Source organism: Desulfoluna sp. (assembly GCF_030145185.1).
Classification (GTDB): domain Bacteria; phylum Desulfobacterota; class Desulfobacteria; order Desulfobacterales; family Desulfolunaceae; genus Desulfoluna.
In genome coordinates, this window is the sequence record NZ_JAQYWB010000050.1 from 1 (window position 1) to 41,521 (window position 41,521).

General features: G+C 56.5%; 32 protein-coding genes. 24 read left to right on the forward strand and 8 right to left on the reverse strand.

Going from position 1 to position 41,521, the window contains the following annotated elements:
* Positions 1-256 precede the first annotated feature (256 nt).
* The gene (locus Q1Q75_RS15765; protein ID WP_300672566.1) at positions 257-1,345 is read left to right on the forward strand and encodes a PDDEXK nuclease domain-containing protein; all 1,089 of its coding nucleotides are present in this window, start codon (positions 257-259) and stop codon (positions 1,343-1,345) included.
* A 1,039-nt stretch (positions 1,346-2,384) separates the two neighbouring features.
* Positions 2,385-2,981: a hypothetical protein gene (locus Q1Q75_RS15770; protein WP_300672568.1), complete on the forward strand. Its 597-nt coding sequence runs from the start codon at positions 2,385-2,387 to the stop codon at positions 2,979-2,981.
* Positions 2,982-3,538: 557 nt separating this feature from the next.
* On the opposite strand, the gene Q1Q75_RS15775 is transcribed toward Q1Q75_RS15770, so the two are convergent.
* On the reverse strand, positions 3,539-7,750 hold the full coding sequence (locus Q1Q75_RS15775) for a DEAD/DEAH box helicase (RefSeq protein WP_300672570.1): 4,212 nt from the start codon (positions 7,748-7,750) through the stop codon (positions 3,539-3,541).
* A gap of 405 nt (positions 7,751-8,155) precedes the next feature.
* Positions 8,156-8,986 carry an HAD family hydrolase gene (locus Q1Q75_RS15780; RefSeq protein WP_300672572.1) on the reverse strand — a complete coding sequence of 277 codons (831 nt, stop codon included), beginning with the start codon at positions 8,984-8,986 and terminating at the stop codon, positions 8,156-8,158.
* Between the two features lie 391 nt (positions 8,987-9,377).
* Between Q1Q75_RS15780 and Q1Q75_RS15785 the strand changes: the two genes are divergently transcribed.
* From Q1Q75_RS15785 to Q1Q75_RS15800, 4 genes are all read left to right on the forward strand, one after another.
* Positions 9,378-10,292 (forward strand): MoxR family ATPase, encoded by a 915-nt coding sequence (locus Q1Q75_RS15785; protein ID WP_300672574.1) that lies wholly within the window; start codon positions 9,378-9,380, stop codon positions 10,290-10,292.
* A complete protein-coding gene (locus tag Q1Q75_RS15790; protein WP_300672576.1) occupies positions 10,289-11,239 on the forward strand; it encodes a DUF58 domain-containing protein in 951 nt (316 codons plus the stop codon). Before Q1Q75_RS15785 ends, Q1Q75_RS15790 begins: the two co-directional genes overlap by 4 nt.
* A 421-nt stretch (positions 11,240-11,660) precedes the next feature.
* Complete coding sequence (locus tag Q1Q75_RS15795; RefSeq protein ID WP_300672578.1) at positions 11,661-13,697, forward strand: DUF3488 and transglutaminase-like domain-containing protein; 2,037 nt, start codon at positions 11,661-11,663, stop codon at positions 13,695-13,697.
* A 73-nt stretch (positions 13,698-13,770) separates the two neighbouring features.
* Positions 13,771-14,091 (forward strand): YggL family protein, encoded by a 321-nt coding sequence (locus Q1Q75_RS15800; protein WP_300672580.1) that lies wholly within the window; start codon positions 13,771-13,773, stop codon positions 14,089-14,091.
* A gap of 88 nt (positions 14,092-14,179) precedes the next feature.
* On the opposite strand, the gene Q1Q75_RS15805 is transcribed toward Q1Q75_RS15800, so the two are convergent.
* A complete protein-coding gene (locus Q1Q75_RS15805) occupies positions 14,180-14,572 on the reverse strand; it encodes a hypothetical protein (RefSeq protein WP_300672582.1) in 393 nt (130 codons plus the stop codon).
* Positions 14,573-14,664: 92 nt separating this feature from the next.
* Positions 14,665-15,441 carry a DUF4198 domain-containing protein gene (locus Q1Q75_RS15810; protein ID WP_300672584.1) on the reverse strand — a complete coding sequence of 259 codons (777 nt, stop codon included), beginning with the start codon at positions 15,439-15,441 and terminating at the stop codon, positions 14,665-14,667.
* Between the two features lie 423 nt (positions 15,442-15,864).
* Between Q1Q75_RS15810 and Q1Q75_RS15815 the strand changes: the two genes are divergently transcribed.
* The 5 genes from Q1Q75_RS15815 to Q1Q75_RS15835 all read left to right on the forward strand — a co-directional run bounded on the left by Q1Q75_RS15815 (position 15,865) and on the right by Q1Q75_RS15835 (position 22,090).
* Positions 15,865-16,830 (forward strand): ABC transporter substrate-binding protein, encoded by a 966-nt coding sequence (locus Q1Q75_RS15815; RefSeq protein WP_300672586.1) that lies wholly within the window; start codon positions 15,865-15,867, stop codon positions 16,828-16,830.
* Between the two features lie 8 nt (positions 16,831-16,838).
* Positions 16,839-17,645, forward strand: coding sequence for an ATP-binding cassette domain-containing protein (locus Q1Q75_RS15820; protein ID WP_300672588.1), 807 nt, complete (start codon positions 16,839-16,841; stop codon positions 17,643-17,645).
* Positions 17,642-18,391: an ABC transporter permease gene (locus Q1Q75_RS15825; RefSeq protein WP_300672590.1), complete on the forward strand. Its 750-nt coding sequence runs from the start codon at positions 17,642-17,644 to the stop codon at positions 18,389-18,391. Before Q1Q75_RS15820 ends, Q1Q75_RS15825 begins: the two co-directional genes overlap by 4 nt.
* A 269-nt stretch (positions 18,392-18,660) precedes the next feature.
* A complete protein-coding gene (locus Q1Q75_RS15830) occupies positions 18,661-19,560 on the forward strand; it encodes a 1,4-dihydroxy-2-naphthoate polyprenyltransferase (protein WP_300672592.1) in 900 nt (299 codons plus the stop codon).
* Positions 19,561-20,452: 892 nt separating this feature from the next.
* Complete coding sequence (locus Q1Q75_RS15835; protein ID WP_300672594.1) at positions 20,453-22,090, forward strand: glutamate synthase-related protein; 1,638 nt, start codon at positions 20,453-20,455, stop codon at positions 22,088-22,090.
* A gap of 70 nt (positions 22,091-22,160) precedes the next feature.
* On the opposite strand, the gene Q1Q75_RS15840 is transcribed toward Q1Q75_RS15835, so the two are convergent.
* Complete coding sequence (locus Q1Q75_RS15840) at positions 22,161-22,796, reverse strand: hypothetical protein (protein ID WP_300672595.1); 636 nt, start codon at positions 22,794-22,796, stop codon at positions 22,161-22,163.
* A gap of 232 nt (positions 22,797-23,028) precedes the next feature.
* Here Q1Q75_RS15840 and cysC point away from each other — a divergent pair, with 232 nt between their 5' ends.
* The 4 genes from cysC (at position 23,029) to Q1Q75_RS15860 (ending at position 26,059) form a co-directional block, all read left to right on the forward strand.
* Complete coding sequence (cysC, locus tag Q1Q75_RS15845; protein ID WP_300672596.1) at positions 23,029-23,625, forward strand: adenylyl-sulfate kinase; 597 nt, start codon at positions 23,029-23,031, stop codon at positions 23,623-23,625.
* A gap of 1 nt (position 23,626) precedes the next feature.
* The gene (locus Q1Q75_RS15850) at positions 23,627-24,535 is read left to right on the forward strand and encodes an EamA family transporter (RefSeq protein ID WP_300672597.1); all 909 of its coding nucleotides are present in this window, start codon (positions 23,627-23,629) and stop codon (positions 24,533-24,535) included.
* Between the two features lie 388 nt (positions 24,536-24,923).
* Positions 24,924-25,139 carry a DUF1016 N-terminal domain-containing protein gene (locus Q1Q75_RS15855; protein WP_300672619.1) on the forward strand — a complete coding sequence of 72 codons (216 nt, stop codon included), beginning with the start codon at positions 24,924-24,926 and terminating at the stop codon, positions 25,137-25,139.
* A 356-nt stretch (positions 25,140-25,495) separates the two neighbouring features.
* Positions 25,496-26,059, forward strand: coding sequence for a phosphoribosyltransferase (locus Q1Q75_RS15860; RefSeq protein ID WP_300672598.1), 564 nt, complete (start codon positions 25,496-25,498; stop codon positions 26,057-26,059).
* 310 nt (positions 26,060-26,369) lie between these two features.
* On the opposite strand, the gene Q1Q75_RS15865 is transcribed toward Q1Q75_RS15860, so the two are convergent.
* Positions 26,370-27,599, reverse strand: coding sequence for a hypothetical protein (locus Q1Q75_RS15865; protein ID WP_300672600.1), 1,230 nt, complete (start codon positions 27,597-27,599; stop codon positions 26,370-26,372).
* A 394-nt stretch (positions 27,600-27,993) separates the two neighbouring features.
* Here Q1Q75_RS15865 and map point away from each other — a divergent pair, with 394 nt between their 5' ends.
* Positions 27,994-28,908: a type I methionyl aminopeptidase gene (gene map / locus Q1Q75_RS15870; protein WP_300672601.1), complete on the forward strand. Its 915-nt coding sequence runs from the start codon at positions 27,994-27,996 to the stop codon at positions 28,906-28,908.
* A 66-nt stretch (positions 28,909-28,974) separates the two neighbouring features.
* On the opposite strand, the gene Q1Q75_RS15875 is transcribed toward map, so the two are convergent.
* Positions 28,975-29,703: a MerR family transcriptional regulator gene (locus tag Q1Q75_RS15875; protein WP_300672602.1), complete on the reverse strand. Its 729-nt coding sequence runs from the start codon at positions 29,701-29,703 to the stop codon at positions 28,975-28,977.
* A gap of 566 nt (positions 29,704-30,269) precedes the next feature.
* Between Q1Q75_RS15875 and Q1Q75_RS15880 the strand changes: the two genes are divergently transcribed.
* From Q1Q75_RS15880 to Q1Q75_RS15900, 5 genes are all read left to right on the forward strand, one after another.
* Positions 30,270-31,664, forward strand: a complete 1,395-nt coding sequence (locus tag Q1Q75_RS15880) for an NAD(P)H-dependent oxidoreductase (RefSeq protein WP_300672603.1) — start codon at positions 30,270-30,272, stop codon at positions 31,662-31,664.
* 487 nt (positions 31,665-32,151) lie between these two features.
* On the forward strand, positions 32,152-33,186 hold the full coding sequence (locus Q1Q75_RS15885) for a TRAP transporter substrate-binding protein (protein WP_300672605.1): 1,035 nt from the start codon (positions 32,152-32,154) through the stop codon (positions 33,184-33,186).
* On the forward strand, positions 33,183-33,650 hold the full coding sequence (locus Q1Q75_RS15890) for a TRAP transporter small permease (protein ID WP_300672607.1): 468 nt from the start codon (positions 33,183-33,185) through the stop codon (positions 33,648-33,650). The genes Q1Q75_RS15885 and Q1Q75_RS15890 overlap by 4 nt, the downstream gene beginning before the upstream one ends.
* Positions 33,651-34,174: 524 nt before the next feature.
* Entirely contained in the window at positions 34,175-35,476 is a 1,302-nt protein-coding gene (locus tag Q1Q75_RS15895) for a TRAP transporter large permease (RefSeq protein ID WP_300672621.1), read from the forward strand.
* A 70-nt stretch (positions 35,477-35,546) separates the two neighbouring features.
* The gene (locus Q1Q75_RS15900; RefSeq protein ID WP_300672609.1) at positions 35,547-36,209 is read left to right on the forward strand and encodes a retropepsin-like aspartic protease; all 663 of its coding nucleotides are present in this window, start codon (positions 35,547-35,549) and stop codon (positions 36,207-36,209) included.
* 54 nt (positions 36,210-36,263) lie between these two features.
* On the opposite strand, the gene Q1Q75_RS15905 is transcribed toward Q1Q75_RS15900, so the two are convergent.
* Entirely contained in the window at positions 36,264-36,464 is a 201-nt protein-coding gene (locus Q1Q75_RS15905; protein ID WP_300672611.1) for a hypothetical protein, read from the reverse strand.
* Positions 36,465-37,126: 662 nt separating this feature from the next.
* Here Q1Q75_RS15905 and Q1Q75_RS15910 point away from each other — a divergent pair.
* From Q1Q75_RS15910 to Q1Q75_RS15920, 3 genes are all read left to right on the forward strand, one after another.
* Positions 37,127-37,699: a cupin domain-containing protein gene (locus Q1Q75_RS15910; RefSeq protein WP_300672613.1), complete on the forward strand. Its 573-nt coding sequence runs from the start codon at positions 37,127-37,129 to the stop codon at positions 37,697-37,699.
* Between the two features lie 117 nt (positions 37,700-37,816).
* The gene (locus Q1Q75_RS15915) at positions 37,817-39,466 is read left to right on the forward strand and encodes an AMP-binding protein (RefSeq protein ID WP_300672615.1); all 1,650 of its coding nucleotides are present in this window, start codon (positions 37,817-37,819) and stop codon (positions 39,464-39,466) included.
* A 318-nt stretch (positions 39,467-39,784) separates the two neighbouring features.
* Positions 39,785-41,371, forward strand: a complete 1,587-nt coding sequence (locus Q1Q75_RS15920) for a CocE/NonD family hydrolase (protein ID WP_300672617.1) — start codon at positions 39,785-39,787, stop codon at positions 41,369-41,371.
* Positions 41,372-41,521 lie beyond the last annotated feature (150 nt).

Consider the following 41,521-nt stretch of genomic DNA (forward strand, 5'->3'; position numbering starts at 1 on the left):
CGGTATTCTGTCTGATTTTCTCACCCTTCGGGCGAGCCGGGTGCACTCATCTGCCGCGTTATCAGAGCTTTGAGGTAAACCACTACATCTTCAGCTCTGATGCCTTGCATATGAACGCACCCAACTCGTGAAATATCCGGGTTAGGTTGAATTGTCGGGTGCGTTGCCGTATGGCTAATAATAAGTCTGCCGCCACAAGAAGGGCTCACGGCCAATATCCTGAGCCTGAATACCAAAAGACTCCCGGAGGCCGAAAATGGATGATTCCAAACCGTTGAATGCTGTAGGTGCTCACCCTGCGCCCTCCCCTGAACTGACATCCCTGCTCCACGAAATCGCAACCGTCATCCGCACCGCCCGTACAAAGGTCCAACGCGCCGTCAATGACGCCATGGTTCAGAGCTACTGGCAGATCGGGCGCCTCATTATTGAACATGAGCAGCAGGGCAACACCCGAGCCGCCTATGGAAAAAAACAGCTTCAATCCCTTTCGGAGAGATTGACCCAGGAGTTCGGCAAAGGCTTTGATGTAAGCAACCTGCGAAACATGCGGCGCTTTTACCAGGCCTTCCCAATTCAAGAGACAGTGTCTCTCGAATTGAGCTGGTCCCACTACAATACCCTGAGTCGCCTGGAAAACCCCGATGCCAGATCGTGGTACCAGCAGGAAGCCATAAACCAGCACTGGAGCGTCCGCGCCCTGGATCGCCAGATCGAAAAACTTTATTACGAGCGGCTACTCTCCAGCCAGGAGAAGAGCCCTGTAAGGAAAGAGGCCGAAACCAAAACGGATGAGCTTGTCGACCCCCCGTGCAAGCATTATCTCAGGGACCCTTACGTCCTCGATTTTCTAAACCTGCCGAACCAGCACCTGCTGGAGGCCGACCTGGAACAGGGCCTTCTGGACAACCTCCAGGCCTTTCTGCTGGAACTGGGCAAGGGGTTTGCGTTTGTGGCCCGCCAACAGCGCCTCCGCACCGAAGACCAGGACTTTTACATCGACCTCGTCTTCTACAATTTTAAGCTGAAATGTTTTCTCTTGATTGACCTAAAACTGGGCAAGCTCACCCACCAGGACGTCGGTCAGATGGACAGCTACGTCCGCATCTATGATCACCACCACCGGGACTTAGCCGATAACCCCACCATCGGCCTGATCCTCTGCAGCCAAAAAAGCGAGGCCGTTGTTAAATATTCGGTACTCACAGATAACGCGCAACTCTTTGCCGCCAAGTACCTTCCGTATTTGCCCACCGAAGCGGAGCTGAAGCGCGAGCTGGAGAGGGAGCGGGAAAAAGTCCAGGCGCAGTTGGAACACGACCGGGAAGAAGGGGATCATGGGTAAGGGGGAGTGGTTGGTGGACGAATATCACTCTTTCGTTGCGTCTTTCCCGCGAAGGCGGGAATCCATGTCCTCTATGCGATGCAGCCAAATTTTATAACTCAGGTGATCAGGTCAACACAAAGAGGGCCAAAATGATGATCAAGGCCTATGCCACCCTATCGTCCCGATGCTCTCACCGCTCCCACCCTTAAGCCGGGCAGTGGTCATCAATCTGCCACCTTATGCTTTCCGACATGGATCAACATGGCGGAAGGCCGAGACGTCTTTAGGCTGGTTGTGGAGTCTGCACCTGCAACAAATCAGTTTGTGGAGCCCAATAGCCATAATAGACTCCAATAAAATTATTGTAGCGTCTGTACCCGTCACAACAAATCGGCTGTTCGAGGGGGAGAGGCGTTGTCCTATAATAAAACAACGCAGAGGTCTCCACCATTGACAGCCAAGCAGTTTCCCGATGCGCTTTGCCCCCACGCAGCAAGCGAAGACGGATCGCTCCTAACCCGGATATTTCACTATTCGAGTGCACCCATATTCAAGGCATCAGAGCTGTCACTGTGGGGGATGCCCCCGACAAAAAAGCCGCGACGGAGCACGGCGCGCCCAGGAGGGTGTCGTGCTTCCGACCGTAGTCAAACCCCTTGCGGTGTGGGCTTTCGGTGAGTCGTACTCTCTTTAAAGCCTCAAAGGCATGGATTTTCGGGCGCGCCGTGCTCCGCCGCGGCATAAACGTAATACCGATGGAAAGGAGTCGTTTGTTGAGATGTGATAACGGGTGTATGGAAAGTTTTTGAGGTCAAGGAACGCATGCAAAAGATACAGGCTACATCGAGTGATAGAGTCTCGATATATTTTCAAAACCTGTTTATCTAACTTTCTTGTCGCGCCGTAGCCCTTGGGCGAAGGCGAATCAAAAATCTGGCCCCCGGCAGAGCCGCCGGAGGCAATTTTAGCCGTTTTATTTAATCTTCATTCTTAACCCAACTTTGACTATAAAAAAGCATCGTTTTTTACACCCCACTTACCTGCGAGGAGCCCTTCCATGCCCAATCCCCCCCAAGGAACCCAATGCACAGACTGCGGAGCCGTCGTCTCATCAACCAACGGGGTTTTTCTTACCCATGACAATAAGCAGCGTTTTATCTGCTCTGCGTGCTTTAACGCCATGATAGCAAAGGGCCTTGATATTCCCTTTGAACACCTGGACTTCCACCCCGTCACCCTGGCCGATGTCGAAAAAAACGAGCACACCTTTCGGTTTTTTACCCGTCTTTTTGGGGACAAGGTCTCCATCACGGCCATTGAGGTACGAGAGGAAGAGGCCGAGGGGTATGAGTTTGAAATTATCGATATGGCGGTCTGCGACCTTTTTTCGCTCTTTGGACAGTTGATAGAGAAGATAAAACGGGGACTCGCCAAAAGGCATCTAAAGCCAGGGGGAGAAGACGCCCCGTACGATCTTACAGACGAGGCTGTGATCCGGGGACGAATAACTTGGGACGAGAAGACTGACGGGGAGAGTCCTGCTCTCATCATCGACGGCAAGAAGATGAGTTGGTACGAACTCGGGCAAATTCTGGCCAGCCACGAGGGGGCTCAGTTCAAAATGGAGATTTTTGATATGAGTGATGAAAAATGAACAACGCGCCATTTAAAATTGGGCCTTAATCATCGTTTCGGCCATCCGCCTTTTCACCCCCTGAACACTCGTCTTCCCTGGAGCGCCGCACTCCGGTGCGGCATGGACGAGGAGGAAGGAAACCATATCAAGGGTCTGTCTTTTGGTAACCGTGTCGATGTGAAAGGTAGGGTGCGCCGTGCGCACCGCTTAACGTCCGATAAGCCTGTAACGCCGCATTTTGTGATACGTGTTGAGACGGGGCAGGCCGTTTGCGTGACGTTGAACGGTGCGGGAGCCGCACCCTACGGGCTGAAACGTTTTTGCGAAACTTTTTGCAGAAAGAGGCCATGAGCCAGGCCACCGAATAACCATTCAAGGGCAACCGCAACCCGGCTTTTAAGGTATTTTTCGGTACAATGACATCGTCATCTCCTGCAACGACGGGTGCCGGGCTTCACCCTCCACGCGAATGCGGACGCATTTCAACCCGGAATACCGACAACCGTGGCGCATTCGCAAACCCGCTTTCGAGGTGGCACACCTCGCCGCCGGAGGCACTCTTCCCCCCCCCTATTTTACTCCCGAATCAGCTCCAACAGCTCTCCGGTAGACATCTTACCGCTGACGTCACTGCCTGTCAGCAGACTGTCGGCAAGGTCTCGTTTTCGGTTGTGCATCCCCACGATCTTCTCCTCCACCGTGCCCCGGGCGACCAGGCGATAGATGGTAACAGGGCGGGTCTGACCGATGCGATGGGCGCGGTCTGATGCCTGGTCCTCCACGGCGGGGTTCCACCAGGGGTCCATGTGGATCACATAGTCTGCGGCGGTGAGGTTGAGACCCACGCCGCCTGCTTTCAGGCTGATGAGAAAGACATCGCCTTCCCCTGCCTGAAAGGCGTCGATGGCTGTTTTGCGCTGGGCGGTCGGGGTGCTGCCGTCGAGGTACTGGTAGGCGACCCCGGCCTCATCCAGGGCCTTTCGAATCAGAGAGAGATGGCCGACAAACTGGCTGAAGACCAGGGCCTTGTGCCGGTTTTGCAGAAGCTCTTCGAGGATTTCGGAGAACACGCTCAGCTTGCTGCTGGGAAGCGAGACCTCTTTGTTGACCAGCTCGCTGTGGCAACAAGCCTGCCGCAATTTGGTAATCTCCGCCAGGATCTTCAGGTGTTTTTTGCCCGCATGGGTCTCGTCATCGTCTGAGATCCGTTCCAGGGCCTGCCGGCGCAGGGCCTCGTAAAAGGCCATCTCCTCTTTGCTTAAGTCAACATCGAGCCGGATCTCGGTGCGGGCGGGCAGTTCCTCCATCACCTGGCTTTTGAGACGGCGCAGCATAAAGGGCTGAATCAACCGTTTCAGGTCCTTTCTCGCCTGGTTTTCTCCATGTTTTTCGATGGGGATCGCAAACTTTTTATTGAACCGCTCAAGGGACCCTAAAAGACCGGGGTTGATAAACTGAAAGAGGTTCCACAGCTCGCCCAGGTGATTCTCGATGGGCGTGCCGGTGAGGATCAGCTTAAAGGCCGCGTGAAGCTGCATGGCCGCACGGGATCGCTGGGTGGCGTTATTTTTAATGGCCTGGGCTTCATCCAGGACGGCCATCTGCCAGGAGACGGCCGATAGCAAGGCGGCCACGGTCTTCTGCTGCATCAGGCCGTAGCTGCAGACCACCACATCAAAGGGTCCGGCCGCGTCCAGAATTTTTTTCCGGTTGTATCCGGCCAGGGAGATAAAATGTAAGGTCGGCGCAAACCGCTGGGCTTCTGCCATCCAGTTCATGCACACCGAGGTGGGGGCGATGACCAGGGAGGGTCCCTGCGGGGCATGGGTCACAAGCATCGCCAGGGTTTGGAGGGTTTTTCCCAGCCCCATGTCGTCGGCCAGGCAGGCCCCGACCCCCCAGGCTGAAAGGCGACCCATCCAGTGATAGCCCTCCTCTTGATACTCACGCAGCTCCGCATCCAGCGTGGAAGGCACCGGCGGAAGCGCCTCCGTACCCTGTTGGAACTTGGCGATATGGGCTTTCCACGCCTTATCGGTTCGCACCTTGTGTGCGTCCTCAACCACGCCCTCAAGGGCAAAGGCCGCCAGGGGATGAAACCGGACGCCCTTGCCATGGGGCTCCGAATACCGTCCCAGCTCTCCCAGCCGTTTTTGAAACGCCTTGGTCAATTGCACGAACCGGCCTTTTCCGATCTCGACAAACCGGCCTGGACTTTTTTCAAACAGGGTGAGAAGGGCCTTCATGTCCAGGGTGAGCTGTTCATCCACCTCCACACTGCCGGTCATGGCAAACCAGTCGTCCTCTTTTTTGATGTTCAACCGGCACTGATGAAGCGAAGCCGTCCCTTCCAGGGTAAAGGGCTTGCCTTCGGGCCAGGAAAGGATGATACGCTCCCCTTGCGCATCCATCTCCTGGATCAGCTCCAGGGCCTCCTCCACCTCGGGGAAGCACCACTCACCCAGCTCCGCTTCCGCTCGTTGCAGCGAGGGACAGGCATCGACAAGGGCCTCCACCTCCGCGCCCTCCTGCAAAAGGTCCCGCGTGGTCGCCACCTGACGCCCCTTAACCTGGGCGATCACGTTTTTTCCCCCACGGCCCGGTGCATAGGAGGGGCCGCCATCGCCAAAGGGCCGAACCACCAGGGAAGCCTTCAGGCCCTGCCCCAACGGCGAGAGATGCACATGAATATGTGCATCCGCCTCGGTCTCGGCGATCTGGCCGTTGCTGCCTTCGATGTCTGAAACAATGGTGATGTCACCGGCCAGGGAGCTGATCACCTCCCGAAGGGTGGCCTCCCCCGAAGCCGGCACCATGAGCCCATGGCCCAGAACCTCGGCGATCTTGCGATAGTTCGTATCTAAAGTGATCAGCTTAAACCGGGTCGGCGTCTCTTCAACCACCTGATGGCTGTCCGTCTCGACCCTGTAAAGATCCGGCTCCGGAAACAAGGTTACCTCCAGCCCCTGGGCGCCCTGGTTTTCGATAATCAACTCGGGCTTGCCTTCAATCAGCTCCACCCGGGTGATGCCGTCATCTAAAAAAAGAAGCGGGTGTCCCACGGCATCGGGCAGAGGACTGCCATTAAAGACATACTCCACATTGGTGTACCAACCATCCTTATAGTGATGGGCGTAGATATGGCTGCAGATTTTCTTATCCTGATCGGTCAGGTAGGGGAATTGGTGAAGCTCTTCACACAGACGTTTCAAGGCAACGGCCCGGCCCTTGGTCCAATGCCCTTTGGCGTTGATCTTCTGCTCCCGGGGGCTCAGGCATGTGACTTCGTCATAATCCGGGTCAAAAAACCAGACCATACGCCGGTCATACTCCGGGACCTCGGATACCGTCCTTGCCGGTGCATGGTCATGAATCTGGAGCAAGGCCTTCAGGGTATGCTCCCAAACCTTGACCCCTTGCGTCAGTTCGGTCAGGCCAGTGGCCTTACTGCTCTCATTTTGTTCTTCCTTTGTGCCGGAGAGGCACTGGACCAAGCCTTCCAGCTCCCGGGTAAACCAGGAATACGGCCTCTTCGAGGCAGACTCATGCAACCTCTGAATCTTTTTCAGCTCACCTTTCGCCACCTGTTGATCCATCCAATAGCACGCAAAAAAGGTAAAAAATGGAAGGAGGTGATCCGCCGAAAATCCCCACCGATACTCCCAAGTAATCGTCTGAGTGATCGTGTCGACCCCCCTGGCCCGACCGGTCAGGCAATCCAGAACCATCTCCAGAAGGCTATAAACCCCCCAAAACCTCTCCACCGAACGCGTTCCAATGGCGAGATATCCCTTCGCCTGGTCCAGGCTCTCGCTGCTGCCCTCCCTGATCAGGGCCAGGAGAAAGATAATGCCCGTAAAATGGGGAAAAAAGATCTTCTTGCGGGAGCGTGAGCCTTTGTTCAAGAGCACCAGCGCCGCTTCATAGCAGGCGATCGCCTCAGCATCCCGGCCGTCTTCAAAAGCGAGCCATCCCTTCAGGCACAGGCTGTTTTCTGGATTCGCCTCCCCTTGAGTCTCCAGCCAGGCATCCAGACGCTCGCGCTGGCCGGTCAGCATCCATTTTTCAAGGACCACGCCCTGCAACACAGCCTCACACCGATCTGAGCCCTCGTCCACCAGCTGCTCCGCATAGCCGGCGTGGGGGGCACTGTTATCCCAGGACATCTCATCCGCGACCAAAGGCTCCATCAGGTATAAGGTATGGATCTCCGGTGACAGCAACCTGAACCAGTCCGGGTCAAAGGGGCGGCAGCAGATCTCTTTCCAAACCGAAAGCTGTGTCATGCCCTGGCTGATCCGCTTTATGTGGTCGTGATACAGTTCGGTGGCCTGCGTCACCTTCTTCTGATAAAAAAGGAGCCGCATGACGGCGACCAACCGACCTATCTCCAGATTCTGAGAAGAACAAAGCCCCTCATCCGTCAGCGCCAGGACCTCTTGAATGGTTTCAGCCATGGCCAGAAATCCCGTGTCGCCCGCCAGCCGCCGGGTGATGGGCTCAACCACGCGGCGGTCAACCACAAGCAGGCTGCGGCTTTTCCCCTCCAGGATCCCCAGGCTCAACAGGGAATCGAGCTGCGGCCGAAACATTTTGAGCATGGCGTTTTTTTTCCCTGAATCGAAAGCCTTGCCGTTATCCGTTCTCACCTGCAAGGCCACCAGGCAGGCCAAAAGCTGGGTCTGGTTCAACCGCTGGTACGCCATCGATAAAACCTCAACGATCTTTTTCTCTAAAGGAGGCAGCCGGTCATATGCCGACATCAGGTCCGGGGGTGCTGGCAACATCAAAAGGTCTCCTGTACGTCATCGGTTAAGGCGATTGCGCGGTAAAAAAGCAGCCTCCGGCGGCAAGGTGTGCCACCTTGAAAGCAGGTTGCGAATGCGTTTTGCCCCTATGTCACGGCGTAGCCGCAGGCGAAGACGGATCGCTTGTCGCGCCGTAGCCCATTAACGTTCGTCGCGTGGTAACGCATAGACATGGGCGTAGGCGGACTTGTCACGCCGGAGGCTTTTGCGTAGGCGGATTCCTCGGGTCAAATCACATCCGCTTTTAAAATGAAATCTAATCGTGAATAATTTTTATAACCTGTTTGTTAAACTTTTCAAAAGTTTAGCCCCCGTCAGGGCCGCCGGAGGCACAAGCTGAATAGTTACAATGTGCGTTCATCTACGATGTAAAGAGTTAAAGAATCAAAAAAAAGGAGGCGTCCAACGCTCAATGGCTTCCGAGACCCCGCAGGTGTCGTTGTCCGAAACGGTGGCAAAGGCCGACTTCAAATCGGTGGGCGCGTTGCCCACCACAAAGCCCTGACCGGACCAGTGGAGCAGATCTTCGTCATTGTAGTCGTTGCCCACGGCCATGGTGTGGGAGACCGGGATACCGCACAAACCGGCAAGGTAGGAGACGGCTTCACTTTTGCAGATCCCTTTGGGGAAGACCTCCAGCCAGGTGCTGGTGCCATTAAAAGGCGAGGTGGTTCGGATCACGGTAAAATCGGCCAGGGCCTCTGAGACCGAGGCAAAAAGGTCACTGACGCGTGTCTCAGGCGTGATGGCGAGAAACTGCGACGCCGGACCGGAGAATCGGCCGCCGATGGGCTCTGAGAGTCCCTCGTAAAACGAGAGCCGGGTATCAAAATCGGAATTTTCAGGGGTGTTGCGATGGTAGACAAACCGGTGGCCGTGGGGCATGGCCCCATGGACCATGTAGTCGAAGCCGAAGGAATCAAAGACGTCCTTAATATAGAGGCAGGCTTCATGGGAAAGGCTCGCCTCTCGGATCATGTTCTCCATCGGGTTGGGATACCGGGCGATGCCCACGCCCGTGGAAAAAACAAGGTAATCCACCGGCAGATCTGCCGGAGCCGCCTTCATAAAGGAATAGAGATTGCGCCCGGTGGCGATGACGCGGATCACCCCGGCCTCTCCCAGCCTGCGGAGGCTCTCCATATCTTTTTCCGCCACCGTGCGGTCGCTGCGGAACAGGGTGCCGTCAAAATCGGTAATCATCATACGCTGCATGGGTCGTCTGCCCTCGGGTTATAACTGAACATCACATAAGCTGAATCGTTACGGTAAAAATGCATCCTACCATGATTCCCATGTCGGCTCAATTTGGAACACCAAAGGCTGGAGGCCGACTGCCCGCGGCTCAGGGTCTACCCCCAAAGTCTGAGCGCCCCTTCCGGGGTGAACCTCCTGTCAGGTCGGAAACATTTGACTTGAGTGACCCCAACCACGTATTATTCATAGATTAACACGCCACTGGAAAGAGCAACCCTCCGAGCCCCAAGCCATTCACCGGCAAACGGCCACGTCGTGCCGTGCATCTTCCCCACCCTCAGGTCGACGGGTGTCACCCGGAGGCCGTTTATCGACGGCGGGGTGCGTCTGACTTTTTTGCGAGGCCATCATGAAAAAAGCGTTTGATGATATTATTAACACCATCAGCGAGGTGGTGTTCGGCAAAACCCACGAGGTCAAGCTGGCCATTACCTGCCTGTTTGCCGGGGGACACCTGCTCATCGAAGACCGGCCAGGCATCGGCAAGACCACCCTGGCCAAGGTCCTCTCGCGCTCCCTGGGGTTAGACTTTACCCGCATGCAGTACACCAGCGACATGCTCCCCGGGGATCTTCTGGGCGTCTCCATTTTTGACCAGAAGAGCGGCAGCTTTGTCTTTCACAAAGGCCCGATCTTTACCCAGGTGCTCCTGGCCGATGAGATCAACCGGGCCACCCCCAAAAGCCAGAGCGCCCTGTTAGAGGCCATGGAAGAGTGGCAGGTGACTGTGGAGGGGAAAAGCTATCCCCTGGCGAAACCTTTTTTCGTCATCGCCACCCAGAACCCCCTGGAGCAGTCCGGCACCTATCCGCTGCCAGAATCCCAGCTCGACCGTTTTCTCATGCGGATCAGCGTTGGCTACCCGGACCGGAAAGCCGAACGGGAGCTCCTCGAAAAAGGGAATCGCAAACACGTCATTGAAAAAATCCAACCGGTGCTGGACACCGAGCAGGTCATGGCCATTCGGGCCGAAATTGCCAAGATACATGTCTCCGGCTCCTTTTTAGACTATGTGCAGGATGTCCTCGATTTTACCCGCAACACCCCCCACTTCACCCAGGGGCTCTCCCCGAGGGCCGGACTCGCGATTCTACACACCACCCGCTCCTGGGCCTGTCTCCAGGGACGGGATCACGTCATCCCCGAGGACCTCCAGGCCGTCTTCCCCTATATCGCCGGCCACCGTCTTCTGTCCCGGGACACCCGGGCCGAATACACCTTCCAGCAACTTCAGAACCTCCTTAGGGAGGTACCGATACCGTGAGCGGAGTCCTTCGACATGCCGCCCTAAAATTCTGGGCACGGGGGCCACGCCGTGGCGTTCCTATCCCCCTTCGCAGCGTCCGCATCTACATCCTGCCCACCCATCAGGGCGCCCTCTTCGCCGGGGTGGTACTGGCCATGGTCGCCGGATCCATGAATTACAACGACAACGCCGGATTTCTCTTTGCCTTTCTCCTGGCAGCCATGGCCTTGATGTCGACCCTCTACACCCAGAAAAACCTGAAAGAGCTCACCCTGGTCTCGGAAAAGCACGACCTCGCCTTTGCCGGGGATCGCCTCTGGTTTGACCTGGCCCTCAAGGCCAACACCGCCTCCCGCTACAAAATTTCAGTGGGTTTTCAAGACGAAGAACGCATCACCCGGGATGTGCCCTCAGGAGAAACCGTGACCTTTCGCGTCCCCCATGCCACAGAAAAACGGGGGCTCTTTCACCCCGAGGGCCTGATCCTGAGTTCCACTTACCCCTTCGGGCTGTTTCGCACCTGGGTGGTGATCCGCATCAACACCGACTGCCTGGTCTTTCCAAAGCCCTTGACCCATCCCTTTGTGGTCGCCCAGGATCCCAGCACCGGTGACGGCACCGGAGAGTTAAAGCGCCCGGGGACCGATGATTTTAAAGAGCTTCGGCCTTACCAACCCGGAGACCCGACCCATCGCATCGCCTGGAAAACCCTGGCCCGCGGGCAAGGCGTCTGGACAAAAACCTTTGAGGCGGACCATGGCAGCGCGGTCTTTATCTCCTGGGGCCACATCCACACCCCCTCCCGAGAGACAAAAATCCGCCACCTCTGCCACCTGATCCTGGAAGCCCACCAACAAGGGCTCCCCTATGGGCTCATGGTGCCCGGCATCACCATCAAACCGGCCGAGCCCCGCAACATCGCCCACCGGGACCGATGCCTCACCTCGCTGGCCATGATGGCATAGCTCGCGAATGCGGACGCATTGCAGCCCGGAATGACCGGTGACGAAACCCGATGCGCATTCGCAAACCCGCTTTCAAGGTGGCGCCACCTTGCCGCCGGAGGCAGCCAGGTTAAAGATGCCTCCGGCGGCCCTGCCGGGGGCCCACCTTTTGAAAAGGTTGCCAAACAGGCCTCTAAAAAAACTTGGGTCAATCTAAAACCTAAGGCAAATGTGATTTGACCTGAGGAATCCGCCTACGACCATGTCAATGCGTCACCATTCGAACAACGCCAATGGGCTACGGCGCGACAAGCGAAGGGCAAAGCGCATTTGCAACCTGCTTTCAAGGTGGCACACCTTGCCGCCGGAGGCATTTTTTTGGGCCACTTTAACCATAGAAGGCACGCTTTTGCCCCATACTTTAACCAGAGAAGGCAGTCTTTTGAATACAGAGTTCACCCATTCAACGAAGAAGGGCCGACATCCCCGGGAGGAGTCGGTTACAGGGTCTCTGCCCTCCCTTGTGGCGGCGCTGGGGGCGGGGCTGCTGCCCCACATCCCCCACCTCAACCCCTGGATTCCGATGTGGTGTATCGGGTTCTGGGGGTACGCGGCCCTGTCTGAGACCCGACGCTGGCCCCTTCCCCGGATGGTCTTCCGCACCGGCCTGACCCTCCTGGGGTTTGCAGGGGTCTTTCTCTCCACCGGGGGGATCATAGACAACACCTTCGGAGCGAGCCTCCTGTGCGTCATGGCCGGATTGAAGACCTTGGAGATAAGGCGGGAGCGGGACCTGTTCATTACCATTTTTATCGCCTACTTCATGGTGCTCTCCAGCCTCTTCTTTTCCGCGTCCCTGCCCATGACCCTTTACATGGTAGGGGCCATGATTCACATCACCGCCATTTTGCTCCGCCTCCACTGCCCTGGGGTGCCACTTAAAGACGCGTTCAAAGTGTCCGGGGCCATCACCGGCACGGCCATTCCCCTGACCCTGGTGCTCTTCTTCTTTTTCCCTCGGATCCAGGGCAACCTCTTTGGCATCACCCCCCGCCCGACGGCCACCTCTGGTTTTTCGGATACCCTCTCCCCTGGCAGTGTCTCCCGGCTTGCCCGAAGCGATGCCCCTGTCTTTCGCGTCACCTTTGACGGCCCCATCCCGCCCGCCGATGAACGCTACTTCCGCGGCATCGTCTTCCAGACCTTTAACGGCAAGACCTGGCGCTCTGCGTCCCAGCCCCCAGCCGGTGCCTTCATCGAGGCTACGGCCAGCCCCGTCTCCTATGAGATGATTTTTGAAACAAAAAATACAGATCGTTTTTTCCCCCTGGACCTGCCCCTGGCGATCCCGAAAGTCACGGGCATCCGCGCCGACTACACCCTTAAAAAACCCACCGGTGGACTTAAGGGAACGGCCTACCGATTTCAATCCGCCACCGCCTACCACACCGGCCCGTGGACTCCCTGGGAGGCCCTGTTCACCCTCACGCCGAAGGGAACCAACCCCCGAAGCCGTGCCCTGGCCCGCCAGTGGAGAGCAGAGGCCACAGGGCCGGAGGAGATCGTGGAAAAAGCGCTTCGCTATCTCGAGACCCATGACTTTCTCTACACCCTGACGCCCCCGACCTTAAGCGGCCAGAGGGTGGACCAGTTCCTCTTTGACACCCGAAGAGGGTATTGCGAACACTACGCATCCGCCTTTACCTTCCTCATGCGGGCGGCCGGCATCCCCGCAAGGATTGTGGGAGGATACCTCGGCGGCACCATCAACCCCTTCGGAGACTACCTCATCGTCCGCCAGGCCGATGCCCACGCATGGACCGAAGTCTGGCTCGACGGCAAGGGCTGGGTGCGGGTAGACCCCACCTCGGTGGTGGCACCGGATCGGGTCTCCCGGGGCGCGGGCTTCGGGCTCCCTGAGATCGATCGGCCCTCCTTCTTTCTTGGGGACAGGGCCTCTTTCCTTGCCCGGGGAATCGATCGGCTGCGCCTGGGATGGGACGCCATCAACTATCAATGGGACTCCCAGGTCATCGGCTATTCCGACACCCTCCAGGACGACTTCTTAAAAAAACTGGGGATCTCCTCCCGACACTGGACCGGATGGCTCAAAGCCACCCTCTGGGGCCTGGCCTTCTGCGCCCTCATCGTGTCCCTGGCCTGGCTGGCCGTAGAGTGGCGGGGAAGAAAACGAAAACCACGCGTCCAGGCCAGCTGGCGTCTCTTTCAACGAAAGCTTGAGAAACAGGGGCTCACACGCCATGCCGCCACCGGCCCTCATGATTTTCTGGAGCGCATCAAAAAAGAACAGCCCCACCTCTACCCGGAGGCACGGACCATTACCCGACTTTATGTGGCAATCACTTACGGAAGGGAGGGAGCAACCCATGAAAAACAAGGTGAATTGAAACGGGCGGTTGCACGTTTCAACCCGAAGAAACTCCATCCTCGGAAACAGGGATGGAAGGCAGGGGTTTGACAGGATATTTTTTTCGTGTAAACTCAGGGGTCAATTCAATCAGGACAACACAAAAAACAGGATGTGGATAACCATGAAAAAACGACTGAGAAAAAAACTGCACCTGGGTGAATTCCAGGAGCTTGGCTTTACCCTCAATATCAAATTCAATGCCGAAAATACCAACGAAGCCCTCGATGCCTTTGTGGATAACCTCCTTGACGAAGTGATCGATCCCGCAGCCCTCGATTTCGGCGGCGGCGGTGACCGCTTCGACTTTGCCGGGTTCGTGGTTCTCGCCGCTCGTGGCAGCGTCACTGAAGAGCACCGCGCGATCACCACCGCCTGGCTCGAAAAGCGTGAGGATGTCACCTCCTTTGAAGTCGGCGAACTCGTTGACGCCTGGCACCCATAGCCCGGGTAATTTTTTGAGCAAAGGCGCGGCCTTGGACACCTCCGTCCGTCCTGACCTGTTCAGGAACCGCGCCTTTGCCCGGGGCGCGTCAGGGTCCCTGACGCGCCCCTCTTTTTTGTCGATGAACCAGAAAAACATTCCCCAGCAGACTGAAACCAAAAAGAGCCCCCATCAACGGGGGAATCCGATGGGTCCCTTCCAGTACCGCCGTTTCCTGCAACGCCGTCTCTACCGCCACCTCGGCCCGGACCGCATGCCCTCTGCCATCGGTGACGAACACCCGCCACGTGCCCGTGTGATTCGGGATAAACGCAAACCCACCCCGCTGGTCTGTCCGCCCATTCTGAAATTCCAGCTCGGCGTTTTCCGGAGAGAACACCGCCACAGAGCAATACGCCAACGGATCGCCGGTGGCATAATAAAACGAAAGAGACACGGCATCGGAGACCTCATGCCGGGTAAACCCGGTTCCATGCGCCAAGGCGTCACCACCCCCCCAGAGAAAAACCAGGCAAATCAGCCACACCATGCGTCGTAAGGCAAAGCGCTTCCGCATAAAAGCCGGCCCTGTCATCATCCCACCCCAAACACGAGAACGGCACGAATGACATGTTTGTCATATTCTGACGTGGGGACCTCTTCCTTCTTCTCCACCCGAATCATCCAGGTCCCGTCATGGGTGACCTTTATCCTCGCGAGCCCGTCTGCCCCGGTTGTGCTGTAATATGCGTAGGTATTGGGATCCCCGGAAAATCCGTCATACGTGGCCAGGATTTCGGTGGCCAGAGGCTTGCCCTTGTAAAGCACCTTCACGATCAGCTCCTCACCGGGGGCCACCGACGCAGGGTCTGTGACAGGGATAATTTCAAGGGCCTGTCCAAGCACCTTGGCGTAGCCCTTGTCAGGATGCCCGGAGGTCACCAGGGTCTTGCAGAATTTTTCGTACTTGCCGCTTTCGATCACCCCTTTGCACGCGCTCTTGGGGGCCTGCTTCCACCCGGAGGTGGTCTGGGTCCAGATCACCCCTTTTCGATGGCCACTGAGGATCGCGGTCCCTTCACCCGCCAGGGAGACAGCCCCGTCAAGTGTCATCAGAGTCGCGTTTTCCGTCAGGGAGACCGGCGTCTCTCTGTCGTTGGAAACCAGCCCCACCGACACGCTGGCCAGGGGTTCCACCTCTTCACTCACCATAAACACATGGGCGGAAAGGACACTGAAGGGGAGCGTCTCACCCATAGCAGCCGTGTTTTTTACCGGCTTGATAATGAATTCGTGGGCGCTGAGGCTCGCAGCAAAGACAAAACAGCCCATAAAAACAGCCAAAAAAACAAGTCGATTGCACCGTTTCATACCATCCTCCAAAAAAGAAATTGGGTTTATAAAAAACAAAAAAGGCCACGACGGGATGACAGACCGCTTGTTGCGGTGCATCAGCCTTCGTGGCCAGACGTTTTTCCTTTTCAGCCCCTCTCCAAACCCAAGGGACGATCCTGCATGCCGAACTTTTTCTTTTTGAAACCTGCGGGTTCCGATTACTTAATTTACTCTCACAACAGCATTAGCCTGTCAACTGTTTTCATACACAAACAATAAAGTTACGGCCGCTAATACCTCGTCTGATCTCTCAAATTTTCATCCACACAACTCAGTTCCTCATCACATCCGGGTACATTTTTCTTCAAAAATCCTGTATAGAGCGGTAGGTTCCAATTACTGCGGTGAGACCTTGCGCTGCGCAAACCGTCTTCCAACTCCATGCCATAGAGGTCGAAAATGAAAAAGAGTCTCCCTGGGGTCACGCCCCGCATCTGCGCGCTCCTGATTTTACTCCTGCTCGGAATAACAGGCCACGCAGCCCATGCCGCCCCCCCCACCCTTCGGATCGCCCTGCTGCCCATCCCCGATGTCCTGCCCGTCTTTGTCGCCCAGGAAAAGGGCTACTTCGCCGACGCCGGCATTCGGGTGGAGACCCTCTCCGTGGGCAGCGCCCTGGAACGGGATCAGCTCATGCAGGCAGGCCGCATTGACGCCATGGTTAACGAAATGGCCGGAACGGCAAGCTTCAACAGGAACACGGTCCGCATGAAGATCGTGGCCGTGGCCCGGGCACCGAAAGGGGCCTCCCCCCTCTTCCGCATTCTTTCGAGCCCCACCTCAGGGATCACCACCCCGGACCAGCTTAAAGGGGTGCCCATCGCCGTCTCCAAAAACACCGTCATTGAGTACCTCACCGACCGGCTTCTTCAGGAAAAAGGATTCTCCAAGCGCGAGATCGTAAAAAAATCGGTCCCGGTGCTGCCCGAGCGGATGCAGCTCCTCCTCTCAGGCCAGATCAAAGCGGCCACCCTGCCCGACCCTCTGGCCTTTGCGGCCATGAAAGCCGGAGCCCATGTGGTTCTGGATGACACCCACGCCCCCTTTTACAGCGCCAGCGTCCTCTCGTTCAGTGCCGAAACCCTGGCGGCAAACGAACCTGCGGTAAAGGCCTTTATCAGCGCCTGGATGAAAGCGGCGGCGGACCTCAATGCCGATCCGGAGAGCTTCCGGCCCCTGATGCTGAAAAAAATCCGTGTGCCCAAAAACGTCCATCAGAGCTTTTCCATCCCCCCCTTCCCCATCGACACCGTGCCCACCCGGGCCCAGTGGGAAGACACCATGGCATGGATGGTGGATAAAGGCCTGCTCAAAGCGCCCCTTTCCTATGAACCCTCTGTTGTCCCCTCCGGGACCCGGGAGTAATCGCCACCGTGAACGCCCCCATGATCGATATCGACGGACTTCGCTTCCACTACCGGGATCGAGGCCTTCTCTTTGACGCCTTCTCCCTGGCCATTGCCAAAGGAGAGGCGTGGAGCATTATCGGGCCTTCCGGCTGCGGGAAAACCACCCTGCTTTACTTAATGGCCGCCTTGAATCGACCGGACGCAGGCGTTATCCGTGTGGGCGGAGTCCCCCTGGAGCGCCCCCGCCCCCGCACCGGCCTCGTCCTTCAGGATCACGGCCTCCTGCCCTGGGCCACGGTGGAGGCGAACACAAAGCTGGGATTTAAAATCCGAGGATTCTACGGCCCCGACGGCAGGCACAGCCCCAAAGATACGGTGAGAGATCGGACAACCGAAGACGCCCTCACCGACCACTGGCTCTCCTGGCTCGGCATCGATCATTTAAGGGAAAAATACCCCGCCGACCTCTCCCGCGGGCAACGTCAGCGCGCCGCCATCGCCCGCACCCTGGTCCTCCAGCCCGACCTCCTGCTCATGGACGAGCCCTTCTCCGCCCTGGATGCGCCCATTCGAGAAGAGCTGCAGCGGGTGATGAACCGCTTTCACCGAGAGACAAAACTCACCAGCCTCACCGTCACCCATGACATCGAAGAGGCGGTGGTCTTAGGAGAAAAAATTCTGATCCTCTCCGATACCCTGAACCAGGTCCCCACGGTCATTGAAAACCCCCACGCAGGAGACCCTGACCTGCGAAAAAGTGCCCAGTTTCTGGACCAATGCGATCGACTGAGACGGCTTCTGGAGCCTCGGAACCGAAAGGGGGAGGCATGAGCGAATCCCGGCAACGCACCACCCCCATGGGGACTCTCCTGGGCAGCCTGACCCTGCTTCTTCTCTGGCAGGGAGCGTCCATGCTCCTCGCGCGCCCCATCCTGCCGCCCCCCACCGTCGTCGTGCCCCTGTTCCTCGCCGCCCTCCCCGGAGACCTGGGCCTTCACCTTTTGGCCAGCACCGCCCGAGTCCTGGCGGCTGTCTTCCTTGCCGTGATCACCGCAGCCCCCTTGGGCCTGGCCCTGGGCCAGTTACCGAAACTCGATCGCATCATGGGACCGCTCATCGCCATCATCTACCCCATCCCCAAGATCATCTTCCTTCCCGTGATCTATGTGCTGCTGGGCATCACCGATTTTTCTAAGATCATCCTCATCGCCATCATCATCTTCTTCCAGATCCTGGTGGTGGTCAGAGACGAGGCGGCAGGACTCCGCCGTGAACTCATCGTCTCGGTCCAATCCCTGGGAGCCGGCAGACGCGCCCTGTTCCGTTATGTCTATCTCCCGGCCTCCATCCCGGCTGTCTTAACGGCCCTGAGGGTCTCCGTGGGCACCGCCGTGGCGGTCCTCTTCATCGCCGAACAGTCCTTAACCAGTTGGGGCTTGGGCTATTACATCGTGGTGGAGACCTATCAGGTGCTCATGTACCCGGAAATGTACACCGGCATCATGGCCATGGGGCTCCTGGGAGCCTCTCTTTATGGACTGATCCACGCCATTGAAACGCGCTATTCAAAGGGATAAATATGCGCACATAAAATGACCCCTATCGCCTATTGCCTTTAGCCCTTAGCCTATCGCCTATTGCCCTTAGCCTTTAGCCTATTGCCCTTAGCCTTTAGCCTATTGCCCTTAGCCTTTAGCCTATTGCCCTTAGCCTTTAGCCTATTGCCCTTAGCCCTTAGCCTATCGCCTATCGCCCTTAGCCTTTAGCCTATTGCCCTTAGCCTTTAGCCTATCGCCCTTAGCCCTTAGCCTATCGCCCATCGCCCTTCCCTCTTCCGGAGTCTCCTATGATTTCTACAACAAAAACAATCCAAACCATCACGGCATCGCCCTGGTTCCTTGCCATCCGCCCCAAGACCCTGCCCGCCTCTGCCGCCCCGGTGATCGTGGGCACCGCCTGTGCCGCAGGCGACGGGGGATTCGCCTTGCTGCCAGCCCTGGCGGCCCTGTTGGGCGCCCTGCTCCTGCAGGTGGCCGTCAACCTGGCCAACGACTACTTTGATGACAAAAACGGCATCGATTCAGAAGAACGGGTCGGCCCCATACGCGTCACCCAGAGCGGCCTGATTCCTGCCCGGGCTGTCTTCACCGCCATGGGGGTCTGCCTTGTGCTGGCCTCGGCGGTCGGTGTCTACCTCATGATGAAGGGCGGCCTCCCCATTCTTCTCATCGGCCTCGCCTGCATCCTCTCAACCCTTGCGTACAGCGGCGGCCCCTACCCCATCGCCTCCAACGGCCTGGGTGAAATATTTGCCTTTTTCTTCTTCGGGCCCGTGGCTGTCTGCGGCGCCTACTACGTGCAGACCCTCCAGATGGGCCTGCGCCCCTTCATCGCCTCCATCCCGACAGGACTGCTGGTGGCAGCCATCATGAACGTCAACAACTTAAGAGACATCCACACGGACACCGCCGCCGGCAAGCGAACCTTGGCCGTTCGACTGGGTCGAGGGAAAAGCTCGGTGATCTGTGGGCTTCTGATCCTGATTCCCTTTCTCATGCTCCCCCTGCTCCACCTTTTCGGCGTGATCAGCGGCTTCGGCTACCTGGCTCTGGGGTCTGCCCCCCTCACCCTGCCCCTGCTGCACGCCCTGTTTTACGTGGAAGGCACCCCGTTAAACCAGACGCTGGCCAAAACCGCCCAACTTTCGGTCCTCTTCAGCCTCCTGCTTGCCATCGGGCTCCTCTAAGAAAAGACAGGTCATGGCCGCTCCTGCCATGGCCTGTCCCCGAACAATCCTCGGTCGGCCTTCGCAATAAAACAGAACGCTCATGATATCCGCCCATTGGCGAAATCAGGCGAACGTCCCATCAACATCGTTTCGCACATATGTGATATATCAGATATCAAACAATTTCACGCGATTCCCCTCATTTTAAAGGGTACCAACCCCTCGCCTGCGACCACATTTAACGTTAACGTAAGCTCTTGCCGCGAAAAAAATAACGTTACCTCTCCTTGCATTATTCGGCCTATCGGCATAAAGCCCGAATAAAATTCGGATCGGTCACCCCCCTTTTTGTAAGTCATTCTAAAACTTATCCCGATAAAACCGTCCAAACCCATATTTTTCCATTGATTCGTGCCTCTCCGAATCAAGTCGACACCACGATATCTCACTCAATTTTTTCTTGAACTGTCATATAAACTGTGTTTTGGTTCGGCCTTAACGGTCTAACTAATGATTTAAAGCGCTGCACTCATGTTGCGTACCTTTGTTGAGTTCTCCTGAATGATAGAGAGAAGTCCCCAGGTTAAATTTGCTCATCCTTTATAATATGAGCCCGCGATACCATACGTGGTGATTGCAAACCTCTCTTCATCATGGATACGTCTGTCTGAGCAGAAGAACACGATCCGTACGACCTGACCGCCTATATTATTGCATGACTCACGACGTGTATAAAATCGCTGAGATCCGGCGACAGATCGGTGAAATCAACCAGCCTCACCACGCCGCCAACAAAAGACGTTCATGCCTTTCAGGAGACAGGAATCAGCAGCGCTATAACCACCGCCATCCGCATCACGATAATTTTGATTTAAAATATATTTAAGATCACTTGAGAAGGAGAATTGTCATGCGTTTTGCCAAGAACAACGATGTACTCGGAACCGTAAACCGTGGAAACCCCGCTGAATCAGGTCTTTGCACCCTTTGCCGCGCCGATTGTCAGGGCAAATGCGAAACCTGGCTTTCCAGTATGGTTGGCCGTAAACTTCTCTATCCCCGTGATTTCGGAGTCGTCACCGCCGGCGCCAACAACACCACACACCTAGGTGTTTCCTATAACTCCCTGCGAATTCAGGGTTATGCCTACGGCGCACTGGGCTTACAAGACCACCTCACAAGCGACCCGGACGACTGCATCTTCCCCAACGTGGATTTGACCACCGAATTCGGCAATGAGATCAAGACCAAATGCCGTATGCCCCTGATGACCGGCGCCCTGGGTTCCACCTTCATCGCCGCCAAATACTGGGATTCCTTCGCCATTGGTTGTGCCTTAACCGGCATTCCCATCGTCATCGGTGAAAACGTCGTGGGCGTGGACCAGAAGTCCATCATCGAAAACGGCCAGGTGAAGAACTCTCCCGAGCTCGACCGCCGCATCGACACCTACCTGCGCTACTATGACGGCTACGGCGCCATCATCGTTCAGCTTAACGTGGAAGACACCCGAAACGGCGTGGCCGAATACGTGGCTGGAAAATACGGCGACAAGTGCATCATCGAGCTGAAATGGGGCCAGGGCGCCAAGGACATCGGCGGGGAGATTCAGGTCTCCAGCCTCGATTACGCCATCTTCCTTAAAGAGCGCGGCTACGTGGTCGACCCCAACCCTCTGCTCCCTGAAGTTCAGGAAGCATTCAAGAGTGGGTCCATCAAGACCTTCGCACGACACAGCCGCCTGGGCGGAACCAACCTCTCCAGCGTGGAGCTCGTTCGCGAAGACTTCATGAAGAGCGTGGACTACCTCCGCAGCCTGGGATTTGCACGCATTTCCCTTAAAACCGGGTCCTACGGTATGGAAGAGCTGGCCATGGCCATCAAGTTCGCCTCCGAAGCCAAACTGGACCTTCTGACCATTGACGGCGCCGGCGGCGGCACTGGCATGAGCCCCTGGAACATGATGCAGAGCTGGGGCGTCCCTTCCATCAACCTCCACTCCAAAGCGTACGAATACGCAGCGGCCCTTGCGGCCAGTGGACAGGACGTTGTGGATATCTCCTTTGCCGGCGGCTTTGCCCTGGAAGACAGCATCTACAAAGGCCTCGCCCTGGGCGCCCCCTTCACCAAGATGATCTGCATGGGCCGCGCGCTCATGATCCCGGGCTTCCTGGGAGCCAACATCGAAGGTGCCATCAACCACGAGCGCAAAGAGAAGATCAACGGCAACTGGGATGCCCTTCCCAAGACCGTTACCCAGTTCGGAACCACCCCCCAGGAGATCTTCTCCTGCTACTACGACGTAGAGAAGAAGGTGGGTAAAGAGGAGATGGCCAACATTCCTTATGGCGCCCTGGGCATCTGGACCCTCACCGACAAACTCGGCTGCGGCATCCAGCAGCTCATGGCCGGAGCCCGTCGTTTCTCCATGAAAACCCTGAGCCGAAACGACATCTTCGCAGCCAACCGCGAGACCGCCGAAGAGACAGGTATCCTGCACATTTCAGACAGCAATGACCAGTCCGCTCGAAAGATCCTCCTGGGTTAATCCCCTTGAGGAGACCGCGTCGTTGGTCACAGTATGAATAAAAAAAGCCCCCGGATTTCGGGGGCTTTTTTTATGAAGAGAGGCAGTCTGGCATATCGGTGCGAAGATTAGGAACGGTTTTGCGGACCTCATCGAGGGTCTCGGGGCGGGAGCGGTAAAGGCTGCGGTCTACCTGGGCGGCCCCTTTTTCAATATCGGTCACGGGCCAACCGGCCTGGCACAGGCGCGTCAGCACCCCTGCCGGATCGCTTAGCATCTCCGCATGGGCCACAGGCAGGATCTCCGAATCGCCCCTGGCCTTCACGTCCCGCACCACCGCCTCCACCAGTTCGTGGTACCGCTGCAGGACAAAGGGCGGACGACGCTGGAACATCTTAAGGTAACTGACCTCAATCTCTTTGGGATCACGCGTCATAAAACAGATGCGATAACGATGGACAGGCAACCCCTTGAGCCGCCAGTGAAGCACTTTGATCAGCTCCCCATCAAACATTCCCGGAAACCCGGGGTCATCAAACTCTCCCCGGCCCAACTCAAAAAAGCCCTCCGGGTTGGGATGGTAATCCCCGCGACCGTATTTCTTTCCAAGTACCTCATCCTTGCGGCTGTTATACCGTGCGGCAAGCCCCGCCCCCTGCAGAGCCTTCATCATCATTGAGGTCCCGGAACGCATGTATCCCGACACAATATACACCGGCTTCTCCATTCTCCCACTCCCCTTCCATCAAGACGTTTTCCCTTCGTATAGTACACCTTGTGCCCCCACGCCACCCCTTTCCGGCCAGGTGAGCCGCCTTATCCCTGATCTTTCACGAGTCGAGGGTTTGATCGCGCCAGGCCCAAGGAGGCAAATCGGACAAAGGTCTTTTCTCTCATTGCTTCCAATGGTATGAACGAACCGCGTCCACACGGTACCCCCAATCAAGAAGGAATCCCCCATGGCCCCGCGAATCTTCACCCACAACCACCCTGTCAACCCGGAGATGCGCGCCGCCCGCATGGGCCATCGTCCCCTGCTTCTCTGGTTCACCGGCCTGAGCGGTTCGGGAAAATCAACCCTGGCAGGACACCTTGAGCTTCGCTTTCATCAGGAAGGGTTACACACCTTTCTTCTGGACGGCGACAATGTTCGTTCCGGGCTCAACCGGGACTTGGGACTCTCCACAGCCGACCGAAACGAGAACATCCGCCGGATCGGCGAAGTGGCCGGGCTCTTCTTAGATGCCGGACTCATCACCCTTTGTGCCTTCATCAGCCCGTTTCGCAAAGAGCGGGAGGCCCTCCGAACCCAATTCGGAGACCGGTTCATCGAAATCCACGTGACCACCCCCCTTGAGGTCTGCCGACAGCGGGACCCAAAAGGCCTTTATGCTAAAAGCGACCGCGAGCCCCTCTCCTGTATGACCGGCGTGGATGCCCCCTACGAGCCCCCACAGGCCCCCGAAATCCAATTGGACACCACCCACTTAAGCCTTGACGCCTGCACTCTCCTGCTCTTCAACCAGATCGCCCCTGTTCTGAAAAAGGGATCCTGAAATGGAATTCACCGCCATCGTCCTCATCATTGTCTCCGCCTTCACCCACGCCGGCTGGAACCTTTTGGGAAAACACGAGCACCCCACCCTCGCCTTTTTCCTCGTGGGAACCGTCATCGGGACCCTTTGCCTCTCACCGATGGTGATGCCCGTGCTCTCCAATGTGAGTCAATTCCCGGCCTCTGTCTGGATCCCCCTGACCCTTGGCGGCCTCTTTCAATGTCTCTACTACACCAGCCTCTCCGCGGCCTACCGAAGCGGTGAACTCTCCGTGGTCTATCCCATTGCCAGGGCCTTTCCCGTGATCTTCGTGGCCCTCGGTGCCTTTCTGCTGGGACGGGGAGACACCCTCTCGCTTCACTGCCTGCTGGGTGGGGCCTTCATCATAGCCGGCTGCTTTGTGCTGCCCCTGGCCTCCTTCCATGAAATTAAACCCGCAAACTACCTCAACCGCACCTCGGCCATCGCCCTCCTCGTGGCCCTCTGCACCGTGGTCTACTCCCTGGCCGATGACCATTGCCTCCGCCTGCTCTCGCCCCTGACAGGCCAGAGACTCTCTTCATTCCGGCTCTCCGTGCTCTACCTCTTCGTCCAGAACCTCACCAGCATCAGCTTCATGCTCCTGCTCGTTCTCTTCAGGGCCCAAGGGAGACAACGACTCCGACAGGTCATCACCCGACGCCTTAAAAATGCCGCCATCACCGGCATCGGCGTCTCCGGGACCTACAGCCTGGTGCTCACCGCCATGAACTTTGCCTCGGACGTCACCTACGTAGTGGCCTTCCGCCAGCTCAGCATCCCCATCGGTGCCCTCATGGGCATGGGCATCCTCAAAGAGAGCCGCACCGCCCCGAAATTTGCGGGTATTTTTATTATGTCCATCGGGCTCGTGCTCGTGGCCATCGGGTAAGGGCATGAAAAAAAAGCCTCCGGCAAGGTGACGCCACCTTGAAAGCGGGTTTGCGAATGCGCAGGGAGTATGAAGGTCGGCACCGTACGCCACAAATGCGTGATTTGGGCCTGGGTCAAATCAGGGTTACACGTTTAAATGTGGCCCATCATCTCGGACCACATTTGTTGAAAAGTTAAAGAGAGCTGGGGCCCACAGAAAAAGAGCATTGCCAAGGTTTTGAGAATGGAGTGGAAGCAACACCACACCCTCCTGGGCGCGCCGTGCTCCGCCGCGGCTTTTTTTGCCGGGGGGCTTGCCCCGGCCAGAGTTCCCCTGAAATGCTTATTATTGAACCAAGCCCAAAAGAGGTTCCGGTGGAAAGGGGGCGCAAGGGCACCCTTATGTGATGCGTTGCCGACGGTGTGGGGGATGTGAGGTAGGGTGTGCTTGCGCACCGTGGACCCACCGTAACGGTTATGGAGATGCATTGCTTCGAGAGCTCTCCCGGCGATTCGGGGAAGAATTCGGCAAAGGATTCTTCGTGGCCAACCTCAAAAATTTCCGGCGATTTTATATAGCCTTTTCGGATCTTGAAAAAGGCTACGCGCTGCGTAGCGAATAGGGCTGGCCCCAGTACCGGCTGATATGCCAGACCCCCAAAGCATTCCGTTTCCATAGCAACCACCATCGTGCCTCTGACATGGCGTATCACGTGGTCAGCCAAACATTCTTCTATGGAAATCTTCCTAAAAAGCAGATATAAATTCCCCCCAATAGAACATAAAAAAGACCAAAAGGCCCCACGGGGATACCCCTTTTTCTCTTATAATCAGATGCTTCTAAAAAGTCGATCACCGCTTTTCTGTTCATAAGCCACAGGTGTATGTCCGAAGAACCATACCAGAACAGAGAGACAGCCCCCTTTTTATGAAGCAATCACAGAGTCGCCATGCAGCTTATGACAACTGGGAGTTCGCGATGAGCCAGGTCAACGAAAAGATATTTATTGATGCCCTTCAGATGGAAAGAGACTGTTGGGGATTTGCCAAGAAAATATACACCGCCGGAGAAGACTTTGACATCCTCTCAGGCATCACCCGAGGGGGCGCCCAGATCTGCATCTACATGCAGGAGGTGTTTGCGCTGCTCTCCGGTAAATCCAAGGAGTTCACCACCATCCATGCCCAGTCCTACACGGGAATCGCCCAGGCCGGTGAGGTGAGGGTGGAAAACCTCGAATCTTTGAAGCGCCGCATGGCCAAAGGCAAACGCCTGCTCATCGTGGACGACATCTTCGATCGAGGAAAGACCTTCAAAGCCGTCTACGACAAGGTCGTGGCAGAGGTGGAATGCAACCCCGAAGACGTAAAAATGGCCGCCCTCTACTACAAGCCCGAAAACTCCCAGGTGGACATCACCCCCGACTTCCACTACCGCACCTACGCCTCCCAGGACTGGCTGGTGCTCCCTCATGAGCTGGAAGCCCTCTCCAAAGAGGAGCTGGCCGCCAAAGGCTTTATTTTTCCCACAGCCAAAAGCTAAACGGCTTTTAAGCGACACCCCGAATATCAAGCGGGCCGCTCTGGAATGTAAGCCCCCCGGTTTAGCCCGGATATTTCACGAGTTGGGTGCGCTCATATGCAAGGCATCAGAGCTGCAGATGTAGTAGTTTACCTCAAAGCTCTGATAACGCCGCAGATGAGTGCACCCGGCTCGCCCGAAGGGTGAGAAAATCAAACAGAATACCGTTGATTACATTTTGCATTTTTGAAACGACTAAAAGCATTACTACAAAGAGCTGTAATTATAAGTTATTCCTTGGCTCTGATTGTTTTCTCATGAAATATCCGGGTTAGCCGGTCGCTTCCTGCCCGAGAAAGGCCCGCACCGGGTCAAGGCGTGTTTTACACGAGAGGGTCTGGCCCTCGGTGTCATGAAAAAGCCAAAGACCCTCTCTTTGTTTGAAAATCGTCAGGGAGAGACGGGCGCCCTTTGTTATGCCTGACTCCAGGCCCAGCCTCTCCCGGGGTACCACCGCCACGGCACGAATGACCTCCTCCAGAGACAGCCCCAGGGCCAAGCAGGACGACGCCACGGTAAATAGAGACCGATCGCCGCTCATCGACGAGAGAAGGTGGAGATCCGTGCTGAGGGTAAAATCACGAAAGCCCTGATCCAACGCGGCTTTCGCCGTCTCAAAAGAGAAACTGGTCATGCCGTGGGCCAGATCAAACCGAACCCCCCGCGCCAGGGCCTCGGAGACCTCCGGCTTCAGCGCCCCGGAGGCCGAAACCACGGCGTTGTCTTTTCGAAAAGCGTGGGAAATAATATCTCCCGGCCTGGCAAGGAAGAGAAAATCCAGGAGCGTCGGAGGGGAGGCCCCCAGATGATACATGACCGGCAGATTAAGCTCCTCTCCGAGTGAGGCGGTCGCCCTCGCCAAAAAAAGAGGATCGTCTGCATACAGGTTCCCCTGATCGATCCGAACCTTGAGTCCCCGAATCAAATCCGGACGCTGCGCCGCAAGAAGGCGCGCCCCCACCACATCCTCCACCCCCGGCCCGTTCGGGCTGGCCAGATTGGCCAGAGTGATCCCGTCTTTACGCAGGTTCAGCATGGCGTAAAGAGGAATGGGAGCCTCAGGAACAATCCCTTCCGCAAAGGACGCGAAGGTCTCCGGGCCATAGGTCCCGGCATCCACCAGGGCCGTCACCCCTTTTTTCGGACCCAGGCGATCCACCGATAGCCCCATTCCCCCCACATGGCAGTGGGAGTCCACCCAGCCCGGTGAAATGTACTGCCCGCGGCAATCTTTGCTCGTCACCTCCCCCCGGTCAATCCAGGGAGTAAGAAGCGCGGCGAGTCGCCCCGAGTTGTCCATCTCCTCCACGACGCCATGACTCACCAGAAGATCCCACCGAGAGAAGCCGCCCCCCACAAACACAAGCCCCCCTTGAAGCAAAAGGGTCTCGGCCTCATCATCGCAACCGGTGAGAAGCAAGGCCGTTGCAGGAAAAAGCGCCGCCAATGCCGCGGAGCCACACACCTTCAAAAAATCTCGTCTGTGCAATGAACACCTCATGTCGAAACTCCTTTCCATGTGGGCCTGTAAAATCGCGGGAAACACTGCCGCCGCTTTTGTCATCGCCAGCCAATATGGGCCAAATTTACACGGCCTTTCTGTTTCCAGGCCTTCTCATCTTCCTGTGACGGATCCTCTTGTCGGGGAGATCGCCGCCTGAAAAGTCCACGCAGCCCCTTCATCGCCCCCCTTTACATTGTCATAAACCTGCCCTATATTTATTCATTCGAGCCGCCCCGGCACAGCGTGGGGGTGTTCGAAAAAAGGAACCATCGTAAACGTCTCACCACGACATATCGTTTCGAAGTGATGACGTATGACTATATAGTGTACACCGATACGGCCTCGTTCAATTTTTTTTCGAGACCATCATGGTGCATCCATGACATTTACCATGCCACTCAGACTGGGCCTTATGAAAAACAAATTAGGAATTAAAATCGGAAGAAATGAGCTCTGCCCCTGCGGCAGCGGGAAAAAGTACAAAAAATGCTGCGCCCTGAAAAAAGGCCAGCCGGATCCGGACAACGTCGAAGCGTACTACAAAAAGAAATTCGACATCCGCCTGAAAAACGCAGACGACGTTGAAAAAATTCGTACGGCGGGCGACCTGGTGGTCAAGACCCACGAGCTGGTTAAAGCCATGATCAAGCCGGGCATCACCACCAACGAAATCAACACCGCCGTCCACGACTTCACCGTCAAAAATGGCGGTATTCCGGCCCCCCTCAATTATAAAGGGTACCCCAAAAGTGTCTGCCTCTCCTTAAACGACGTCATCTGCCACGGCATCCCCGGTGACCGGGTGCTCAAAGACGGAGATATCATCAACGTGGATATCACATCCATTGTAGACGGATTTTACGCAGACGCCAACCAGACCCATTTTGTCGGCACCCCATCCAAAGATGCCATCAAAATCGTCTCGGTAGCCCGGGAGAGCCTCAAGCAGGCGCTTAGCGTGGTAAAACCTGGCAACACCATTGGCGACATCGGGCACGCCATCCAGTCCTATGCCGAAGGCCAGGGCTGCTCGGTGGTCCGTGAGTTCATCGGCCACGGCGTGGGCCACGAATTCCACGAAGGCCCCCAGGTTCCCCACTTCGGCCGCAAAGGTCACGGCATCCCCCTGGTGCCCGGCATGGTCTTCACCATTGAACCCATGATCAACCTGGGAAGCCCTGAGCTCTATATCCTTGACGACAAGTGGACGGCCGTCACCCGTGACGGATCTCTCTCCGCACAATTCGAGGAGACCCTCGTGGTCACCGAGACCGGCTATGAGAGCCTGACTCCGCTGGGATTATAAAAAAACAGCCGTGGACGACGAGGGGCCTGCTCAGGCCCTTCGTCCACGGCGTTTCATAAAGCCGAATCAGCCCTTGGGCTTTGCCTTCACATCCCCTGAAACAGACCCCACAATCACCTTTTGAAAGGTCCGATCAAACAGGTAGATTCGAAACGCGCGCCCCATACGCGCCAACTCGAGGGTCATGGCGCTGTTCTCCGCCACGCTCAGGCCTCGGCTGACACTCCGCCTCAACCGCATTTCACGAGCCGCCATCTTGCCCACCAGCTCCGAATAAAAGGTCAGCTCCTCCAAGTCCACCCCCATGGCCAGGGCCTTCCAGGCCAAAGAGGCCACCATCACATCCTCTCGATCAAATTTTCCGTCGCTGACAGGCAACAGAAGGCCTAAGCGCACCAGCTGATCCAGCGTCTCCGAAGAGAGCCCGGTCTCACTGAGAAAGGCCTCCCGTGACAACGCCTGGGGATCCTCCTGCCCAAAAACCACCTCATGCAGGCTGGCCATGACAGAGACGTCGTCATCGGTCCCGGTGTCCTTGAATAAAGACCCGATCTGGGCCAGAGAGAGGCGATGGCGTTTCTGCAGCAGACGGATAAGCCGAATACGATCCACGGTTTCGGGGGGATACCATGCCATATTGGCATCGGTTTTCACCGTGCCGGAGAGAAGCCCTAAATTTGCATAGTGCTGAATGGTCGAGCCCGGCAATCCTGTCAGCAATTTAAGATCGCGCATTTTAAGATAAGGTGGCCCACTGTCAAGCGGTTGTGTGCCTTCTGATATCATCGATTTCATGAAGCCCAATCCTCGCCCCTTTCTCATGGGTTGTTGGTACCATCGCCTTTCAGGAGGGGCGACCGGTAAACAACCGACGATCAATCTACCCATGACGCATGAACCGATCCCAGTATCATGCAGACATAAACGCGGAGTACTCAGGGGGCTCTTGCCCTAAAAAGGAAAAGCCATTGACCGGCCTTACTCTATAGAATCCGATCTTTTTATTATTTTTTTAGACCGTTACCGCCCTGTTATCCATTTTTTTTCAAAAAAAGTCGGTTCAACAAAGAACCCTTTTGCCTTTGAGCAGTTACATAAGAATTACCAAATCGAGTATAAAACACGGAATTTAAAATTAATCCGCTCCAAGCGGTCTATCACAGCAACGGTTCTGATCTTAGAACATTGTTTACTTCTTTACAACCATGAAAGTATCAAGTGAAACTTTCCACTTTACACAAGAATTGACCGTCTGCTAAAACCCATCCAGTGGAGAAGGGGGAAGTAGACATTGCAGTATTTTTCATCGTGCACTTTCCGACGCCTAAAGCCTTGCTTATGCAACTTCAAGGAGTCCAAAGATGAACATCACCGTCCTTAGTGGGAGCCCGAAGGGAAAGAACAGCGTTACCCTTCAATCGGTTAACTACATCAGCAAACTGTTTCCAGAACACAGCGTCAATGTGTTCCACATTGGCCAGACCATCAAAACCCTCATGGAGGATGACACGGCCTTCGACTCCGTCATGGCGTCGGTCAAAGCCTCCGACCTGATCATATGGGCCTCACCGGTGTATGTCTGTCTTGTGCCTGCGCAATACAAACAATTCATCGAAAAAATCTTTGCAAGCGGCATGGCAGATGTTTTCAAAGATAAATACTCAGCCGTAATCACCACATCCATTAACTTTTTTGACAACTATGCCGTGGACTACCTGCGCGCCGTCAATGATGACCTCGGAACCCTCTTTGCCGGGTCCTATGCCTCAGACTCCTATGATCTTCTGACGGAAACCGGGCAAACAAAGCTCGCCCATTTTGCTGCCCAGGTTTTTGAGGATGTGCAGGCCAAAGCCATGTTCGGCAGGCGCACCTACCCACTCTCCTACAGCTGGCACGTCTATGAGAGTGGTCCGGCCCCTGAGAAAGTGGATTCCGGGACCCAAAAAGTCCTCCTCCTCCAGGACGAGAACTACGACGGCACCAACCTCGGACGCATGGTCGAACGCTGTGTGGCAGGGTTCAAAGCCGAAATCGAGGTGGTGACCCTTTCAGATCTCACCGTCAAAGGGGGCTGCCTCGGCTGTATCCAATGCGGTTTTGACCACGAATGCATCTACGAAGGAAAAGATGATTTCATCGCCTTCTCCCGGGAAAAGGTCGCCCAGGCCGACATTTTAATCCTGGCCGGGGAAATCAAAGATCGCTGGCTCTCCTCTACCTGGAAGCAATTCTTCGATCGCAGCTTCTTTCAGAACCATGTCCCTGTCCTGAAAGACAAACAGATTGGCTTTCTCATTGCAGGGCCCCTCACCCAGATGGTCGCCCTCAAAGGGACCCTTGACGCCATGATAGAATGGCAGGGGGCTCATTTAACAGACACCGTCACCGACGAGGTGGAAGACAGCGCCTTCATCGACGCCCGCATCGACACCATGGTGCGCCGAATCACCGCCTTTGCAGAACGTGAGTACATCCGTCCCCCCACCTTTGTGGGCATCGGCGGCCGAAAAGTCTTCCGCGACGATGTCTGGGGTCGCCATCGTTTTGTCTTCCAGGCGGACCATGCCTATTACGAATCCAACGGGCTTTACGATTTCCCCCACGACGACACCGCGGCCCGTAAAATGAGCGACGACATGATCGAACTCACCAAAGATCCGGACATGCGCCAGACCGTGAGGCAAATGATCAAAAAAGAGATGGTCAAACCCCACATGGCGATCGTGGAAAAGGCCGAAGCAAAAAAAGAGTAGCCCCCTATTCCCCCTGCACGCAAAGGGTCCGCGTGCAGGGGCATCTCTTTCACCTCCGGCACGCCTTACCCCGGTAAAAAGCCCCCCAGATATCAGCCAGAGAGCATAGCCCGAACCGTTCATGGGACACCGCCATACGACAGGTCATTGCAACGATTCAGCTTCGAGTCTTATCCAACGGTGGATGATCTGACGCGTTGCAAATCCTCTCATCAGGGGCACTATGGCCGGGGCAAGCCCCCCTGCAAAAAAAACCGCGGCGGAGCACGGCGCGCCCAGGAGGGTGTCGCGACTCCACTCGAACGTCATGGTTTCCTACCCATAGTCATAAATCTCTTGACAAATGACCGTCAGTCACGGTTTTTTAATAACGCTGTTTCAAACGGACAGTTCCCCTGTCATCAGCAACCCGACATTTTTTCATTCCGAAGTCCTTCCCCATCAGCGCTTCGGAAAGCAAACCACCGTGATATCCAAGGAGTGCATCATGAAGCGACGTGTTCTTCGCTGTATCTGCGTTCTTTCCGCCGGGGTCCTTATGCTGACCCTTTTTGCCCCCCCTGCCGCTGCCAGAACCTGGCGGTTTTCCTACAGCGTTTTCTTCCCCGCATCCCACGGGCAGGCCCAGGCGGCCGATGCCTGGGCCAGAGAGGTAGAAAAACAAAGCCAGGGACGCATCAAGATCACCGTCTTCCCCGGCGGCACCCTCACCAACGCCAAAAATTGCTACGATGGCGTAGTGGGCGGTATCACCGACATCGGTATGTCGGTCTTCGCCTACAACCGGGGACGTTTTCCCGTCATGGAGGCCTGTGACCTGCCCATGGGATACCCGGACGGCCTCACCGCCTCACGGGCCGTTAACGCCTATTATCAGGCCACCACCCCCCCGGAGCTGGACAAAGTCAAAGTGCTCTACCTCCACGCCCACGGACCGGGCCTCCTCCACACCCAAAAACCGGTCGCAACCCTTTCTGACCTTGCGGGGATGAAAATCCGCTCCACCGGCCTCTCCGCCAAGGTGGTGGAAGCCCTGGGCGCCGTGCCCGTGGCCATGCCCCAGGGCAGCACCTACGAAGCCCTCCAGAAAGGGGTGGTGGAAGGCACCTTCGGTCCGGTGGAGGTGCTCAAAGGGTGGCGTCAGGCCGAGGTGATCCGCTCCACCACCCTGTGCGAAGCCGTGGGGTACACCACCACCATGTATGTGGTGATGAACCAAAAGAAATGGAAGACCCTCCCCGACGACCTCAAAGCCATCCTGGAGACGACAAGCGCCCGGTGGATCGATGTCCACGGCAAGGCATGGGACGACCTGGACACCCTGGGCATGGCCGCCAGCCTTGCGAGAGGCAACCAGAAGATCTCCCTTTCCCCTGACGAGAGCGCTGCCTGGAAAAAAGCGGTGACGCCAGTGGTCACGGACTACATCTCCCGCGCCTCGGCCAACGGGGTGGACGCGGCCAAGCTGGTGGAGACCCTGAAACGCCTCATCACCCAAAAAGCCCGGACCCACGACTCATGATGCCGACTCTCAAAATCAACACCGCGGTGACACGCGGGGCCACCTTTGCCGCCTGGATCGCCGCCCTCTGTCTCCTGGGCATGATGGGGATCACCTGCCTGGATGTTGTCCTGCGATTTTTCCGCCACCCCATCCCTGGGGCCTACGAAACCGTAGGGTTCCTCGGCGCCCTTATGGTGGCCTTTGCCCTGGCCGATACCACCTTGAAAGGGGGCCACATCGCCGTCGAATTTCTCGTGGAGAAGCTCAGCTCCCGCACCCGAAAATGGATAGATCGGATCACCACCCTCGTGCTGGTCCTTCTCTTTGGCCTTCTTACCCTGCGCATGGGCGGCTATGCCCTGGACCTCAAAGAGGCCGCCGAAGTCTCCATGACCCTGAAAGTCCCTGTCTGGCCCGTGGTGACCGGACTCTGCGCCGGCATGGGGCTCTTCGTCGCCGTGCTGGCCACGCGGCTGAGGTAGCGTAAAGCGTGCCTCCGGCGGCCAGGGGATAATCCCCTGGACCCCAGATTGCGAATGCGCTTTACCCCTCGTTCCTCGGGGCAAATCACATTCAGCGTTGATCCGAGGATGTCTTGGAATCAACGACAGATCAACCGCAACGTCCAAGAAAGTCCATGACCGGATACCCCTCAAGCAGCATAGAAATGGCAAAAGACGTTGGTTTTCCGAACAAATGGTGCGCAAGCACACCCTACGTGGTGTCACATGGCGGGATGTTTTCGTTAATCTGGCGGTCTGAAGTAGATTGGACTGAATCGTTACATAAATTGGTGACGATTCAACTTACGCCTCCGGCGGCCCTGCCGGGGGCCAAACTTTTGCCAATTATACCCTCGGGCGCAGCCCGGAAATGAATGTGAGCACCCCGGACACCTCCCTTGCCCGTGTCTTCTGTGTCACGATTCAACATGACCACACAGGACGACGCGATACCGACCAGGGGTGGGCGCATTCGCAAAACAAAAGGTTCCGATTTTTTTATGATTTCCCCAACAACAGCCGGTGCCATCGGCATTGTCTTTCTCTTCGTTCTTCTCTTCACGGGCATGCCGGTGGGCTTTGTCATGGCCCTAACCGGCATCCTGGGTTTTGGGGCTCTCGTCTCCTTTGACGCGGCCTTAAACCTGGCGGTACGGGACATCTTCGACATCTTCGGGTCGTACAACCTCACCGTGATCCCTCTGTTCATCTTCATGGGCCAGATCGCGTTCCATGCCGGGATCAGCACCCGCCTCTTCAACGCAGCCTACCGATTCATGGGGCACCTGCCCGGGGGCATGGCCATCGCCACCATCGGTGCCTGCGCCGGATTCTCTGCCATCTGTGGATCCACCAACGCCACCTGCGCCACCATGGCCTCGGTCACCATCCCCGAGATGAAGCGCTACGGGTACAAAGACAGCATCGCCTCCGGGGTGGTGGCCGCGGGCGGGAGCCTGGGCATCCTGGTTCCCCCCAGCGTTATCTTCATCATCTACGGCATCATGACCGAGCAATCCATCGGGGAGCTGTTCATGGCCGGAATCCTTCCCGGAATGCTCCTCACCGGCCTTTTCGCTCTCTCCGTCGCCATCTGGGCGCTTGTGGACCCTGACGTGGCACCCCGAGGCCCCAAGAGCTCTGCCAGAGAACGCATCGCCTCCCTAAGCGGCCTGGTCGAAACCCTCTTTCTCTTTGCCCTGGTCATGGGCGGGCTCTTCTTCGGCCTCTTCACCCCCACAGAGGCCGGGGGCGTCGGCGCCTTCGGCACCCTGATGATCGCCCTGGTACGTCGCACCATCAACACAGACGGCCTCCTCGCGGCCCTGTCCGAGACCACCCGCATCTCCTGCATGATCCTGGTCATCGTGGCAGGAGCCACCATCTTCGGCCATTTTCTCGCCGTCACGCGCATTCCTTTTGACATCGCCACCGGGGTGGCCGGGCTCGACCTGCCCCCCCACGCCGTTCTCGGGCTCATTGTCCTGGTTTACCTGGTGGGGGGATGTTTCATCGACTCCCTGGCCCTGATCATGCTCACCGTCCCCATTTTCTACCCGGTGGTGACCCAGCTCGGGTTTCATCCCATGTGGTTCGGTGTGGTCATCGTTCTTGTCACCCAGATCGGTGTCATCACCCCGCCGGTGGGGATCAATGTCTATGTGGTCCGAAGCGTGGCCCCGGACATTCCCCTGTCCGTCATCTTCAAAGGCGTGCTGCCCCTGCTTGCCGCACTGGCTCTGACCGCCCTACTTGTGATACTATTTCCAGACATTGCCCTGATTCTTCCCACGGCCATGCGGTAAATCACGAACGCAAAAGCCCCAATCACCACACGCCCCAGTCATGATGGTTTAAAGAAATACGGGAAACACCATGCAGGTAAAAAAAAATATTCTGATCCCCCTTGCCGCCGGCTGCCTCTTTTTCAGCCAGAACGGTTACGGTGAATTTTACCAGTATCGCAATGAAGACGGGGTGATCTGCTTTACCGATGATCTCAGCAAAGTGCCGGAAGAAGGCGTGAAAAAAACAAAGGTCTACTACGATCAGTTTGACAAGCCGCCGCAGCAGGATCCCGCGGGACTCAAAGAAGAAGAGATGACAAAGCAGGAACGGGAAAGAAAGGATCAACCCGTGGCCGACGTCCAGCCCACGGCCACCCGGTTCACCTTTGCCGACAATAAAATTCTGGTGCAGGTCAACATCGGCAACAACAGTAGGTCCACCACAGCCATCCTCCTCCTGGACACCGGCGCCAGCACCACGGTCATCCACGAGGCGCTGGCCCAACGCATCGGGCTGAGAAACCTGGCCATGGGCCAGGCGTCCATTGCCGGAGGCCATACCATCTCCACCGGCATTACCACCGCAGACTTCATCTCCTTAGGGCCCAAGCGTCTGGAGAACCCAACCCTCACCGTGATCCCCTATTACGGGGGCCATACTCAGCACGAAGGACTGCTCGGCATGGATTTTCTCAAAAACTTTCCCCACACCATCGACACAAAAAACAGGCGCATCCTCTGGGCGAAATAAGATGCGCCGATGAACCCCGACCCCTTGCCATTCAGACCCGGGCTCCACAAAAAGTTAAGAGCCTGACGTCTCCCCCGCACCGTCCCGGCGATTCAAGGGGCTGCTCCATTCATTCAGATGACTCCACTGCTCTCTCCGATCCTGGGGTTTCCTGCGGTCCACACCCTCGGGCGGGGGCACATCCCGTTCCCGCCTGTTCCGTCCGGACCGCTGACCCGACATCCCAGCTTTGCTCTGCGTATACCTTTCTGACATGATCACCTCCGTATCTTTCGAATCGTGCATGAATGGACACGTCTTCCGGCCCCCCTTAAATAGATCGGCACAACAGAGAGACTCGACAAGAAATTATCCCGAATGTTCCCTGTGAAGTATACGCGGTATCCCTGTTTTCTGTCAACGCCCCCTCTGCCTGCCAAAGGTCTAACCCGGACATTTCATGAGAAAACAATCAGGGCTAAGGAATAATTTGTAATGACAGTTCTTTGCAGTAATCTTTTCAGTCGTTTCAAAAATGCGAAATGTAATCCACGGTATTCTGTTTGATTTTCTCACCCTTCGTGAAATATCCGGGATAATCCGTCGAAGGAAAACCATCCCCGCATCGCCGCCTCTGAAACCATGGAAAATCTCCATTTCCTGTGAAAAACCATTTACAACCCCGGCAGGAATTCGGTAAGAGATCCTGTAGCATAAAAAGGATCATTCTCACGCTGTTTCCTCCTCAGTCACCCGCCCGGTGGAAATCCCACCCGATTATGACAAGACAGAGACATAATCCTTGTCAATGCCTGTAAGGTTGACCGTCGGTCAATGTCTCGGCAGGTGAAAAACAAGGAAGGAGACACCGATGGAATGCAGGAAACACGGATTGGACTTTTGGCAAGGCAATCACGGAACAAGAAAGGAGTCATGGCATGAAAATCGAGAAAGTCGGCAGCCGAATCGCAAAGCTGATGAAACAAAGGGGCGTTACCCTGAATGATCTCGTGGACCGCACGGGGCTTAAAAGGGAATTCCTGGAAACGATCGGAGATGAAAAAGAGTATTTTCCATCCCTGGGTCCCCTGCTTAAAATTTCCCGGGCCTTAGGGGTCCGACTCGGCACCCTTCTCGACGATCAGGTGAGCAGCGACCCCCTCATTGTCCGCAAAGGCGATGAAAAAAAAGAGATCGACATGCTGCCCGACAAAGACAAGCCCGTGGCCCTTAAATTTTTCTCGCTGGGACGAGGCAAGACCGATCGTCATATGGAGCCCTTCTTCATCGAAATTCTCCCCGAATCGGCCCAGGAGAAAAAACTCTCCAACCACGAAGGCGAAGAGTTTATTGTGGTCACCGAAGGAGAAGTCGAGGTGATTTACGGAACCGAGACCCATCGCCTCAAGACCGGAGACAGCATCTACTACAACTCCGTGGTCCCCCACTGCGTCAGCTGTGCCTCGAAAACCAAAGCCTGCATCTACGCCGTTCTCTACATTCCGGACTAGCCCTCCATGACGCCGTAAGAGGCCCTCGGGCTCTTTGGAGAGAAAAAACTCATTTATCACGTGTTTCAAAAGTTTGGCCCCGGCAGGGCCGCCAAAGGCAATATGGAGCAGCAGACCATGACCAGCACACACCTTCAGGATCTGACCCTGGGTCAAATCCTCGACAAAGCCGTTGCCGAGCATCCCGACAACGAAGCCATCATCTACGTGGACCGGGACTTTCGCCTGACCTACCGCGAATTTGGAGCGACCGTGGACCGGGTGGCCAAAGGGCTCATGGCCCTGGGCGTGCAAAAAGGAGAAAAAGTGGCGGTCTGGGCCACCAACATCCCCTACTGGGTCACCCTTCAGTTCGCCACCGCCAAAATTGGGGCCATCCTCCTCACCGTCAACACCAACTACCGCACCGCCGAGCTGGAATACCTGCTCCAGCAGTCAGAGTCAGAAAACCTCCTGGTGATCAACGGCTATCAGGACGCCGACTTCATCAACATCGCCTGCGAACTCATCCCGGAGCTGAAAACCTGCCAGAGAGGCTACCTGAAAACCGAGCGCTTCCCTCACCTCAAGCGAGCCTTCTTCCTCGGCCACGAAAAACACCGGGGCATGTACTCCATCCCCGAGATCGAAGCCATGGCCCCCATGGTCCCCGAAGAAGAGTACCTGGCTCGCCAGAACCAGCTCTCCTGCCACGAGGTGGTGAACATGCAATACACCTCCGGCACCACCGGTTTTCCCAAAGGGGTGATGCTCTCCCACCACAGCATCGGCAACAACGGCTTCTGGATCGGAGAAAACCAGAACTTCACCCACGAGGATCGCCTCTGCCTTCCGGTGCCTCTCTTCCACTGCTTTGGCTGCGTCCTGGGCGTCCTGGCCGCCGTGAGCCATGCCGCCACCCTCGTGGTCCTGGAGAGCTTCGATCCCATCCAGGTCATGGCCTCCGTGGAAGAGGAGCGCTGCACCGCCCTCTACGGCGTCCCCACCATGTTCATCGCCATCTTAGACCACAAGCTCTTCGCCAAATTTAATTTTTCCTCCCTGCGCACCGGCATCATGGCCGGATCCTCCTGCCCCATCAACGTGATGAAGCAGGTCATCCGCAAGATGTACATGAGCGAGATCACCATCTGCTACGGCCTCACCGAAGCCTCACCGGTGATCACCCAGACCCGTATCGAAGACAGCATTGAAAAACGGGTGGAGACCGTCGGACGCGCCATGCCGGGAATCGAGGTAAAAATCGTGGACCCGGAAACCGGAGACGAAGTGCCCCCCGGCGGACAGGGCGAGCTCTGCTGCCGGGGCTACAACATCATGAAGGGCTATTACAACATGCCCGAAGCCACGGAGAAGGCCATTGATAAAGAGGGTTGGCTCCACTCCGGCGACCTGGCCGTCATCGACGGCGATGGCTACATCACCATCACCGGACGCCACAAAGACATGATCATCCGCGGCGGCGAAAACATCTATCCCCGAGAGATCGAGGAGTTCCTCTACACCATGGATGGCATTCAGGATATCCAGGTGGTCGGCATCCCCAGCCGCAAATACGGCGAAGAAGTAGCCGCCTTCGTGATCTTGAAAAAAGGCGCGGACATCCTCGCCGAAGATGTCCGGGACTTCTGCCGAGGCAAGATCAGCCGGTTCAAAATTCCCCGGCACGTGGCCATCGTCACAGAATTCCCCATGACAGCCAGCGGTAAAGTGCAGAAATTCAAACTACAGGAAGATTATAAGCGCTACTTTCCCCACCTCGATTAGCCCGTGCAGGGCAACGGGAGACACGCTCACCCGTTGCCCTGACATCATTCAGCTCCCCCAAACCGTCCCCACCTCCCGACACCTCTTTTGCTTCCCATAAAAAGAGAAGCCTTTGTCCCCTGACCGGTATCCCTGCCCTGGTTTGACACGCAATAGGTTTCCCCTACACGCAACACACCAAAACAAAACCCCTTTCCCTCCTTGATTCGTTGCATTTTCTCTTTTGATGGATCTATAGTTCTCTTATCCAAACAAAATTTATCAAAGTTATGATTTTGAATTATGAGTAATCATTGATTACCATACCCGGGAGGCATCATGAACCGAGTCCTTATCCTCTTTGTTTCAACCGTTCTCTTCATTACAGCCACGGCTCTTCCTGCCTGGTCGACCTGCGACATCACCTATGAAGAGCACCTCTTCTTCACCTCAAAAGATGGAACCGAAATTGCCGGAAACGTCTTTATTCCTCAATCAGACGACCCGAACCAAACCTTCCCCGCCATCCTCTTCATCAACAGCTGGGCCATGGAGGAGCACGAGTACATCGTTCAGGCCGCCAAATTTGCCAGAGAAGGCTACGTGGTCTTAAGTTACTCGGCCAGGGGCTGGGGAAAATCCGGGGGTAAGGCCGGCATCGGCACAGAGGGAGACATGGACGACGTCCGGGCCGCGGTGGCATGGCTCGGCGAGAACACCCCCACCAATATGGAACACATCGGAGCCAGCGGCATCTCCTACGGAGCCGGCACCTCTCTGCTCGCCCTGGCCCAGGTGGATGAGATCCAAACGGCAGTGGCCATGAGCACCTTTGTGGATGTCTTTAAGCACCTCTACGGCTGGGAGACCTCCCGCCTCACCTGGGGGAGCTTTCTCATCGGCTCCGGCTACCTGACGGGCAATATGGACCCCATCCTGCCGGAAATTTTCAAAGACACCCTGCACCACCGCGATATCGACCTGATGGAGGCGTGGTCGGTTTCCCGCTCTCCCATCACCTGGATCGAGGCCATCAATGAGAAGAAAAAACCCGTCTACATCTGCCAGAACTTTGCCGACTACATGTTCTGGCCCAACCTGATCGTCGATTACTTCGAACAACTCACCGGCCCCAAAAAACTGGACCTCAGCCAGGGCATCCACGCCAGCGCCGAACTCAAAGGGCTGGCCGGTCTTCCCAGCGAACTCTGGGACAACACCCACGCCTGGTTTGATTATCACCTCAAGGGAAAAGAGAACGGCATCATGGACACCCCTGAAGTCACCATGGAAGTCAAAAACACCGGCATCCGAGACACCTTTGAGACCTGGGAATCCAAAGATCTCTATGAAAAATCCCTGGCCTTGAGCCCCCGAACCTTCTTCTCCAACGGCAAGCTCACCGAAAACGGTCCCCGTTTCGCCAGGACCAACCGCATCGTCTCCGGAATACCCTCCGGCGCCACCGCAGGCATTCCCATCCTCAGCCCCTTTGCCGATGCCCACATCAACCTGCCCATCTTAGCCTGGATCCCAGGCCTCAACCGCCTGAGCTCCGTGGCCTACCAGAGCGCAAGACAAAAAAGCACCCTGCAACTCCGGGGAGCCCCGACCCTGGATCTCTGGATCACCCCCTCCACCCCCGATATCCAGATCATCGGCTACCTCTACGACATGAGCAAAACCGGCCTCGGCACCCTCATCACCCACGGCCCCATCACCAAAATCGGAATGACTCCCGATGAAACCGAGATGATTACCCTGGAGTTTGCCACCACCGCCTACGACCTGCCCCCAGGCCACAAACTCGTGCTGGTCCTGGACACCGCAGATCCGGCCTACGGACCGGCAAGCCTGACCCCGTTTAAAGTGAAGCTCCCCATCTCCGGCAAAAGACCCTCCGTGTTGAGACTGACTGTGAGATAAGGGTTTAAAAACGTTTTTCGTGCTTCGTTCTTGGTGCTTGGTTCGAGGAGTCGCTGCGCTCCGTCACTGATGAAAAAGCCATGCGTTGGCGGCTGACGTCACAGCTCGGAGATGTCACGGGTCGAAGGGGGAGACAAGGGGTAACGATTC

Excerpts from the sequence above, each read along its gene's own strand:
- Q1Q75_RS15920 (WP_300672617.1), top strand. The coding sequence starts at position 39,785 with ATGAACCGAGTCCTTATCCTCTTTGTTTCAACCGTTCTCTTCATTACA.
- Q1Q75_RS15905 (WP_300672611.1), bottom strand. The coding sequence starts at position 36,464 with ATGTCAGAAAGGTATACGCAGAGCAAAGCTGGGATGTCGGGTCAGCGG.
- Q1Q75_RS15785 (WP_300672574.1), top strand. The coding sequence starts at position 9,378 with ATGAAAAAAGCGTTTGATGATATTATTAACACCATCAGCGAGGTGGTG.
- Q1Q75_RS15900 (WP_300672609.1), top strand. The coding sequence starts at position 35,547 with ATGCAGGTAAAAAAAAATATTCTGATCCCCCTTGCCGCCGGCTGCCTC.
- Q1Q75_RS15860 (WP_300672598.1), top strand. The coding sequence starts at position 25,496 with ATGAGCCAGGTCAACGAAAAGATATTTATTGATGCCCTTCAGATGGAA.
- Q1Q75_RS15875 (WP_300672602.1), bottom strand. The coding sequence starts at position 29,703 with ATGAAATCGATGATATCAGAAGGCACACAACCGCTTGACAGTGGGCCA.
- Q1Q75_RS15800 (WP_300672580.1), top strand. The coding sequence starts at position 13,771 with ATGAAAAAACGACTGAGAAAAAAACTGCACCTGGGTGAATTCCAGGAG.
- Q1Q75_RS15850 (WP_300672597.1), top strand. The coding sequence starts at position 23,627 with ATGGAATTCACCGCCATCGTCCTCATCATTGTCTCCGCCTTCACCCAC.
- Q1Q75_RS15825 (WP_300672590.1), top strand. The coding sequence starts at position 17,642 with ATGAGCGAATCCCGGCAACGCACCACCCCCATGGGGACTCTCCTGGGC.
- Q1Q75_RS15775 (WP_300672570.1), bottom strand. The coding sequence starts at position 7,750 with ATGTTGCCAGCACCCCCGGACCTGATGTCGGCATATGACCGGCTGCCT.
- Q1Q75_RS15810 (WP_300672584.1), bottom strand. The coding sequence starts at position 15,441 with ATGAAACGGTGCAATCGACTTGTTTTTTTGGCTGTTTTTATGGGCTGT.
- Q1Q75_RS15885 (WP_300672605.1), top strand. The coding sequence starts at position 32,152 with ATGAAGCGACGTGTTCTTCGCTGTATCTGCGTTCTTTCCGCCGGGGTC.
- Q1Q75_RS15855 (WP_300672619.1), top strand. The coding sequence starts at position 24,924 with ATGCGTTGCCGACGGTGTGGGGGATGTGAGGTAGGGTGTGCTTGCGCA.
- Q1Q75_RS15865 (WP_300672600.1), bottom strand. The coding sequence starts at position 27,599 with ATGAGGTGTTCATTGCACAGACGAGATTTTTTGAAGGTGTGTGGCTCC.
- cysC (WP_300672596.1), top strand. The coding sequence starts at position 23,029 with ATGGCCCCGCGAATCTTCACCCACAACCACCCTGTCAACCCGGAGATG.
- Q1Q75_RS15880 (WP_300672603.1), top strand. The coding sequence starts at position 30,270 with ATGAACATCACCGTCCTTAGTGGGAGCCCGAAGGGAAAGAACAGCGTT.
- Q1Q75_RS15890 (WP_300672607.1), top strand. The coding sequence starts at position 33,183 with ATGATGCCGACTCTCAAAATCAACACCGCGGTGACACGCGGGGCCACC.
- Q1Q75_RS15815 (WP_300672586.1), top strand. The coding sequence starts at position 15,865 with ATGAAAAAGAGTCTCCCTGGGGTCACGCCCCGCATCTGCGCGCTCCTG.
- Q1Q75_RS15840 (WP_300672595.1), bottom strand. The coding sequence starts at position 22,796 with ATGGAGAAGCCGGTGTATATTGTGTCGGGATACATGCGTTCCGGGACC.
- Q1Q75_RS15830 (WP_300672592.1), top strand. The coding sequence starts at position 18,661 with ATGATTTCTACAACAAAAACAATCCAAACCATCACGGCATCGCCCTGG.
- map (WP_300672601.1), top strand. The coding sequence starts at position 27,994 with ATGCCACTCAGACTGGGCCTTATGAAAAACAAATTAGGAATTAAAATC.
- Q1Q75_RS15770 (WP_300672568.1), top strand. The coding sequence starts at position 2,385 with ATGCCCAATCCCCCCCAAGGAACCCAATGCACAGACTGCGGAGCCGTC.
- Q1Q75_RS15765 (WP_300672566.1), top strand. The coding sequence starts at position 257 with ATGGATGATTCCAAACCGTTGAATGCTGTAGGTGCTCACCCTGCGCCC.
- Q1Q75_RS15915 (WP_300672615.1), top strand. The coding sequence starts at position 37,817 with ATGACCAGCACACACCTTCAGGATCTGACCCTGGGTCAAATCCTCGAC.
- Q1Q75_RS15835 (WP_300672594.1), top strand. The coding sequence starts at position 20,453 with ATGCGTTTTGCCAAGAACAACGATGTACTCGGAACCGTAAACCGTGGA.
- Q1Q75_RS15910 (WP_300672613.1), top strand. The coding sequence starts at position 37,127 with ATGAAAATCGAGAAAGTCGGCAGCCGAATCGCAAAGCTGATGAAACAA.
- Q1Q75_RS15780 (WP_300672572.1), bottom strand. The coding sequence starts at position 8,986 with ATGCAGCGTATGATGATTACCGATTTTGACGGCACCCTGTTCCGCAGC.